The 57,671-nt window shown below is 28.8% G+C and carries 49 protein-coding genes, 1 riboswitch and 1 other annotated feature (1 of these 51 only partly in view); of the genes, 12 read left to right on the top strand and 37 right to left on the bottom strand.

What is annotated here, in order from left to right:
- On the top strand, positions 1–549 hold the 3' portion of the coding sequence (locus L3B98_RS07190; RefSeq protein ID WP_238916103.1) for a hypothetical protein. Its footprint begins 1,281 nt before the window's first position; the window shows 549 of its 1,830 coding nt (coding positions 1,282–1,830); the start codon falls outside the window, past its left edge; its stop codon occupies positions 547–549.
- Between the two features lie 149 nt (positions 550–698).
- On the opposite strand, the gene L3B98_RS07185 is transcribed toward L3B98_RS07190, so the two are convergent.
- Together L3B98_RS07185 and L3B98_RS07180 are read right to left on the bottom strand one after the other, a co-directional pair.
- Positions 699–2,054, bottom strand: a complete 1,356-nt coding sequence (locus tag L3B98_RS07185) for a DUF445 domain-containing protein (protein WP_238916102.1) — start codon at positions 2,052–2,054, stop codon at positions 699–701.
- Positions 2,055–2,069: 15 nt separating this feature from the next.
- Positions 2,070–3,329: a DUF445 domain-containing protein gene (locus L3B98_RS07180; RefSeq protein ID WP_238916168.1), complete on the bottom strand. Its 1,260-nt coding sequence runs from the start codon at positions 3,327–3,329 to the stop codon at positions 2,070–2,072.
- 301 nt (positions 3,330–3,630) lie between these two features.
- Here L3B98_RS07180 and L3B98_RS07175 point away from each other — a divergent pair, with 301 nt between their 5' ends.
- Positions 3,631–3,789 (top strand): hypothetical protein, encoded by a 159-nt coding sequence (locus L3B98_RS07175; protein ID WP_238916101.1) that lies wholly within the window; start codon positions 3,631–3,633, stop codon positions 3,787–3,789.
- Between the two features lie 427 nt (positions 3,790–4,216).
- Here L3B98_RS07175 and ftsH read toward each other — a convergent pair whose 3' ends face one another.
- Both ftsH and L3B98_RS07165 read right to left on the bottom strand, forming a co-directional pair.
- The gene (gene ftsH, locus L3B98_RS07170) at positions 4,217–6,055 is read right to left on the bottom strand and encodes an ATP-dependent zinc metalloprotease FtsH (RefSeq protein ID WP_238916100.1); all 1,839 of its coding nucleotides are present in this window, start codon (positions 6,053–6,055) and stop codon (positions 4,217–4,219) included.
- A gap of 19 nt (positions 6,056–6,074) precedes the next feature.
- Positions 6,075–6,758, bottom strand: coding sequence for a zinc metallopeptidase (locus L3B98_RS07165; protein ID WP_238916099.1), 684 nt, complete (start codon positions 6,756–6,758; stop codon positions 6,075–6,077).
- Positions 6,759–7,278: 520 nt separating this feature from the next.
- Between L3B98_RS07165 and L3B98_RS07160 the strand changes: the two genes are divergently transcribed.
- Complete coding sequence (locus tag L3B98_RS07160; RefSeq protein WP_238916098.1) at positions 7,279–8,529, top strand: pectate lyase; 1,251 nt, start codon at positions 7,279–7,281, stop codon at positions 8,527–8,529.
- 75 nt (positions 8,530–8,604) lie between these two features.
- Here the strand turns inward: L3B98_RS07160 and L3B98_RS07155 are convergent, their stop codons facing one another.
- A complete protein-coding gene (locus tag L3B98_RS07155) occupies positions 8,605–9,477 on the bottom strand; it encodes a cadherin-like beta sandwich domain-containing protein (protein WP_238916097.1) in 873 nt (290 codons plus the stop codon).
- 407 nt (positions 9,478–9,884) lie between these two features.
- On the opposite strand from L3B98_RS07155, the gene L3B98_RS07150 reads away from it, so the two are divergent.
- Complete coding sequence (locus tag L3B98_RS07150) at positions 9,885–11,642, top strand: N-acetylmuramoyl-L-alanine amidase family protein (protein ID WP_238916096.1); 1,758 nt, start codon at positions 9,885–9,887, stop codon at positions 11,640–11,642.
- A 95-nt stretch (positions 11,643–11,737) separates the two neighbouring features.
- On the opposite strand, the gene L3B98_RS07145 is transcribed toward L3B98_RS07150, so the two are convergent.
- The 16 genes from L3B98_RS07145 to L3B98_RS07065 all read right to left on the bottom strand — a co-directional run bounded on the left by L3B98_RS07145 (position 11,738) and on the right by L3B98_RS07065 (position 30,118).
- The gene (locus tag L3B98_RS07145) at positions 11,738–12,535 is read right to left on the bottom strand and encodes an EFR1 family ferrodoxin (RefSeq protein ID WP_238916095.1); all 798 of its coding nucleotides are present in this window, start codon (positions 12,533–12,535) and stop codon (positions 11,738–11,740) included.
- A 134-nt stretch (positions 12,536–12,669) separates the two neighbouring features.
- Complete coding sequence (locus L3B98_RS07140; protein ID WP_238916094.1) at positions 12,670–13,671, bottom strand: acyltransferase; 1,002 nt, start codon at positions 13,669–13,671, stop codon at positions 12,670–12,672.
- A 243-nt stretch (positions 13,672–13,914) separates the two neighbouring features.
- Positions 13,915–14,700 carry a helix-turn-helix domain-containing protein gene (locus L3B98_RS07135; protein ID WP_077362999.1) on the bottom strand — a complete coding sequence of 262 codons (786 nt, stop codon included), beginning with the start codon at positions 14,698–14,700 and terminating at the stop codon, positions 13,915–13,917.
- 178 nt (positions 14,701–14,878) lie between these two features.
- Positions 14,879–15,208 (bottom strand): hypothetical protein, encoded by a 330-nt coding sequence (locus tag L3B98_RS07130; protein ID WP_238916093.1) that lies wholly within the window; start codon positions 15,206–15,208, stop codon positions 14,879–14,881.
- A 34-nt stretch (positions 15,209–15,242) separates the two neighbouring features.
- Positions 15,243–16,244, bottom strand: a complete 1,002-nt coding sequence (locus L3B98_RS07125) for an acyltransferase family protein (protein WP_238916092.1) — start codon at positions 16,242–16,244, stop codon at positions 15,243–15,245.
- A 385-nt stretch (positions 16,245–16,629) separates the two neighbouring features.
- Positions 16,630–17,625 carry a sugar kinase gene (locus L3B98_RS07120; protein WP_238916091.1) on the bottom strand — a complete coding sequence of 332 codons (996 nt, stop codon included), beginning with the start codon at positions 17,623–17,625 and terminating at the stop codon, positions 16,630–16,632.
- Positions 17,626–17,951: 326 nt separating this feature from the next.
- A complete protein-coding gene (locus L3B98_RS07115) occupies positions 17,952–20,399 on the bottom strand; it encodes a heavy metal translocating P-type ATPase (RefSeq protein WP_238916090.1) in 2,448 nt (815 codons plus the stop codon).
- Positions 20,400–20,422: 23 nt separating this feature from the next.
- Positions 20,423–20,797, bottom strand: a complete 375-nt coding sequence (locus L3B98_RS07110; protein ID WP_015392951.1) for a metalloregulator ArsR/SmtB family transcription factor — start codon at positions 20,795–20,797, stop codon at positions 20,423–20,425.
- A 233-nt stretch (positions 20,798–21,030) separates the two neighbouring features.
- Complete coding sequence (locus L3B98_RS07105) at positions 21,031–22,389, bottom strand: DUF4179 domain-containing protein (protein ID WP_238916089.1); 1,359 nt, start codon at positions 22,387–22,389, stop codon at positions 21,031–21,033.
- Positions 22,390–22,944, bottom strand: coding sequence for a sigma-70 family RNA polymerase sigma factor (locus L3B98_RS07100; protein WP_238916088.1), 555 nt, complete (start codon positions 22,942–22,944; stop codon positions 22,390–22,392).
- Between the two features lie 207 nt (positions 22,945–23,151).
- Positions 23,152–24,042 (bottom strand): prenyltransferase, encoded by an 891-nt coding sequence (locus tag L3B98_RS07095; RefSeq protein ID WP_238916087.1) that lies wholly within the window; start codon positions 24,040–24,042, stop codon positions 23,152–23,154.
- 442 nt (positions 24,043–24,484) lie between these two features.
- Positions 24,485–25,192 carry a cell wall-binding protein gene (locus L3B98_RS28865; RefSeq protein WP_275298379.1) on the bottom strand — a complete coding sequence of 236 codons (708 nt, stop codon included), beginning with the start codon at positions 25,190–25,192 and terminating at the stop codon, positions 24,485–24,487.
- A 560-nt stretch (positions 25,193–25,752) separates the two neighbouring features.
- A complete protein-coding gene (locus tag L3B98_RS07080; protein WP_015392946.1) occupies positions 25,753–25,923 on the bottom strand; it encodes a hypothetical protein in 171 nt (56 codons plus the stop codon).
- Positions 25,924–26,099: 176 nt separating this feature from the next.
- On the bottom strand, positions 26,100–27,302 hold the full coding sequence (gene nhaA / locus L3B98_RS07075; protein WP_238916086.1) for a Na+/H+ antiporter NhaA: 1,203 nt from the start codon (positions 27,300–27,302) through the stop codon (positions 26,100–26,102).
- Positions 27,303–27,402: 100 nt separating this feature from the next.
- Positions 27,403–27,458, bottom strand: a sequence feature (sodium ion sensor (DUF1646 type); this cis-regulatory element may regulate processes involved in with the transportation of sodium ions).
- Between the two features lie 72 nt (positions 27,459–27,530).
- Positions 27,531–28,352, bottom strand: coding sequence for a cytochrome b5 domain-containing protein (locus L3B98_RS07070; RefSeq protein WP_238916085.1), 822 nt, complete (start codon positions 28,350–28,352; stop codon positions 27,531–27,533).
- A gap of 65 nt (positions 28,353–28,417) precedes the next feature.
- Positions 28,418–30,118 carry an FAD-dependent oxidoreductase gene (locus L3B98_RS07065; RefSeq protein ID WP_238916084.1) on the bottom strand — a complete coding sequence of 567 codons (1,701 nt, stop codon included), beginning with the start codon at positions 30,116–30,118 and terminating at the stop codon, positions 28,418–28,420.
- A gap of 335 nt (positions 30,119–30,453) precedes the next feature.
- Here L3B98_RS07065 and L3B98_RS07060 point away from each other — a divergent pair, with 335 nt between their 5' ends.
- Together L3B98_RS07060 and L3B98_RS07055 are read left to right on the top strand one after the other, a co-directional pair.
- Positions 30,454–30,930: a MarR family transcriptional regulator gene (locus tag L3B98_RS07060; RefSeq protein WP_238916083.1), complete on the top strand. Its 477-nt coding sequence runs from the start codon at positions 30,454–30,456 to the stop codon at positions 30,928–30,930.
- Positions 30,931–30,982: 52 nt separating this feature from the next.
- Positions 30,983–32,980 (top strand): methyl-accepting chemotaxis protein, encoded by a 1,998-nt coding sequence (locus L3B98_RS07055; protein ID WP_238916082.1) that lies wholly within the window; start codon positions 30,983–30,985, stop codon positions 32,978–32,980.
- Positions 32,981–33,045: 65 nt separating this feature from the next.
- Here the strand turns inward: L3B98_RS07055 and L3B98_RS07050 are convergent, their stop codons facing one another.
- The 4 genes from L3B98_RS07050 to L3B98_RS07035 form a co-directional block, all read right to left on the bottom strand.
- Positions 33,046–34,335 (bottom strand): response regulator, encoded by a 1,290-nt coding sequence (locus tag L3B98_RS07050; protein ID WP_238916081.1) that lies wholly within the window; start codon positions 34,333–34,335, stop codon positions 33,046–33,048.
- Positions 34,336–34,365: 30 nt separating this feature from the next.
- Positions 34,366–35,382 (bottom strand): ATP-binding protein, encoded by a 1,017-nt coding sequence (locus L3B98_RS07045; RefSeq protein ID WP_015392939.1) that lies wholly within the window; start codon positions 35,380–35,382, stop codon positions 34,366–34,368.
- A gap of 209 nt (positions 35,383–35,591) precedes the next feature.
- Positions 35,592–36,782, bottom strand: a complete 1,191-nt coding sequence (locus tag L3B98_RS07040; RefSeq protein ID WP_238916080.1) for an HDOD domain-containing protein — start codon at positions 36,780–36,782, stop codon at positions 35,592–35,594.
- A 299-nt stretch (positions 36,783–37,081) separates the two neighbouring features.
- On the bottom strand, positions 37,082–37,915 hold the full coding sequence (locus tag L3B98_RS07035; protein ID WP_015392937.1) for a methyl-accepting chemotaxis protein: 834 nt from the start codon (positions 37,913–37,915) through the stop codon (positions 37,082–37,084).
- 245 nt (positions 37,916–38,160) lie between these two features.
- Between L3B98_RS07035 and L3B98_RS07030 the strand changes: the two genes are divergently transcribed.
- The 4 genes from L3B98_RS07030 (at position 38,161) to L3B98_RS07015 (ending at position 43,476) form a co-directional block, all read left to right on the top strand.
- Positions 38,161–39,435 (top strand): DUF4179 domain-containing protein, encoded by a 1,275-nt coding sequence (locus L3B98_RS07030; protein ID WP_015392936.1) that lies wholly within the window; start codon positions 38,161–38,163, stop codon positions 39,433–39,435.
- Positions 39,436–39,506: 71 nt separating this feature from the next.
- Entirely contained in the window at positions 39,507–40,784 is a 1,278-nt protein-coding gene (locus L3B98_RS07025) for a hypothetical protein (protein ID WP_238916079.1), read from the top strand.
- 59 nt (positions 40,785–40,843) lie between these two features.
- A complete protein-coding gene (locus tag L3B98_RS07020) occupies positions 40,844–42,118 on the top strand; it encodes a DUF4179 domain-containing protein (RefSeq protein WP_238916078.1) in 1,275 nt (424 codons plus the stop codon).
- 80 nt (positions 42,119–42,198) lie between these two features.
- Positions 42,199–43,476 carry a hypothetical protein gene (locus tag L3B98_RS07015; protein ID WP_238916077.1) on the top strand — a complete coding sequence of 426 codons (1,278 nt, stop codon included), beginning with the start codon at positions 42,199–42,201 and terminating at the stop codon, positions 43,474–43,476.
- A gap of 72 nt (positions 43,477–43,548) precedes the next feature.
- Here the strand turns inward: L3B98_RS07015 and L3B98_RS07010 are convergent, their stop codons facing one another.
- Positions 43,549–44,481: an EamA family transporter gene (locus L3B98_RS07010; protein ID WP_238916076.1), complete on the bottom strand. Its 933-nt coding sequence runs from the start codon at positions 44,479–44,481 to the stop codon at positions 43,549–43,551.
- Between the two features lie 205 nt (positions 44,482–44,686).
- Here L3B98_RS07010 and L3B98_RS07005 point away from each other — a divergent pair, with 205 nt between their 5' ends.
- Positions 44,687–45,580: an AraC family transcriptional regulator gene (locus L3B98_RS07005; RefSeq protein WP_077362959.1), complete on the top strand. Its 894-nt coding sequence runs from the start codon at positions 44,687–44,689 to the stop codon at positions 45,578–45,580.
- A 95-nt stretch (positions 45,581–45,675) separates the two neighbouring features.
- Complete coding sequence (locus L3B98_RS07000; RefSeq protein ID WP_077362957.1) at positions 45,676–46,407, top strand: alpha/beta fold hydrolase; 732 nt, start codon at positions 45,676–45,678, stop codon at positions 46,405–46,407.
- Between the two features lie 81 nt (positions 46,408–46,488).
- Here the strand turns inward: L3B98_RS07000 and L3B98_RS06995 are convergent, their stop codons facing one another.
- From L3B98_RS06995 to L3B98_RS06945, 11 genes are all read right to left on the bottom strand, one after another.
- Positions 46,489–47,499: an ABC transporter substrate-binding protein gene (locus tag L3B98_RS06995; RefSeq protein ID WP_077362955.1), complete on the bottom strand. Its 1,011-nt coding sequence runs from the start codon at positions 47,497–47,499 to the stop codon at positions 46,489–46,491.
- A gap of 3 nt (positions 47,500–47,502) precedes the next feature.
- Complete coding sequence (locus tag L3B98_RS06990) at positions 47,503–48,246, bottom strand: ABC transporter permease (RefSeq protein WP_015392928.1); 744 nt, start codon at positions 48,244–48,246, stop codon at positions 47,503–47,505.
- Positions 48,243–48,995: an ABC transporter ATP-binding protein gene (locus L3B98_RS06985; protein WP_077362951.1), complete on the bottom strand. Its 753-nt coding sequence runs from the start codon at positions 48,993–48,995 to the stop codon at positions 48,243–48,245. The genes L3B98_RS06990 and L3B98_RS06985 overlap by 4 nt, the downstream gene beginning before the upstream one ends.
- Positions 48,996–49,097: 102 nt before the next feature.
- Positions 49,098–49,200: riboswitch (TPP riboswitch) on the bottom strand.
- Between the two features lie 55 nt (positions 49,201–49,255).
- Positions 49,256–50,236, bottom strand: a complete 981-nt coding sequence (locus tag L3B98_RS06980; RefSeq protein ID WP_077362949.1) for a methyl-accepting chemotaxis protein — start codon at positions 50,234–50,236, stop codon at positions 49,256–49,258.
- A gap of 16 nt (positions 50,237–50,252) precedes the next feature.
- Positions 50,253–51,284 carry an FIST N-terminal domain-containing protein gene (locus tag L3B98_RS06975; RefSeq protein ID WP_238916075.1) on the bottom strand — a complete coding sequence of 344 codons (1,032 nt, stop codon included), beginning with the start codon at positions 51,282–51,284 and terminating at the stop codon, positions 50,253–50,255.
- Between the two features lie 159 nt (positions 51,285–51,443).
- Positions 51,444–52,790, bottom strand: coding sequence for a CCA tRNA nucleotidyltransferase (locus tag L3B98_RS06970; RefSeq protein WP_238916074.1), 1,347 nt, complete (start codon positions 52,788–52,790; stop codon positions 51,444–51,446).
- A gap of 78 nt (positions 52,791–52,868) precedes the next feature.
- Positions 52,869–53,765: a MurR/RpiR family transcriptional regulator gene (locus L3B98_RS06965; RefSeq protein ID WP_015392923.1), complete on the bottom strand. Its 897-nt coding sequence runs from the start codon at positions 53,763–53,765 to the stop codon at positions 52,869–52,871.
- Positions 53,766–53,873: 108 nt separating this feature from the next.
- The gene (locus L3B98_RS06960; RefSeq protein WP_238916073.1) at positions 53,874–54,584 is read right to left on the bottom strand and encodes a pseudouridine synthase; all 711 of its coding nucleotides are present in this window, start codon (positions 54,582–54,584) and stop codon (positions 53,874–53,876) included.
- A 317-nt stretch (positions 54,585–54,901) separates the two neighbouring features.
- Positions 54,902–55,162: a hypothetical protein gene (locus L3B98_RS06955; protein ID WP_015392921.1), complete on the bottom strand. Its 261-nt coding sequence runs from the start codon at positions 55,160–55,162 to the stop codon at positions 54,902–54,904.
- A 112-nt stretch (positions 55,163–55,274) separates the two neighbouring features.
- A complete protein-coding gene (locus L3B98_RS06950) occupies positions 55,275–56,552 on the bottom strand; it encodes an FAD-dependent oxidoreductase (protein WP_015392920.1) in 1,278 nt (425 codons plus the stop codon).
- Positions 56,549–57,538, bottom strand: a complete 990-nt coding sequence (locus tag L3B98_RS06945) for a sulfide/dihydroorotate dehydrogenase-like FAD/NAD-binding protein (protein WP_015392919.1) — start codon at positions 57,536–57,538, stop codon at positions 56,549–56,551. Before L3B98_RS06945 ends, L3B98_RS06950 begins: the two co-directional genes overlap by 4 nt.
- Positions 57,539–57,671 lie beyond the last annotated feature (133 nt).

Raw genomic sequence — 57,671 nt, 5'->3', positions numbered from 1 at the left:
GGACAAGCATCTAAAGAAGGTGACTTTGTTGTTAAAGGCAATGCTGTAACAATAACAAAAGAAGGAAATTCAAAAGGGTTAACTATTGAATTCAGTAAAGCTGGAGCAGATATACAACATGGTGTAGCTATTACTGGCGTTACCTATGAACATGCTTCAACTACAGATTTAAATGTAACGATAGGCAACAATTCATCAGAACAATATGAACTTAATATTAAAGATATGTCTTCAAAAACCTTAAAATTAAGTAATTCAACTATAAAAGAATTATCAAATTCAATCGATAAACAAATAGAAAAATTAGAAACCGAACAAAAATACTATAAAACTAAAAATAAGGAAATTGATAAAACATTAAATTCACTATTAGCAAACACATCTCAAATATCGCATAATGACTTTAATTTCTCACTTAATAAAAACAAAGACCATTTTACAGGCTTATTTAAAGAAATCAAGAATGGGTTATATAATAATTGTAGTAAAAGTATCAAATATCAAAGCAATTCAATAAGTGGAAATTCTGCACTTAAATTATTAATATAATTAAATCTTAAAAAGATCAAAAGGAATACTCAAAACAATTTTTAAGTATTCCTTTTATAAATAAAATAACACAAATCTTTCTGACCCGCATTATTCAAGCAAATTCTTAAATTCTTTAATTCTAGTACTTATGAGCAGTAAATTATATTTCACATAGGAAACCAACCTCTAATAATTGGAGCAACAACTGGCCCGTAAAATAAATTTACAAATAAATATAATATCACACCTACTACTGCACCTACTATTGAACCATTTATACGAATCCAATGCAAGTCATTTCCAGCCTTACTTTCAATAAATTCATTAAGAGCCTCATTTGTAAAAGTGTTTAAAGTTTCCTTTACCATAGTTCCTACCAAATGATGCTCTGCATTTAATACCTTCATAATACTTTCTTTAATATATGCTTCCAACCATTTTTTAATTTTTTCATCTTGTTTAAAGTTTAACCAATACCTGTTTACTTGAATTAAAAGCCACTTAATTATTTTAGCATTATTTGCTGTCCCCCATTCCGTATTATAACTGTCTATTTCAGCTGGAAGGTTAGCAGTAATTTTAATAGTTCCATCAATTAGCTTTTGAAGTTCCTCCCTCAATTGGATTTTACTTATTATTTCTTCTTTCCAATTTTCTATTGAATTAATTATTACAAGGTCTGTTTCCATTTTTTTTATATTTTCCTTAAGCATCTCATCCAATCTTATGTACATTGGATCATTTTTATCTTTCATATTTATTAGTATTTGAAGTAAAGTTTCCTGTATAGAAATAGCTGCATCCTTTAAGTTTAAGCTATTAGTTCCTTGTGCAATATCTAAGGATAATTCTAATAGCATTTGCTTTAAGCCGTTAGTTTCACTTTTTCTTTTTTGAACAACGTCATTAAGTATATTGTATATTTCTACTCTTGTACTATCTTTCTTTATAAAGACAATTAATCCATCTATGATTTTTTCTAAAAAGTTATCATATTCACCATTTTTTATTGCCCAGTCAACCAACATTTTTAACTTTGGAGATATTTTAGTACTTTTAATTTTATTTTTTAAAAAAACTTCTATATAACCTGCTATTTCATTGCTATTAATTTTGCTCATAGCTTCTTGACCATATTTTGCTATCAATTTAGCAATACTCTTTTTCGTATCATGCTTATCTATATAGGCGATTAATAAATCTATTATATGAATTTCCTGTATTTTGCCTTCAAGAAATTTAGGACTTAATAATTCACTTTCTACCATAACTGAGACCGCTTCTATTACTTTATCCCTATTTTTAGGTATAATTGCTGTATGCCATGGAAAACCAAGCGGTTTATTAAATAAAGCAGTTACTGCAAACCAATCTGCAATCCCCCCAACTAAAGCAGCCTCAATTGTAAAACTTAACATCCTTACAGTAAAATTATCCAAAATAAATATTCTAAAAAGTGTTATTATACAAAATCCAAGAAATAGAAACACTAATATTTTATTTGCTAATTTTTTATTTTTCATATATTTACACCTCAACTAAATCCAAAAGGTCAAAAGAAAGGTCATCATACCAACAAGGCCTCCAACAACAGAACCATTGATCCTAATCATCTGTAAGTCATTCCCCACCTTAGTTTCAATTAAGTTAACTATCATATCATTAGAAAATTTATTTAGATTTTCTTTAACCATAGAACCAATTTTACTATGATTATTGTCAACAAACTCTAACAATAATCCTTTAGCTTTATAATCTAGCTTCCTTTGCCATTCAATATTAACTTTAAATTCATCTATTAGTTTATTAAGCTGCTCTTCAATTTTCATATTTAAATTGTCAACTTCAGAAGAATTTTCTAAATTTTTATCTCTAATATTCTCTATGAAATCAGCAATTTTACTATGCAAATCCAACTCACTATTAATTTGCTGAGCCTTCCAATTTTCTATTTTTTCTTGTAGTGCTGAGTCACTTTTAAGTTCTTTAATTTTCTGGTCCATCCATATCATAAATTCAACTCTAGTTTGATTTGTAGGATTTTTAAATTTTCCTAGCGAATCAATCAATTTATTTTGAATTTGAAGGGAAATTTCATAAGGAGATAACTGCAAAATCATATCAAATATTATTGAATTTACAAATCTTCTCCTCTTCATTCCTTTTTCATAAGATTTCATCGTTTCTTCTACTAATTTAACAATTAACTTGGCTGCTTGCTCTGTTTTTGTAAGCTTAATTAATTCATCAACTATAAAATCAATAATTTTCAAGTCATATCCTTTGTTTATAGACACCTCAATTGCTGCTGCTATTATATTAGAAATTTTTATTTTAAGAATATTTTCCTTTATTAAGCCTTCAATTAATTTACCGGTTTCTTTTGGACTGATCTTCCATACTATGTCACTAACTATTTTTGAAGCTACTTCCTTTAACCTTTTATTCTCTTTATTTTCACTTAGATATTTAATAAAAAATCCTGATATGCTATTTTTATTAATCATTTCATTTATATTGTCTTTGGTCAATAATTCTTCGCCTACCATATCACTTAAGGCATTAAAGATCTTTTCACGATTCCTTGGAATAATTTCTGTTTTAAAAGGAATTCCAAGGGGCTTTCTAAATAATGCACTTACTCCAAACCAATCTGCTAAACCACCAATCATTGCAGCACCAAAAACACTGCTTAGCAAACCTCCTGCAAAAGTGTTGTTAAATGGATATGTAAGAAAAAATCCAATAGCTACTATAACTAAAAGAATTGTTGCCTTATATGAATTCAAAATTTTCACCTCCAATTAAATCATGCATTTTTCAGCTAACTACATATTTTTCAATTATAAATGGTCAATTAATGTTGATTTCCTTTGGAAATCTTTAAGTTTTTAAATAAATCTCTTGTACCGTATATAGTAAAAAAAATTTTCACTCAAAATTAAAATACTACATACATATTATAATGGCATTTATTTTTATCATTTTCAAGGTTATTGTTATAAACTTCCTGTATAAACGAAATAAATAAAGATAAAATATACTTGTTAGATAAAATAAGCTTGACTAAATTATGAATAATGAAAGGAGAACAACGTTATGGTTCGTAATGCTTATGATGTACCAGGTTTAAAAATATTAAATTCCCCCTCAGAATTAACTAGTGACACAAATTCAAAAAAAGACTCTGACAAAACCATTACCTCTAAGAAAAGAGAAGTAATAAGTTCTTCAAATTCCTCTGATAGATTGAGATAATACTAATTATAAAAATAGAGCACTAAAACCCTATAATTTATAGATGTTTTAGTGCCTATTATATTTATAAGTAGAGCTTTTTGCATAATTATAAATTATTTCTGCTCAATTCTATAGATATCCAAATGAATAATCAAACTTATTAATGGGTATACACTCTTGAGAAATTAAAATTACTAAACTACACTAGAAATATGATACATTTTTTTCTGGAGCAGGCATGTGAAATTGAGCTGTTGAAGGGTATTAATGTGGGCTTGTTTCATTTTCAGCTTGTTCAAATTTTACATCTGGAACACGCTGAAATGATGACAAGCCCACATTTAGAACCTTCCAGCGAAAATTCCACTAGTCCTGCGGAAGATAAATGTATCATATTTCGGTAAGTTACCACATAAGTCTAATTCTGCGCATTGATATCTCTAGCTTAAGCATCTACTAACTCTTTATTTTGGACTGAATTTAAAATTTCCATAAACTCTTCTCCCATTATTGTTTCTTTAAAAATAAGATGAGATGATATTTTACCTAAAGCTTCCATATTGATCTTCAAAAGTTCCTTTGCCTTTTCATAAGCTTTATTTATAATATTTATGACTTCACGATCAACTTCAGCAGAAATTTCATCTGAACAATTTCTAACTGGACGTCCATCAAGATATCTATTTTGTATTGATTCAAGTCCAATCATACCAAATTTATCTGACATGCCGTACATAGTTACCATTTGTCTTGCTAGGCTAGTAGCTCTTTCAATATCATTTGAAGCACCAGTTGTTACTTCATTAAACACAAGCTCTTCTGCCGCTCTTCCAGCAAGTAAAACTATTATTTGTTCTAATATTTCCTCTTTTGTCATAAGATATTTTTCTTCTTCAGGCATCTGCATAGTGTAACCTAATGCTCCCATTGTTCTTGGTACAATTGTGATTTTATGTACTGGCTGAGTCTTTTTTTGAAGTGCAGAAGCTAATGCATGTCCAACTTCGTGGAAGGCAACTATATTTTTTTCATTTTCAGACATAACTCTGTCTTTTTTCTCTTTACCTGCAATTATAGTTTCAACTGCTTCAAATAAATCTTCCTGTTTTACCTTATCTCTTCCCATTCTTACTGCCCTTAAGGCTGCTTCATTAACCATATTAGCTAAATCGGCGCCGACAGCACCTGCTGTTGCAAGAGCAATATCATTAAGTTTTACACTTTCATCCATAATTATATTCTTTGAATGAACCTTAAGAATATTTTCTCTTCCTTTTAAATCAGGTTTATCAACAATAACTCTTCTATCAAAACGTCCTGGTCTTAAAAGAGCCTTATCAAGAACTTCTGGCCTATTTGTTGCTGCAAGAATAACAACTCCTTTAGATGAATCAAAACCATCCATTTCAGCTAAAAGCTGATTTAATGTTTGCTCTCTTTCATCATTTCCACCTATATTCCCATCTCTACTCTTACCTATTGCATCAATTTCATCTATGAAAATAATACATGGGGCTTGTTTTTCTGCTTGTGAAAATAAATCTCTAACTCTTGAAGCACCAACTCCTACAAACATTTCAACAAAACCTGATCCTGAAAGTGAGAAGAAAGGAACCTTTGCTTCTCCTGCTACTGCTTTAGCAAGTAATGTCTTACCTGTACCTGGAGGCCCTACAAGAAGTGCTCCCTTAGGAAGCTTAGCTCCTATCTTTGTATACCTCTCCGGCTTGTGTAGAAAATCAACAATTTCCTTAAGAGATTCCTTCGCTTCTTCCTGTCCAGCTACATCTTTAAAACTTACGCCTGTGGTCTTTTCAACATATACTTTGGCATTGCTTTTTCCAAAAGACATTGCGCCTCCTCCAAGCTTATTGCCCATAGACTTCATAAGGAAATTACCAAGAAAATAGAATAATGCAAAAGGTAAAATCCACGAAAGTAAAAAGCTAATTATTGGAAGTTGAGTATTCTTAACAGGTGTAGTAAATTTTATATCTGCATTATATAACTTGTCTACTAACTGAGGATAATCTAAATTACCTGTATAGTATAATTTTTTATTTAAAGCAGAAGCGTTATCTTCATTTTTAGGTGTAATTACAAGCCTATCACTATCAATTTGAACAGATTCAATTTGCTTGTTATTTACCATTGTAAGAAATTCACTATAATCAATTTGTTTATAGTTTGATTGAGAAACAAAATATATTACTATATTTATTAGTATTGTAATTATGACTGCCACAGTAAGAAACTGAGGCAATCCTTTTTTATTTTTAAGCATAAAATCTTCCTCCTTTTTATTATTCTCTGTCTCTATCTCCCATAAATAGAATTACGAGATTAAGTAAATTAGCAATAGCAGTTATAGCTGAAGCAACATACGTCATGGCAGCTGCATTTAAAACTTTCCTTGCCGGAGCAATTTCACTATAATTAAGCAATCCTTGAGTCTCTAATTCTGAAAGTGCTCTGCTGCTTGCATTGAATTCTACTGGCAAAGTTACAAGATAAAAGGCTACTGCTGCTGCAAAAAACAATATACCTAGTTCTGCAAGCCAAGAAACTTGGAACATTAATCCGAAAATAGCCATATATGGTCCAGCCATAGATCCTATATTTGCAACTGGTACAAGACTACTTCTTAAATGAAGTGGAGCATATTTTACTTTATGTTGAATTGCATGTCCTGTCTCATGCGCTGCAACTCCAATTGCTGCAACTGAATTACTATAATATACTGTTTCAGATAATCTTACTACCTTTTTAGAAGGATCATAGTGATCGGTCAAGCTTCCTTCAGTTGGAACTACAACTACTTCATAAAGTCCATTGCTATCAAGAATTTTTCTTGCAACTTGAGCACCAGTTAACCCTCTCGCATTTCCATAATTGCTATATTTGTCAAAGGTTCCTTTTACCTTAAACTGAGCATAAAGCGAAAAAACTATTGCTGGTAAAACTAAAATAAAATAATATATGTTCATATTTTTTCCCTCCAATTTAATAATCTTAGGCATATATTGCAATTATCAATGTCAATACTCAATTACCAATGAATGTTGATTTGCTTTTGAAATATTTATGTCTTGAACAATTTATTTAGCAAAATATATAAAAAAAGACCTTTGAATTGATTAGTAATAACTAAATCATATCAAAGGTCTTGCTTTCCGTATGGAGTATAGAACCAGGCATCTAAAATACCGGCTGTTGGCTCTATAGCTTGTAAGCTACTCCCCTAAGTTGTATGTAGTATATCATACCTTATTATAAGGTGTCAATATACATTAACAAAAAAAATCATGAATATTCTGTTAAGTTTGTACTCACTGTAAAATTATGATTATAGAATTAATTTTTATAAATTTCACCTATATTTCACATAATACCTCTATCATATATTTTAGCAACAAACTCCAATTATTGTATAATCTACATATCTTCATTTAATTAATATGTATTATTAATTTTAATAAATTACAGATTATTGTTAGGAGAACTTTTATGAATAAATCAATAAAAAGACTATGTTTATGCTTCATTACAATTTTATTAAGCACAGTAATAACAGCATGTACCTCTTCTTCAGTGCCTGCTGTTACTTCAAAAAGCTATTTTATAGCTACAAATGGAAGTGATAATAATCCTGGCACCTTAGAAAAGCCCTTTGCAAGTTTCTTAAAAGCACAAGAAGCAGCTTCTTCTGGTGATACAGTTTACATACTTGGTGGTACTTATAAAGATTTTTCAATTAATGATTCAGATGCCATTTATAATTATGTAAATGAAATTTCTAAAAGTGGAATTACATACAAAGCTTATTCTTCAAGTGATGTTCCAGTTTTTGATTTTTCAAATATGCCAACTACAAAACGTGTAGCAGCCTTTTATATAAAACCATCAGCAAAAGATGTAGCTTTTCAATCAATAAAAGTTACAGGGGTTCCTGTAGGGAGTCAAAAGCAATCTGAATGTTTTAGAATAGAAGGAAATGCCACTTTTAACCAAGTTACTTGTTCAAATAATCAAGCTATTGGCTTCTATTTTACAGGACATGCCACAGGAGCTTGTTTTAGATGTGATTCCTATAATAATATTGGTGTTAAAGGTATATCAATTGGAAACATTGATGGCTTTGGAGCTCATGGAGATGGCGTTACCTTTAAAGAATGCCGTGCTTGGAACAATAGTGATGATGGTTATGATTGTATTAGTTCAAAAGGTACTAATACATTCGATTCTTGCTGGGCTTTCAATATGAATGCTGGAGGAGATTCTAATGGTTTTAAGATTGGTGGCTGGGGGAAAAAAGCAATAGATTTCACGCCTCCAGTCCATACTGTTAAAAACTGCCTTTCTGTAAATAATGGCGCTCATGGCTTTTATGCTAATCATCAACCAGGACAATCAGCAATTTGGACAAATAACACTGCTTATAATAATAAGAAAGGAAACTTTAATATGGTTGAATGCGAAAGTATAAGCAATCCTATAGATGTTCCAGGTACAAAAGAAGTTTTACATTACAATCTTTCTTATAAAAATAATACCTTGGATGAAGCTAACCTTCCATCAGAAAATAATTCAAATAATTCATGGAACATGGATGCTTCAATGATTTCAGCTGATAATTTTCAAAGTTTTGACACAAGCCAGCTTACAAAAGATAGAGGTGCTGATGGTGCTTTACCTGATATAAGTTTTATGAAATTAACGAATAATAGTAAACTTAAAGGTTTAGGTTGTTTCAATTAAAAAAATAGTATATTACTCAATTCGTTTTTTAACATATCGAGTAATATACTATATATATCGAAATTTTATCAAGAGCTAGTTATTTTCATAAATTAAATTATTATAAGTCAGCTCACCATTAGTGTTTAAATAATAGTATTTTCCATCTTTATCTTTAATCCAACCTGTTTGCATTCTTCCTTCAGTATCCATGTAATACCACTTTTCACCAACTAATTGCCAACCTATTTTTTTAGCGCCATCGCCTCCCAAGTAATACCAATTTCCACTATAATATAACCATCCTGTGGCTACATTCCCATTTCCATTTAAATAGTAATTTTTTATCCAATTGTTTTTCACTGGATTCCCTTGAGAATCATTATATTGCCAATTTCCATTAACCATAACCCACTGATTTGCTTTTATCTTTAAAGCTGTAATTGCCTCATTATTAGGGTTATCATTATCTGATGATGCTTTTGCTCTTGTAATATTAATTGTATAAGTTCGCTTTCCATCCTTGTTATTTTTAACAGTTATCTTTATTATATTTTTTCCCTTATTTAACGATACTATCTTTTTGAATTTATCATCCTTTTTAACAATTACATTATTTATTGTAATTTCATAATTATCATATTCATCATTATCACAATCTGGTTTTGCAATTATAGCAATTTCACTAATTCCATCATCAACTTCAACATCATAACTATTTTTTTCTTTAGAAAAACTCAAATCACCATCACTTATACTAAGAGTTCTTAGATATACATTTCCTTGCACTTCATCATTATAAGTCTTCGATACATCTTCTTTATATGTTTTTATTTTAATTATTGTTAAATTGCCTGTTTCAGCATGAGCTTCTGTTGACAAGAGCTTTAAATTATTTAATTGTGAAATCCCCCCAAGCATAATCATTGTAAAAGCAGTAATAATAATTTTCTTAATGTTTTTGTTCATATCATCTTCTCCCTGATTTTTAATACTTCTAAGATAAATTTATTATATATAATGTAATTAAAACTTTCATTTTTCTTCTTATATTACTATTGTTATATTAATAAAGAAGAATAATACTGCTGTTCTAATATACCACATTATCACTACATAATACAATTTTCTTATTCATTTCAGGTACTTTTAATTCTATTTAATTTATAAAATACAAATTAAAATTCAAACATTAATTTGTAATATCATAAATAACACATAATTATACAATATATACCGAAAACTTTTTGTTTTCGATTCTTTTCAAAAAAAAGTCCCCTTTGTATTAAGATCTATTGTATATTATAGCAAGAAAGTTAAATAAAGCTTTCATTTTTATAAAATCAGCAATTATAACAAAAAATGGAGGAATTAATATGATAAAAGGAATGAGCAAAACAGCATCCCTCTTAGTTGCAGCAGCTATTATTTCAACAATACCTGCCAATGCAATTGATTACAAGAAAACCAATACTCAAGAAGGTACTATATATAATGCAATAGCTTATAAAGATGGAAAATTTTATATTGATGGTAATGTTAATAATAGCGAAGATTCAGCCAACTATTTATCAAATGGAAAGCTTAATAATTTATCAGACATTGACAGTGGTTCATCGGTTGAAAATTATGGTTCAAAGTATGCTTCACTTCAAAACGGAAAATATTTTATTGATTTAACTACTGGCTCGCTAACAGATAAATCTATTAAAGAAAATGCAGAAGATGATGCAGCAACAGCTTTAAGAAAAAATATAAAACGTGATTCTGATGGAAGGTATACTTCAGCTGATGCATCAACTCTAAAAAGTTTAGCTGATAAAGAACTATTAGGTAATAAATTCTCTACCCCTTGGTATGGAATTCAATATACTGCTGATAAAACAACTAATGGAAATGCAACTTCACTAAATGTTTATACTGATGAAAATGGAAACTATATTGATGCAGACTATAATATTGGTTCCCTAAGAATTACAACAAACAATGGTTCTACTGAAAAAACAGCAACTATTTTAAATACTAATGATCAATATGATGGATCAGGTGCAACTAAAGTCATATCAGCCAGTGTTAGCTCAACGAATTTAGATGTTATTGGTCAAGATAGTAAGTTTATATATAGAAAAGCTAAAATCACTGTAACATCATCAAATTCTAGTGTTGCAATAACTAAAATAAATGGAGTCACTATTGCAGGGAAATCTATATTTGATGCTTCAGTCCCTGGTAGTATAAGCTTTAATGTTATTCAAAAAATTTCAAAAGCTCAAGCTTCTGGTAATATAAATGGAGTGAAATATGCTAATTCAGTAACTAGCTATATAATTTCACAAGACAACGGTAATGCTTTAGATTCAAATCACACTTTGCTTAACAACTATACTATTTCTAATGATAAATTAATTAATTATAGTATAAGCGGAAATGCTATAAAAACCCAAACTATAACATTAAGTTCAAAAAGCTCTTATAACTATACAAATGTGAGTGAACAATCAAGTGAAGTAGCCGAAGTTATTGATAATAAAGTCGCCATTGATACAGATGTTAACGGAAACTTATGGAGATTATCAGGTGGGTATCTCTATAAATGGGATGATAATACAGATTGGATAAAAGTATATAAAGTTGATGGTTCTTTCAATAAAATGTTTGTTTATGATGACAGTAATATCGTTATTTGGAATCAAAGCCAAGAAGTATACTCATTGATAGGAGGACAAGTTTCAACAACAAATAATAATAATAATACTAATACTCCAACTGTAAATAAAGGTTGGGTAAATACTACTGCCGGCTGGCTATTCTACAATAATGATGGAGTCCAAGTTAAAGGTCAATGGCTTTCTAATAATGGTACTTGGTACTATATGAAAACTGATGGTATAATGGCTAAAGGTTGGATAAAAGAAGGTACAAATTGGTATTACTTAAGTGAATCTGGCGCTATGAAAACTGGTTGGTTTAATGACAAAGGTACTTGGTACTTCTTACAACCTTCAGGTGCAATGAAGATTGGATGGTTAAACGATAATGGTGCATGGTATTACTTAAACGAAAATGGTGCTATGCTTGCTAATACTTATGTTAATGGATACAAATTAGGTTCAAATGGAGCTTGGATTGGATAAATAAGTTATAGCTTAAAATTTTTATTAGTAATCTCAACCTAAATATTAAAAAAGTATTGAAGACTTTGTTCTTTAATACTTTTTTAATTCCTTACTTATATAACTCCGCGTACGAACATTTCCTCTAATTTTATATTAGGATTTGTATATCTCCCTTTATTTAAAGTACTTTTCCCATATTGTATAGCTTTTTTAGGACAATAATTTATACAAGCTAAACATTGAGAACAGCTTTCTCCCCATACCGGTTTTTTATTTACTTTTATACAATTATTATTACATACCTTCTCACATACTTTACAACCTATACAATCATCATTTGCATAAAATTTCTTAGTATTTAATGCAAATTTATTAAACATTGGATTTATGATAAATGTCAGTACTTTAGGTAAATTACCTTTTTCAACATTAAATTTATCTCTTTCTAGATTGCTTATTACGTTATTTATATTCTCTAATATAACATTACAATTTTTAATTAATTCTTCATTCTTTTCCTTTTTATATACATCTCCAAATATAATGTAATTATTCGGCATTGCTATTGAAAAACCACTATTTAACTTCAAATTTTTCTCCTGCAACTTTTTACTTAATAATTCCATAGTATTACCTATATTTTCACCACAAGTTGCAATTGAACTTATATAATTTCCTTGATAATTATTAATTTTCAACTTATTTATAAATTCTAACACCATTTTAGGTGGTGCCCATGAATATATTGGAAAAACAAATATTATTTTTTCATCTAATTTTAAATTATACTCATATACTTCTTTACTTAAATTAATTTCTTTTGCAATTGAAATAATTTCTTCATTTTGTTTTAAAGCTATATTTTTTGCAACATATAGTGAATTTCCAGTGCCAGAAAAATAAAAAACCATAATTACCATCCCCATTTCTAAATCTTACTATATATCTATATTGCTATTATCAAGGTTCATTCATTAATTGTCAATTAATCTAAAATTATAAAATTAAAAAATCCCTCGAGCATATTCAAGGGATTTCATTATATCTATTTCAAAAGAATTTTTTTTGCTCTTGTTTTTCTAAGTAATGTGATAACTAATGCTGAAATACATAAGGTTGATATAAATCTAATCATAGTATTAGCAGCAACTATTGGCAAAAACATCATGAGTCCAATCATTATAATTTGATGAGAACAATATACTCCTACACTATATTCCTTGCATATTTTTGCAATATTATTTGAAATGTTTCTCTTGTAATTAATTGCCCAAATAAATATAAGTGGAGCTGCAAAAATAGCTGATAAATACATATTTGCATCTTTGGCTATCCCAGTTTTGTTTAATACAAAAGCCTCAATTAGCAATATAATTATTGAGATTATACTGAGTTTTCCCGCACATTTAACTTTTTCATTTAACCTTAGCTTGTTTATCAGTGCACCTAAAGTTACAAAAAGAATTGATTCAGTAATACCTATTTGTGGTAATAAGAATACTTGAGTATAGCCTTTAATTAATGGGTTTATCATAGTATTTTCATAAAATTTATAATAAGTATCCCCAGTTGTTCCAAATATATATAAAATAAATCCTACTATAAGCAACTGAATTATTTTATCTCTTTTTAGTAATGGTGCTATTATAAAAATTGTAATAATTAAAGAAGATATATACCAAAGGCTTCCTGTAATACCAACAAACAAAAACCTTTCAACTATCATTATTAACGGCATATTTAAACTATTCAAAACAATTGGAATTAATGTAACAGTTTCTATAGCAACCCATGAAACATAAAGTATTAATAATCGCTTTAAGGTTGATTTAGGTTCCTTATTTGATTTAATTCTATTATATAAAAAATAACCTGAAACTATAAAGAAAAATGGAACTGCAAGTCTAGAAATTCCCATGCTAGTAGCAATCCATAAGTCTTCGTTTATTGACTTAAAAGCCATTGTATGAACTGATACAACAGCAATTGCAAATAATAGACGTAACATATCAACCATTCCATAATGAACACTATAACCTTCTTCCATTTCACAACTCCCCTTACATAATATATCTTTATAATATGTTTCTTAGCCATCTCTTAATAAACATATTTATATCCCCCCTTGCTTATAACAATATATTAGTGCAACGTACAGAAAATTGTTATATAAAACTTCCAAATTATACATTCTTGCCATTGAAATGTCCGTAAATGCCTATAAAAAATTGTTGCTTTTATAAATTAACAGGAATCCAGATAAAATCTAAATTCCTGTTAAAACACACTCTTATTTAGAAAAAGTTTTTAAATCATTTAGTAATCTATCAATCCATTCCGAAGATAAATTTCTTCTACTTCGAAATAATTCAATATATAAGTAAAATTCCTCTTCTGTACCAATTATCTGTTTAATATCATCGTTATATCTACTTTTCTTTATAATTATCTTTTGCTTATCCCATAATGCCTTTAACCCTTTAATAAATACATCTTTTATATATTGATATTTCATTTCCAAATTTCCAGTCTTAACGTCAACTACAGGATTACTAAAATATGCTGACTGTGCATACTCCCAATAGGCTTTAGTAAAATACAAAGTTTCAAAATCATCATATATTACATATGCATCTTCTTCATTTTTAATTGTACCGAATACTCTTTCCATTGCTGAATAAGTTGTAACCCACACATCACCCGCATGTTTTATTTCATTTGGTTGAAACTTTCCTCTTTCAATTGCTTTTCTTATAGTTGATCCGTTAGATAATCCCCATTTCTTAGCTGCTTCTGATAAAGTCATGACAGAATCTAATTCATTTCCTTCTTTAATCTCTTTTGATGCAAACATTGCTTTTATATCTGATTTGCCCAATTCACCATTGAATATTTTAAGTTCCTTACCATATTGATCAAATTGACTTGAAATAACTAAAATATTTTGATTTCTATACAATAAATCGTAAATATCATCTAAATCAAAAATTGGGTTCTTTTGTTCTTTATCTTCAAGACTATATATTATTGCTGGATATAGTCTTCTATTTTCTGAAGTAATAATTGTAATATTCAAAAATAAATCACTCCTTATATAACATAGTCACTATTTAGTGACAACTTTATTATAAACCTCCATAACTATATTTACTAATATAAAATTTTTGAATATAACACTAAATTTATTGTTTAGCTATAACTATCAGCTTTAAATGTTCATTTCTACGCCTTTTTCTTTTTGCTTCTAATAGTTATTACCTTAGAAGTCTCTGGCTATTTACTGGTGTACTAGGTCTGCATACTGTATACTTATAACCTTCAAATACGCTATTATTAACAACAGGTAAAACACTAACTGCAAGGGCTGCACTTCCAGGAATCTCCATTATAGCTTTCATTATAAGCATATATTCCATAAACGATGATTCATCTATATTTCGTGCCATATCTTCTAATATAGAATCAAAATACATTCTCATTCCTTCTGTTTTCACATGTTTAAATAATTGCTCTCCTTTATATTCTAAAGCCTCTATATTTTTTATTATCTCTTCTTGTTTCCATACACAGTTTACTAGAACCATGATAAAACCTCCTCATATAATTCTTAAGTCCTTTTTATTTAATTATTCTTCTTGTGAAACCCCATTTCCACATTAACTTTGTTATTAGCAGTGATACACTAAAGATTATTGCTAAATAAAGTAATATATCAACAAATAGTACCCCAGTCAATGTATTATTAGTAAAATACATTATTCCATGAACAAACATATCGTGAATAATATAAATTCCCAAGGTGTATTTACCTATACTAGCTAATCTATATTTCTCAAGTTTTAAATTACTGAAAAACAAATATAAATATATATCCGCTAATGTGTTTATTGGTCCAGAAGAAAGATGCATGCACCTCCAGAGTAAGTTGCCATTTGCCTGTAAAACTAAAGCAAGACTTCCTCTCAAAATACTGAGTAATAAATAGATCAAAAGTAAGATATTTGGATTGAACTTTGGTTTATAATCTTTCAAAGTATAACCTGTTATAAAAAATCCAAGATAATCTACAAAATAGAATATAGGAATATATTTAAAACCAAGTGCTCCTTGCACCATTTCGCTTATTATTGCAATTACAAGAAATATAAATCCTAAATTTCTAAAAGCTTTAGCAGAAAGTTTGTTTTTGATTTTGTATAATATTGGAGTTATTGCATATAAACCAACTATCATATAAAAAAACCAAAGATGTTCATAAGGAGTCCCATTCAAAGTATCATTAATATAAGATGTAAAGGTTGCAGTCTTTTCACCAAATATTCTTAGTATGCCATAAATAATAATTGAAAAAATGAAAGGCACTATAATTCTAGAAAATTTCTTTTTATAAAAGCCAGCTAAACTCATTTCATCCCAATTACTTAATAGATACCTACCACTTATTAATGCAAAAACAGGAACTGCAACTCTTGCAAAAACTTGAATTGTAGATGAAATCCCAAAGTCTGAATTAAAAACATTAAGATTGGCTGTAAGGTAAGGTGCACAAACATGTACACTTATTACAAATAGGGCACATAGGGCTCTTAAGGAATCAATATTTTTTTCTCTATTACTCAATAGTTATCACTCCTTTAATATTTTGTGTCACCACTTAGTGACAATTATATTATATTCCCTATTAAAACATCTTGCTAATCTCAAATTTTCTCAATATTTTACTAAAATTATTATCTAAGCTAATTTCATTGATATTTTCCCTATATTGCTATTATTTGCTTAACTTTCGTCACTATATTGTGACCAAAATATTTTTATTATATTTACAACATAAACACATATTAAATATCTATCTATTAAAGGAATAGTAGATACAGTTGGATATTCAGAAACAAGCCATTTTTATAATATTTTTAATAAATTTTGCCTTCCACAAATGAATATAGAAAACAAGTGCAAAAATAAAAAAGCTGCCTAAGGCAGCTTTTTATAAAACTTGAGAATATTATCTTTTTTCTTTACCAGTAGCATCTCCATACATAAGGCTTTCAACTTCAGCCACTGTTGATAAATTAGCATCACCCCTCATACTATATTTTAAGCATGAACCAGCTGTTGCAAATTCGATTATATCTTGAGTTGAATATCCTGATGTTATTGCATAGATTAGTGATGCTGCAAAAGCATCTCCTCCACCTATATTATCTATAACATGTATATCATATTTCTTTGCATTATAAAAAGTTTGTCCATCATAAAGAACTGCTGTCCAATCTACATCTTCAGCTGTAAATCTGTTTCTTAAAATTATCGTAGCATATTTCATATCGAATTTTTCAACAAACTTTTTAAGTATTTCTTTACAGTCTGCTTTTTCATCTTCTTTTTCTCCTAAAGCCATTTGAGCTTCCTCAATACTTCCAAGAGCCACATCACAATATGGTAAAAGTTCTCTTATAGTTTTGCTAAATGAAGCTTTATCCCATAGAGTTTCTCTAAAGTTTAAATCTATACTTATTGTTAATCCCTTTTCCTTAGCTGCCTTAACAGCATCAAAAGTAATCTTAGTACATTCTTCTGAAAGCGCTGGAGTTATTCCTGAACAATGGAACCATTCTGCACCTTCAAAGATTTTATCCCAATCAAAATCTTCTCTTTTAGCTTCTGCCATTGAAGAACCTTTTCTATCAAAAACGAACTTAGTTGGTCTTTGTGATTCTCCATATTCAGAATAATAAATACCTATTCTTTCTCCGCCTCTTACTATGTCTTTTGTATCAACACCATATTTTCTTAATTCATTAATTGCACATTGAGCTATATCATTAGCTGGAAGCTTAGTTATATAGCTTGTTTCTTTTCCAAAATTAGCAAGTGAAACTGAAACATTTGCTTCACTACCTCCATAATATGCATTAAACTGTTTAGCTTGAGAGAATCTGTCATAACCTAATGGTGAAAGTCTAAGCATCATCTCTCCTAGTGTAACTATTTTTCCCATTTTTCCACCTCATATATAATATAAATTAATATTCTTTGAATTATAAAGAATATCTCTATTCCATTTGACAAGTCGCCAAATTGTTGTTGTTCACGTGAACATTATAAACTAAATTACCCAAAAAATCAAAATAATCTTTATATATGAGTAATTTTTTTTCAATTCTCATATTTCTATCTTTATTTTACAAGCAAATTCTTAAATTAAGAATTTTAGAATTTATATTTAAAAGTTCTAAGATTCTATAAAAAAGTAGACCAAGTAATAAATACCTAATCTACTTTTAGTAACTAATTATTATCTAATTAAATTCTATAACTACTATATTATATATTATCAACTTTCATTGCCCTCATGGCGTTTAAAACTGCAAGGAGTGCAACTCCAACATCTCCAAATACAGCTTCCCACATAGTTCCTAAACCAATTGCTACAAGAGCCAATATTATAATTTTAATACCTAATGCAAAAACTATATTCTGCATTACTATGCTTCTTGTTTTTTTGGCAATTTTTATCGCTGTGGCTATTTTTGAAGGCTCATCTGTCATTATAACTACATCAGCAGCTTCAATCGCCGCATCTGATCCAACTCCACCCATCGCTATTCCTATATCAGCTCTAGCTAAAACTGGTGCATCGTTGATTCCATCTCCCACAAATACTATCTTGCCTTTAGGCGATTTTTCTTTAAATAGCAATTCTAGCTTTTCAACCTTTTGATCGGGTAATAATTCAGCATGAACTTCATCTACTCCTAATTCCTTAGCGATTTTAGCTCCAACAGTTTTATTATCACCAGTAAGCATAACTGTTTTCTTAATGCCAATTTCCTTTAAAGCTTTCATAGCTTTTGCAGAATCTTCTTTTACTTCATCTGAAATAATTATATATCCTGCATATTTTCTTTCTATTGCAACATGGACCACAGTTCCTATTGTTTCAACTTGATTGTAAGCTATATTTTCTTTGTTCATTAGCTTATAATTGCCAGCCAAAATTTCTTTACCTTCAATAACAACTTTAACTCCATGACCTGATATCTCTTCATAATTCTTAATTTTATCCTTATCTATCTCTTTGCCATAAGCCTTTAATATTGAAACTGCTATTGGATGGTTAGAGTAATTTTCTGCATAAGCTGCACAAGCTATAAGTTCATCTTTTGAAATATTATTTTCAGCATTTACTTCTGTAACTTTGAATATACCTTTTGTAAGAGTTCCTGTTTTATCAAATACAACCATTTCAACATCATTTAAGGCTTCAAGGTAATTTCCACCCTTAACAAGTATTCCATTTTTTGATGCTCCACCTATTCCACCAAAGAAACCAAGAGGGATAGATATAACTAGTGCACATGGACAAGATACTACTAAGAAGGATAAAGCTCTATAAATCCACTCTGAAAATGTTGAACCTTCTATAACAAGCGGTGGAATCACAGCTAGTGCTAGTGCTGCAAAAACTACAGCTGGTGTATAGTATCTTGCAAATTTTGTTATAAAATTTTCTGTAGGAGCTTTCTTGCTGCTTGCATTTTGAACTAAATCTAATATTTTAGCAACTGTAGAATCTCCAAATTCTTTTTCAACTTCTATAGTTAAAAGTCCATTTTTATTGATTACTCCACTTAAAATGCTATCCCCAATACCTACTTCTCTAGGAACAGATTCACCAGTTAATGCAGCTGTGTCAACCATAGAATTTCCTTCAATTACTTTTCCATCTAGCGGTACTTTTTCACCTGGTTTAACTACAATAATATCACCAATTTTTACCTCTTCTGGCTCTACTTTCTTAATATCGTTATTCACTTTTAAATTAGCGAAATCTGGTCTTATATCCATAAGTGCTGTAATAGATTTTCTTGAGCGATTAACCGCCATATCTTGGAACATTTCACCTATTTGATAGAAAAGCATAACTGCTACACCTTCTGGATATTCTCCTATAGCAAAAGCACCAATAGTTGCTACACTCATTAAGAAATTTTCATCAAAGATTTGACCTCTTCGTATATTTCTTAAAGCACCTAAAATCACCTCTCCACCTACTAGCAAATAACTTATTAAATACAAGACTAATTCTATATAGTTTGGAAATTTCATAGCAGTTGCTACTCCAAAAATCAAAGCACCAATAGCAAGTCTTATCATTTCACTCTTACTGCCTTCACTTTCATGGTGATGATGTCCATCCTCTTCATGTTCCTCCAATTTTTTTGAAGCATTTTCTTTATTTAATACAACCACCTTAACATCTGGTTCAATTCTCTTAACAATTCCTTCAACCTCATCTATAATAGCACTTTGTTTAGATGGACTATCTATTTCCATTATTAGCTTTGTAGCTATAAAATCTACTACTGCTGATTTTACTCCATCTATATTTTGAGATTCTCTTTCTATTTTCGCTGCACAGTTTCCGCAGCATAAACCTTCAAGTAAAATTTCTTTTTTTAAGAGTTTTGTATTTATTTTTTCTTTAACCTTAACCTTGCTCTCAATATTAGTAACAACGTTAGTAACAGAATTTATTAGCTCTTCCATTCCATTAGCTTCTTTCATTTCTAAGGTTAAAGTTTTTGTCATGAAATTCACATTTGCAGAATTAATTCCATCTAATTCATTAACTTTTTCCTCTATTTTAGCTGCACAATGAGCACATCCAAGTCCTTCTAAAATAAATTCTTTTTTTATTTGTTTAAGATGGTTTTCATTTGATAATTTAGCTTTAGCAGTGTTAGGTGCTATTTTTATATTACTCTCCATAACTTTATCCTCCAAACTTAAAATTAATTTCTTTCAGATATATGAATCAATCCTTGATCAAATATATGCTTAACATGTTCATCATCTAAGGAATAATATACAACTTTTCCGCTTCTTTTATATTTTACCAGCCTTGCTTGTTTCAGAACTCTTAATTGGTGTGAAATTGCTGATTGAGTCATTCCAAGTACCGCTGCTATATCACAAACACACATTTCTGCTTCAAATAGCGTACATAAGATTTTTATTCTTGTAGAATCTCCGAGTACTTTAAATAAATCTGCTAAATCATAAAGCGTTTCCTCTTCTGGGATGGATCCTCTTACTTTACTAACTATATCTTCATGAATTATTGTACAATTGCAAACTTCAATATTATTGCTATTATTATTCTCCATCTTTATCACTCTTTTCCTGTGAATATTTGAATATATGAATACTTGTTCATATGTATATTATATTAATCCTCTTATTATTTTGTCAATAATAAAAATCAATTATTTAAAAATTTTATTTTATTGAGCAAAAAGATGATTAATTATATACATATTATTTTTATTCTATTTTTAAAAAAAAGTTCAAGTGTTATCTTTTCTCTAACACTTGAACTTCCTAAATTTAATTATATATATTATTTAAAATCAATTTTTATTGCTTGATCTCTTAGAATTTTATAATCATCCTGAGAATAAAAACCTATTTTTTTAATCTTGCTCAAATTTACATTATTATTTGCAAATGTACGTATTTCAGTATATGTTCCATTTTCTCTATCAACTTTATCTACTAAATAAGTTTCTCCCAAATCTATTTCATTTCCCTTTTCATCATAAAAATTCAAACCTGGATCGTATACTACTACGCCATCTTTTTTATAGTTTATTTTTATTGCATTATTATTAAATTGTATATCTTGAATTATTATCTTTCCATTTTTACTAATATCTAATGTTACCGGAAGGTTGTACAATTCCTTTAATATAAGCTTCTTTTTTATATTTTCACCTTTCCATTCTATTGGTACTAATGTAATAAACTTTGTTTCTTTATTTGCTTTTATAAATTCATAAGAATTTGTAACCTTTCCATAGCGACTTCCAGCTAAATCAGTATTAAGTACATCTAGTGAATTTCCTTTATCGTCAAATAATGCAAATAAAGAAAAAAATCTATCATTGCTAGTTTCTTCTGATATAACTATTTGATTTCCAAATGGTGATAATATAACCTTATCAATATTTATGTTATGCTGATAATCACTTAAATTAATAGTTGCTTTTTTATTAGGATTAACAGAAGTGGTATCAACCTTAACATCATTCTTATTAACCTTAGTGGTAAGTTCCCAGCTTCCTTTTTTTCCAAAAATCTCATCACATTTTATTTTCAAGTTAAAAGTATCATTAATATTAACTTGAGAAATATTTTCCCTTTTCATTACCTTAAGCACTTTATCTGACTTAAAATATGCATCTAAATCATTATTGTTTCCTGAATATCTGTCGTCACCATTGATACTTGTTATAAGAAATGGTGCTGTAAAATTAGCTGTCCACGGAGTGTCTTTTTCAACTTTATTTATAGGTTCAGTACTTTCGATTGTATAAAAAGTATTTAAAAAGCTATCATCAACTGCAATGTTATCGAGTGTTACCTTTATACCTTTGTCTTCTACAGAAATACCTATAGCCTTATTAAACTCATCAAATTTACCTTTATCTGATATATACTTTTGCTCATATTTCCCACTAAAAAAGTCTACAACACCTTTTATGAATTCCTTTCCCTGTGGTGTTATTGCAAAAACAGTTGTAACATTTAAAACAATAATTGCTGCAACTATAACTATTACTTTACGCGATATTATTCTACCTGTTTTTCTATTTTCCAATTTATCTAAGGAGGTACTTATTGATTTATCAAAAGCTTTTGGTGTTTCCCAATTTTCATTTCTTATTTTAGACTTAACTAAATCATCAAAATCTCCCATCTATACTCCTCCTTCACTTTCATCTAATATAACCTTAAGTTTAGCTTTTGCCCTGCTTAATCTCGATTTTACCGTTCCTTGAGAAATGTTTAATACTTCACTTATAGATTTTATGCTCATATCTTCGTAATAAAAAAGTATTAAAACTGTTCGAAATTCTAATTCTAATTTATCTATTTCATCCATAAGCTCATGTTGATTTTTTTCTTCATAATACAGATCATAAACAGTCATATTTTCTTCAAGCTTAACTTTCTTTTGTCTTTTTAGTAATGCATAACACTCATTCACAAGAATTCTCATAAGCCAAGGCTTAAAAAACTCCCTATTTTTAAGCTTCCCTAAATTTTCAAAAGCTTTTAATATACTTTCATTAACAGCATCTTGTATATCATGTTCATTTTTAACTATTCCCTTTGCAAGCCTATATAAAGGCAATTTATTTGTTTCAATGAGCTCAATAAATTCTGTTTTATTAATTTTCTCATTTATGCTTTCATCCGCTCTGTATTTACTTAAATTATAAAATTGCAAAACCTTAGTTCCAATACTCACTGCTATCCCTCCTTACACTATTAAGATAAATAACTATAGTAAAAAGTTCCCTCATCTTATTTTTTAATTTGTATATATAAACCATACTCTTTATAAATAACTAACGTATGTTCTCTTTCACAAATAAAGAAAGAGAACCATATTTAAATTTAGTTCTCCTCACTCACACGACTATATTTTTTAGCTTAATGTCCAAAATTAAAGCATTCACCTAACAATAATAGCTATCACCAAACCAATAACAATACTAAAATGATATTTAACTCCAACTTGGCCTATAAGTCCCATACTTCTGCCCTTTGTTTCAGCCGTTTTCTCATAGGATAAGAAACTTAAAATTGATTTATATGGAAATAGTAAAATTACTGGTATTAATATAATTGAAGGATATATATTAATTACTACTAATCCTAAAGTTAATAGAAATAATATTACCACATTAAACATCCATAACTTCTCGGCATTTTTTTTACCTAAAATAATAGGCAACGTTTTTCTACCAGCTTCTTTATCCTCTACTATGTCACTTAAATTATTAGTCAGTAAGATTGTTCCAATAAATAATGCTGTTGGAATTGCAACTAATATAGTGCTTAAATTAAAGACACCTGACTGAATATATATTACTGTAGTCGTTATTCCTATCCCCATTGTTAATCCAGAAACAACTTCACCAATTGGCGTATAAGAAATAGGCATTGGTCCAAAGGCATATAAAATTGAAATAGTTCCTCCTAGAATTGCAACAAGAAGTATGTAGTAGCTTGTCTGACTAGCAATAAAAACACCTATTATAAAGGCGATTAATTGATAAAAAAATATAATTGTCAAAACTCCCTTTGTGGTTACTTCTCCACTGATTAAAGCTTTTTCATCAGAACTCTTATTTACATCCGCTCCACGTTTAAAATCAAAGTAATCATTAATCATATTCGTAGCACTTTGAATCAATATCATGGCAAAAGCTAATAATAAAAAATATAAGATATTAACTCTTTCAAAAGCATATTTTGAATAAATTGATCCAAGAATTACAGGAACTAACCCTGCCACAAGTGTTTTAATATCCATAAGTTTAATTATTGTTTTAAAACTCATTATTCTCAACTCCTACAAGCTTTTCATTTTATAATTCTATCTAAAATATCAAAAAAACTTAAATATTAATATTTTTCTTCGTTAAAAATACTAATTTTACTTCTAAATACATATCTTCTACTATAATATATAAAATCCTTTATTTATAGAATAAATCTTCAGTGAAACTAAAAAATGCAGCCAATTATGGCTGCATTCATATAAAATATAAAGATTATGAGAATATCAACTAACAACTAAGCTGATATAAAATAAATTATACCTTTATAGTGCATATTTATATATGGTTTTTTCATGGAATTTATTCATTTAAATGTAAAAAACAGATCAGGTATTTCTACCTGACCTACTTTTACTGGCTAAGTTTTTGTGCAATTTAGCCTTTAACATTATATCACATTTTCTTAAAAATAACTATTCAATTTAAAATTTAGCTTATTATTTAAATTTTAATCGTGAAACCTTCTTCCTTTAAGTAAGCCATATCTTTAAATGTTTTAATGACAATATTGCCATTTATGTTGTCAAAATTTGTTTTAATGTCATCTTTGTAGAACCCTATAAAAGTATATAAAGATTGTCCTTTGTTAACATCAAGATTGATCCAACTATTTTTTTCATACCCATCAACTAAAACATTGCTACTTTCAATATATAATTCTTTTTCACTTTTATTCTCAACTTGAAGCTCTACTTTTTTATAATATGGTCCATATTTATCAATACCTAAGTATGTAATTTTAACATACTCATTATCAACTAACACTTTTTTATTATCTTCTAAAAAAGCGATTCCATTTGAATCAAAATATAAACCGCAGAAAACACTGTCTGTAATAAGTACTCCGTTATCATCAAGAAAATAAACTGCATTTCCATCTTTCAACCATCCAGTTTTCATAGCCCCATCACTTCCAAGATAATACCAAGCTACATTACAATACTTTAGCCAGCCAGTCTGCATCTTACCTTGTTTGAAATAGTACCATTTTCCATTAATTTGTTTCCAACCATCACTAAAAATATTATGTCCATCATTTATCCAACTCCAGCTGCTATCAATGTTCTGTCTCCACTGAGCTGAAGCTCCAACTTGAACTGTCCCTAAAATCAGTATCATTGAAAGTAACCCAGATAAAAGTTTCCGCATTTTTAAATCACCTCTTATTTACTAGTATAATATGTTTTTGAATATTCTTCCATAATTATTATTTAGAGTTTTGTATTACAAATAAATTATAGAAATAAAAAGTGCAGACAACTTAATGACTGCACTTTTATTAAAAAGAGGGACAATATAAACTTTAGTGTTTTAAAATACCTTATTTTTCTACGTTTATCAACATACTTTCTGATATCTTACAAGTATTTCTTATATCTTTTGATTAATTTTATATTAACATATTATCATACTATAATCTATATTTATTTTAATATTCCGAAAATTATTATTCGACAAAATTACAAAAAAAAGTAGTAACCATTTTATGCAATGTTTACTACTTTTAATGTTGAGAAAGAATAATCTACTAGGGTAAATAGATTATTCTGAATACTGGGTAATAATTTAAATTTGGTAAGGGATAAATAATTAAATTATTTATATATATAATATAAGATAAATATGTCAATATTGTGACAAGCTATAATTTATTTAAAAATTTAAAAGACAGGTTAAATCTTTTAATTTAATCTGCCTTTTAAAGCTTTTTATATAATTTGTAAAAACTCTTCATAAGTTTCTATTTTGTCCTCTCTATGATTATTTTCTAGCCAAATATTATAAGTTGCAATATTTGCTTCTAATCTCTTTAAATCTAATATTGTACCATTTTTCTGTTTACTTTCTGCGTACATATTTATTTTTATTAAATTTCCCATTTTAATCCACTCCTTAAATCCTTTCTCTTAATTTCTTAAATATATAATAACATATTATTAAATAATAATCAATATTAAATAATAATTTTATTTTAAAATTGCAAGTTATCATATATTTTTCTAATAAGGATTTGCTATTGAAAATTTTAAATATTTTAATTTTCTCTTAAGACTTATTAGGCAATTCTTTTATTCTTAAAACTAATAACTTTAAATACTATTGTTCCATATAATGCTGATAATACTGAAGCAATCATTATACATATTTTTGCCATTGATAGTATCTCCATGTCATTAAAAGATAACGATGAAACAAATATTGACATTGTAAAACCAATCCCCCCCAAAACACTTGCTCCATATAAATGTCTTTTAGTTACACTTGCTGGAAACTTTGCAATTTTAAATTTAACTAATAAATAAGAAGTTACAAATATTCCAACCTGTTTTCCAATAAAGAGTCCAAATATAATCCCTAAACTTACTGGCGAAAATATGTCTTTAGAAAAAGTTTCTAAACTAATTGCTATCCCTGAATTTGCAAAAGCAAAAATTGGCATTATTACATAACTTGACCAAGAAGTTAGTTTATGTTCGAACTTATATAACATTGAAGATTTAAATTTATGAATATTTTCTCCAATAGGAAGTGCCATTCCAAGTAGTACTCCAGCTATTGTCGCATGTACTCCTGATTTCAAAAAACATAACCAAAGCAATATTCCCAAAATAATATAAACAGATACATATTTAACTTTAAATTTATTTACTAACAAAATGCTTATAAATATCACTAGCCCCATAATAAGAGCAAACCATGAGATTTGGCTATTATAAAATATTGCTATCACAAGAATAGCGCCTAAATCATCGACTATCGCTAATGCAGTAAGAAAAACAACTATACCTTTAGGTGCATTTTTTGCCACTAAGGAAAGCATTCCTAATGCAAAAGCTATATCTGTAGCCATTGGTATTCCCCAACCTGAAATTGTTGGCTCTCCAATATTAAATAATGCATAAATAATTGCTGGAACAACCATTCCACCTATAGCCGCAGAAATTGGAAGTATTGTCCTTTTAAAAGATTTTAGTTCCCCAAACACAACTTCCCTCTTTATTTCCATTCCAACAACTAAGAAAAATATAGTCATCAATCCATCGTTAATCCAATGATGAACAGACATTGATATAGATAATTCTCTATAACCTATTGATATATATGCATTAAGTATATTCTCATATACATAATTATAGTTAGAGTTTGCTATTATTATTGCAACAATGGCACATACCAATAGTAATATTCCACTTGAAGACTCACTCCTAAAGAAATGTAAAAATGGATTTATCACTTTTCTTTTGATTTTATTATTCATAACTTCTCTCCTTTTTTATATTATTTAGTCTATATTTTATAAATCAAATTAAAAATTCATTTAAAATGAAGCACAAAAAAAGATGGAAAAACTCAAAATGAGTTTCCCACCCCAGAAACCAATTGCTTGAAAGTAAATTATAAAATTCACCCAACCGTATCTAATCAATATTAATTTATCTTCTTAATTGAGTATATAATATTTTAATATTATAATCAAGTTTTAATATTAATCTTCTTCATCCAATTCCTTACAATAAACATCTTTTTCTTCTTTTCTTAGAATTCCTCCCGTATTTCCAATTGGTGCTGTAGTATTTGGTGTTGAAGTAGTTCCACCTAGACTTCCTACTGCACCACCTGTAGCTCCTCCGGCTGAACCTGGGGCTATCATTTTTCCTGTATCCTGATTTGTCCCTACATACCCTCCCTTTTCAACATTTACTATTGCAACACCTAATCCTCCCCCTGCTCCACCAGATGCACCACCTGCTAATCCATATCCGCCAGTTGAACTACCAATACCATTTTTTCCTGCTTCACCTATATTTACAATTCCCAATTGAGCTGCTGCTCCTGGACATTTTATTAAGTTTTCTTGCCATTCTAGTACTTCATTAATTGATTTTGAAATAATCTTTTCTAATGTTGAAAGGGCTTCTTCAATATAGAATTGCTGATATTTGCAACTTCCTTTTTTTTCATGTTTATGTTTTTTATCTCTTGTAAGAATTTTGCTTTCTGCATAGCTGCCATCTCTAATTACTCCAACTACAGGTGCCCTATTAATTATAGTATTGATTTTAACACTTAAACTAAATAATTCCGTCAAATCTTTGCCAGCAAGGCTTTCCTTATTTTTTCTTTCCCCAAAAATCGGCTCATTGCTGACATCATATACTATCCCTTCTATTGAGACATAAGCAGGTTTCCCATTTTTTCCATCATATTGTTCTAATTCTTCTAGATCAAATTCTTTTTGTTGTCTATGAAAATCACAATCAATTCCAAGTAATTCATCAATAGTTGTGAAATTAAAATAAATTCCCATATCATCCTCTTAATAATTTCTATTCATAAATATATGAAATTTCTCTTCAAAAAAGTTCATATAATCTATCTAAAATTATATTCAGTTAATATACTTTCCCTATTCTTAGTTTTATCATTAAAATATTCGTAGAAAGATAATCCTAAAAAACTTCCTGTAATATTGTAGACATTGTTATAACCCAAATTTTGGAGTGCTAATGTTGCATTATAGCTTCTTTGACCAGTTCTGCAGTGAAGATATACAGGCTTATCCTTAGGTATTTCATTTACTCTTTCTCTAAGCTCACTTAATGGTATATTTACAGCATTTTTAATATGACCATTTGCATATTCTCCTCTTTCTCTAACATCAATTATATAAGCATTATGTTCTACTAATCCTCTCACTAAATCCACATTAACTTGTTTAAAATCTCCATTTAAAAGATTAGAGCCCACATAACCTGCATAGTTAACTACATCTTTTGCTGTAGAAAATGGTGGTGCATAACATAATTCTAAATCTTTTAAATCTTCAATTGTCCCTCCAAATTTTATTGCTGTCGCCACTACATCTATTCTCTTTGTAACATCACCTTTTCCTATGGCCTGAGCACCTAAGATCTTTCCTGTTGGAACCTCAAATAGCAATTTAAAATGCATAGGTGCCGAACTTGGCATTATACCAACCTTATCACTTAGAATAACTCTTACAACCTCATATTTTATTTTCATGTTAAGAACATTTATAAGCGCTTCATTTAAACCTGTTGAGGCTCCATTATAATCGAAAACTTTAATTGCTGACGACCCAATGTATCCTTTGTTTAGAGCTTTTTTCCCATTTATATGATCAGCAACTGCTCTAGCCTGTTTTAGTGCTGGTCCCGCAAGAGATAATTTTGCTGCTGTATGAGTTAATGAATTATAAACTTCTATTACATCTCCAACTGCATATATATCCTTATCAGCAGTTCTATAATTCTGATCTACCTTTATTGAACCTGTTTCACCAATATCTATAGCTGCTTCTTTTGCGAGTGTAGTTTCTGGTGACACTCCTATAGCCATAACTACTACTTTAGAACTAATTTTTTTACCTGATGCTAAAATTACTGTATCCTTTTCAAACCTTTCAACTTTATCTTCAACTATTAAATTTATACCATGGTCATAAATTTCTTTATGTAATATTTGAACCATATCATAATCAAAAGGTCTTAGTATTTGATCTGTTCCTTCAATTAAAGCTACATTATAGCCTGCTTCCCTTAAATTTTCTGCTGCTTCAACTCCAATAAAACCTCCGCCAATAACAGCAATATCCTTTACATCTATAGACTTTATGTATTTATTTAACTTATCAATATCAACAACATTTCTTATTGTAAAAATATTAACTTCTTCAATTCCTGGAATATTTGGTACAATCGGCTTTGCACCTGGAGATAATATTAATTTATCATAACTTTCCTTATAACTTTCACCAGACACTAAATTTTTAACAATCACATATTTTTCTTCTTTGTTTATTGATAAAACTTCATTATTTACTTTAGCTTGAATATTATATTGAACTAGGAATTTTTCTGGGCTCATTAATACCAATTTGTCTGCTTCATCAATCAATCCACTTAAATGATATGGAAGTGAGCAATTTGAAAAAGATACATGAGGCCCCTTTTCAAACATAACAATTTCATCTTCTTCACTTAGCCTTCTTAATCTTGCAGCTGCAGATGCCCCTCCCGCAACTCCACCTACAATTAAAATTTTTCTCTTCATAAATATTCCCTCCTACAATAGTAAATTATAATTGGATATTTTTTCACTATTATCCATTAACATCGATTTTATTATTATTATATACTTTTTTTAAAAATTTCATTGTGATTTAGTCACACAAATTATACCCCTTTAAAAGGAGCAGCTATGCTGCAATACGGAACTTTTCTGCAATTAGAATCATTAAAAAAAAGACCAGCTATCTTGAAGATTATTTTTTAATTTTGACTTGTTATTTATTTTCATGGCCTAATTTTTTCTAAAATAGTTGTTAAATGATAACTATTCTGTTATAATTTTTTTCAAGAAATAATAATTATTAAAGGAGATAATTTATGAATAAAGATAAACCTCAAAATTTAATTTTAAACATGGTTAACTTTTACACTTTATTTAGTGTTGAATTTATAGATCTAATACCAGACCTTACTAATTCAGAAATAACACCACTACTTTCAAGAATTTTAAATTTTATGCATTTTGAAGGCACAACTACAGCTACAAGAATAAGCAAGAAATTAAACATTACAATTCCAAATACTAGTAGAAGTATTACTACTTTAAATAAACTTGGTTATATAGTAAAAAAGCAGGATGAAAATGATAAAAGAGTCATCTATCTATCACTATCGGCTAAGGCTATTAACCTTATTCTATCTGTGGCAGGAGCAGGAGAAAGTGAATTTTTAGATAAATTTAAAGTTCTATCTGAAAATGAAATATTAGAACTTTCCCACTCCTTCTTAAGGCTTCAGGAATTACTAATTAAAATTCGTGATTTAAACTTACAAGATAATAAAAAGAAATCATAAAAACCAAAGTTAATCTTATAGAAACTACATATATTTAAGGAGATGATTCACTATGATGATTAAGTCTATAAAATCTAAACTAATTATATTAATAAGTATCTTATTACTTGTTGTAAGCACAGGTCTAGGAATTATTTCATATATTGATGCATCAAATGCTTTAGTGTCAAATATCGAAAAAACTCTACCTCAAATTGCAACCCAAGCCTCAAATACTGTTCAAGCATATTTAGATAATCAATTAAATTCTATGGAGGTTACTGCAAAAGTTGCTTCCTTAAGTAATGATAGTCAAGATAAGTTAATGACAATTTTAAAAGCTGAAGCTAAAAGGAATGGAAGCCTTAAGATGGGATATGCTGATGCTAATGGTAATATAACCTATACTGATGGTAGTCAAGGTAATATAAAGGATACTAATTATTTTAAAAAATCAATGGCTGGAGAAAATCTAGTTAATGATCCTACACCAAATGAACAAAAAAATGCACTTACAATGATATATTCAGTGCCAATTAAGGATGATAAATCTGTTGTTGGTGTATTAGTATCAATAAGAGATGGTATGGAACTTAGTAATTTAATTAAAAAAATATCATTTGGTAAAACTGGAAGTGCATATATGATTAATAGTCAAAGTAACAGTATTGCATTTAAAGATCCAAGTATGCCTTTAAGCCAATACAATTCAATTAAAGAAGCTGAAAAAGATCCATCTCTTAAAGCTATAGCTGAAATGCAAAAAAGAATGATTAATGGAGAGACAGGCTTAAGTTCATACACTTATGGTGGAAAAGAATCTTATGGTGGTTTTGCACCAATAGAAAAAGAGAAATGGTCTGTAGTTGTTATTTTAGAAAAAAGTGAACTTTTATCTGAGCTTGATTCCTTAAAAATTTCTACAACATTAGGATCGGTATTTTTCTTAATTTTAGGGGTTATAATTATATATATTATTTCTCATCGATTATCTACAAGAATTAAGTATTCTTCAAATGCTCTAAATATTTTAGCTACTGGAGATTTTACTAATATGATAAGTGAAAAATATTTAAATTATAGCGATGAAATTGGCGATATGGCTAACTCTATGAATAAAATGCAGAATTCAATTAAGGATATGATAACAGTATCTAAAGATAGTTCATTTGTAATAGATGAAAATTCAAGTAACTTATCAAATATATCTAAAAATATGGTTCTATCTTCAGATAATGTTGCAAGCTCAATGCAAGAAGTCGCAAGTGGAATTAATGCTCAAGCTAATGATTTAGTAGAAATCACTGGGATTTTGAACAATTTCAGTAGTAAACTTGAAAACATAGTAGATAACATCAAAGATATAGATGAAAATACAATCTCAATGAACGAACTTGCAAATAATAGTAGTTCAAATATGAAACTATTAATGGATTCAATAAGTGGAATAAGCTCTTCTTTTAAAACTTTATCTGATAAAATACTTGCTTTTGGAATCAATATAAAAGAAGTAAATAGTATAGTCAACATAATAAATTCGATAGCAGATCAAACAAACTTATTAGCACTTAATGCATCAATAGAAGCTGCTATTGCTGGTGATGCAGGAAAGGGGTTTGCAGTTGTAGCAAATGAAGTTAAAGTTTTAGCAGAACAAACAAAAACATCTTCAGAAAATATTACTAAATTAATATCTGATATTTCTAAAGATACTATTATAATTACAGAAGATACTAATAATATGAATTCAGAACTTAATGGTCAAGTAAATATTATAAATGAAACAATGAACTCCTTTGAAAATATAATTGCTGCAATTAAAACTGTAATTCCAAAAGTACAGGCTGTGAATTTGTCAGCCGCAGAAGTAAATACTGAGAAAGAAGACATTTTAAACAAAGTCGAAGGCTTATCAGCTATTGCAGAAGAAATTTCAGCTTCTTCCGAAGAAATAACAGCATCTGCAGATGAAATGCATAACCTATCAAATGATGTGGCATCAACTGCAGTAACTTTAAATGACATGACAAAAAATCTAATTGATGAACAAGATAAATTCAAGATTAGTTAAAACAACAATCAATTTAAATTCTAAATGTTCAATTGTCAATGACAATTGAACATTTATACAATTATTTAATTATTTCCTACAGGTAACTTAAATTTAAATTTTGTTCTTATATTTGGTATACTTTCAACATCAAATTCACCATTATATTTTTTTACTATTATATCATGAGAAATACTTAGTCCAACGCCAGTAGCACTACCAACTTCTTTAGTTGTAAAAAATGGGTTAAATATTTTGCTTATAATATTATCTTCTATTCCTGGCCCATCATCACTTATTGTGCAACATACCATATTGTTTTCTCTATAAGTTTCTATAATTATTTCTCCATCAAATCTATTTTGACTGCTTATTGCTTGAAGTGAATTTGTAATCAAATTTAAAATAACTTGTCCAATCTGGCTCTTATTGCAAAATATATTAGGAATTCCTCCATAATTTTTCTTTATTATAGCTACTCTTTTCAAATCATTATTTAAAAGCAATACAGCTTCATCAATAATCATATTCAAGTCATTTAAGACCATTTCATCTTCAAATCCTGTTTTTGCAAAACTTTGAAGACTTCCTACTATCTTTGAAACACGGTCTACCCCATCAGTTGAATCTTTAATTATTTCTCCAATTTCACTTATAACAAAATCAATTTTCAATTGTTTCTCTATATCTCTTATTCGAGATATCTTTTCATTAATATCTCTATCTTCCACGAGCGTTTTTTGTTTACTAATAAACATTCTATATTCTTCAATCATGGTTTGTATTCTAGGAACAAATTTTGCCAAGGTTTCTAAATTACTACCAAGGTATCCTAATGGATTATTAATTTCGTGAGCAACTCCAGCTGCAAGTTCTCCAATTGCAGCCATTTTTTCTTTTTGAATAACATGAAATTGAGTATCCTTTAAAGTTTTATTAAGTTCCAAAAGTTCTTTATTCTGCTTTTTTATCCTATCAAACATTTCTTTTAACATTAATGCATTATTCCTTGTTTTTACAGCTGCTTTAAATCTAGCAAAAAACTCTATTTGATTTATTGGTTTATTTACATAATCATCTGCACCATTTTCAAAACAACTTTTAAAACTCTTACTATCAGTTAGTGATGTAAGCATAATAACTTGGATATTGTTATAATCTTGATTTTTTCTTATTTGCTTTAAAACATCAATTCCAGTCATTTTAGGCATTACAATATCTAAAAATACTATGTCAAAATTCTTTTCCTTCATCAATCCCTCAACTTCTATTGGGTCATTACAAAGAGTAACTTCACATTCTATTCCAGACTTTTGTATAAATTCATTTGCAACTGTAAGGTTAAATCTATCATCATCAACAACAAGTATTTTCATATTAAAACACTCCTTAACTACACATTTTAATCATAAAGATTTTTTCTTCATATCTATAGGTAGTGAAATAATAAATGTCGTACCTTCTCCTAAGATGCTGTCTACTTCTATAGATCCACAATGTTTTTTTACTATTATGTCATAGGAAATACTTAAGCCAAGACCTGTTCCAATTCCAATTGGCTTAGTTGTAAAGAAAGGATTAAAAATATTATTAAGATTTTCTTTTGAAATCCCAATTCCATTATCACTAATTTTACATTTTACATAATTATTTTCACAATAAGTGTGAATTTTAATTATGCCTTGAATCCCTTTTGTCTTAATTGCGTGTGCTGCATTTACTAATAAATTTAATATCACTTGATTAATTTCACCATTAATTGCCTTAATTATTGGGATTTCTTCAAGTTGTTTTTCAACTTGTGCATAATACTTTATTTCATTATTAGCAATTGTGAGAGTTGAGTTTATATTACTATTCAAATCACAATCTCCAAGCTTAGACGATGCTGCTCCTCTTGCAAATCCCAAAAGGCTCTTTACAATATTTTCAATTCTTCCAATTCCTTCTTCACTATCTAATACAATATCATCCATATCTTCAAAAACAAGTTTTAATTTATTTTTCTTTTTAAACTCAATAGCATCTTTAAAAATTTCCATATATATGTCTTCATAATGCTCTTCTAATTCTTTTTCCGCATCATTTGACAATTCTAAGAACTTTTTCACTTTATTTATATAGCTTTCCAATGTATTAATATTACTTTTAACAAACCCCAATGGATTGTTAATTTCATGTGCTATACCTGCTGAAAGTTGTCCAATTGTAGCCATTTTCTCTTGACTAGCTATTTGAGCTTTCATTTTTTCAATACTTTCAGCATACTCACAATTAGTTTTCTCCATCAAAGCCTTATCTTTTTCAAATTCCGTATAAGCAAAGTTAACCGACTCCAAAAAAGTTTTAAATGCTTCTGGAATCTCTTCTTCACCTACGTAATTTGCTAATTGCTCTTCTAATAATTTATGATAATCAGCCATTGGTAATACTCCTCTCCATAAATTTAATTGTCATGGTTTGGCTTTGAAAATTCAGTAACACTTTATGTAAACTTCAACTTCTCATTGCTAAAAAAAACAACCTATAATCATTTATTATTTCAAAATCCTATATTTAAGAGGATTGTCTTAATATTTTAATAACAATCCTCTTTATTACTAGAACAACTATCTAGTTACACACTTCATACTTATAATATCCCATGTAATTGTAAAATATCTTTAAGTTTTATCTCAAAACTCTTTTTTTCCATTCCTAATTCAGTGAATACATTTTCATTTAGATTCATATAGTTTTTTTCTCCAAGTGTATCCCAAGCATACCTTTCAGCAATATGTGTAACATATACAACTCTTTTATTGATGATATTTTCATCAAGAGGATTATGATGATACATTGTTGCTTCAATGATAGGAAAAGGCATATCCCATAGTTTTAACAAGTATCCCCCAATTTCCTGATGATTTGTACCAAAACATTTATTCTCCAATGCTATTAAATCACCTTTTTTATTATCAACTTCCTGTAAAATTTCTTCATATTTGTCATGAAAATTATACATCATAAAAGCCATGCCTATATTATTTAATAGACCTACATTCATCTCAGTTTCTGGAATTTTTTCATTCAAAAACTCTGTATATATATAACTAATAATTCTATTAGCTATAAATGATTGTTTCCATAAAGTCTTCAATAGTTCTTTTTCAGCTGATTCAAACCCCAAACTATCAATAAAAGCTGATGAAATCACTATATTTTTAAAATTATCTAATCCAAGAAATGCAACAGCTCTTCTAATTGATCCAGTTTTTACCGCATAATGTGAAGAATTTATAATATGTAGTAATTTCATCGCAATGGAATTATCACCTTCTAAAGCTTCTACTACTTTATTAACCCCTTGATTAGTTTCTATTTCATCAATGATTTTTTTATACAATTCTTTAATTGTTGGGAGTTCTTCTACACTCTTTATTAATTTAAGTACATTTTTATTATTTTTTAATGCATATTCTGTTTTGAACACATTATTTACAGTTTCAATAAGTGTAGTGTTTTCCCAAGGTTTTAAAATATATAATTTAGCTATGTTTTTTTGTAATGAATCAAATATAATTCTTTCCTCTGCAAACCCACTAAGAATTATACGCACTATATGTGGGAACCTCTTTTTAACCTCACTCAATAACTGATATCCATTCATATTAGGCATTCTCATATCACTTACTATTAAATCAATTTCTTCATTTTCAAGAATTTCCAATGCTTCCTTACCAGTTTCAGCTAATAATATCTCATAATCTGTATCCATGAAAAGTCTCTTAAATGATTTTAATATTTTAACCTCATCATCAACAAAAAGAATCCTCTTTTGCATTAAATCCCCTCCTATTATCCATAGCTTTATCAATGTTTATATATTATTTTACTTATTCTACACATAATTCTACTTTCCTTTTTTTATTTCTAAATAATACATATTTACTCCATATATTACATTAGAAATTTTAAGTTTATATATTTCAGCTTACTTATCAACCAGATCTATAATTAAAAAGAGCATCATAAATAATTCTACTTACCAGTGATGCCCTAATTCCTATTAATATTTTCACTATTTTCTAATAAGTAACTATTTTACGACTTCATAATATTTAAATCATCGCATAACCAAATTTAGTTGTTATTGATATGTTTGAATAACACTTCTGAATTTGAAGAAATATGTTCTATGGTAGCTGATACCTCTTCCAAAGATGCAGCTTGTGTAGTAGATATTTCTCCCAGCTCATTTATTGTATCGATTATTTCCTTCATACTATCACTCATGTCAGCAAGTGCTGCTGAAATTTTCTTAGAAGATTCTCCACTATCTAAAGCTAATTTTCTCATTTCACCAGCAACAACTGAAAAACCCTTTCCATACTCACCAGCTCTAGAAGATTCAATAGCAGCATTTAATCCAAGAAGATTTGATTGCTTAGCAATACTTTCAATTAGGGTTACAGCTTGACTACTTTCGTCTATTAACTTTTCTGTAGCTTTCGTATTATCAACCATATAATTTAATTTTTCAGATAGCTTCACAGCACTACTAGCAATTTCTGAAACTGTGGAATTTGTTTCTTTTAGTGAATTATTCAATTCTTCTGTAGATGACAGAATATTCCTATATTCTTCTGTATTAGTATTAATACCTAGCATCCCAACTACTTCGCTTTTTTCATTTAAAATTGGGATTATTATTGACTTTGTATCTACACCATGAATTTCTTTTTTCAATAAAGTATTTAACACTTTTTTGTTTTTGAATACAACTTCTTCAATTCCAGACTTTTTAAGTATCTCCCTGTCTAATATTTTACCCTTTTCTGTAGCTGCTTTTGTTTCTGTCCCATCTGAACTATATAAACATGTCTCCTTATCACAAATTACAATGGCAGATTTTTCATCAAATATTTTCTTTATTACTGGTGCTACTTCAATCATAGATTCTAAAACTTTCTCCATTTCTATACCCCTCCATACTTTATGATTGCTCATAAATATTATTTCATTTGATTACTGTTAATATATTTATTATATCATAATTTTCAAAATATTTAATATATTTCATCTATTGATAAATGTTTAATATTATAAAATTATGGTATTTTTAAGTTGGAATAACCTATTATTAGTGATAAAATACCATTATGGTAATATAATGGTTTACAAGCCAAATAAGAGCAAAACGAATATAGGGGGACGTCTAAATGATAAATAAAAAATTAAGCAAAACTTTAGGGCCAATTCTTGGTATTATGGGCTTCATGCTAGCAATTGGAGTAATGGAATCACCAGTTTTCGCAGACACTTCCACTACTTCACAAATTAGTAATGTAACAACTCAAGCAGCTGTCACTTCTACACAAAATAATGATTATTATATAAATATTAACAAAGTTGTAACCCAAAATGGTATTAAAGTTACTTTAGATAAAGCTTTAGCAAGTAAGCATAACATAAAAGCAATAATTAAAATTGAAAGTGATAAGCCTTTTGATAAATCAAGCTATAGCGATTCCATTTATGAGTTAACCTATGATAACGATTTTGATTGTCGTAGCGATAATGTTTCAAAAAAATATATTGATGACAAGACAATGATTATAACCCTAGAAAAAGATAATTATAAAAATGAATATTCTCCAAAAGGAAATATTAGAGTTGATGTTGCCCTCTCAAAGTATAAGGTGAACATCGGAATCGAATCTCCTGTCGATTTTACAGATTCCTTTAAAAATGTATTTGAGAAAAAGATATCAGGTAAAATACCTGGCTTTAATTATACTTTAAATTCTATTGAAGCTGATGTTATTGGTACAAAGATTAATTATACTGAACCTAAATGGGATGAGGCTAAAAGTTCTAACGAGGATTCTATTTGGAATTCAATAATGCTATTAAAATTAGGTGATAAGTATTACAAAATTGATTCAAATGGTAACTATTCAGGATCTAGTGATACTCTAATGGGAAATTATAAAACTAATCTTGCAACCTATGATTTGGTTAAAGATGAAAAAAATATTAGTATAATACCTTTAATTTCTTATATGACAACGGATGATTTTAAAGATGTAGATAAAAATTCTCATGATTTAGATTCAACAACTACTAAAGATAAAAAAAACAATGTAAATTATCCAAAAGATTATAAGTTCTCTGATGAAACAAAGGGTGAAATATACAAAATAGAACGAACTAATGGACTTTTAAAAGTCTATTTAAAAGGTTCGTCTGAAAAAGAAAGCTTACTTATGGCTAATAGTATGTTTATACATTATACCTACGCAAAAGATGAAAAAAATCATACCTATATTAATAATAACGATATTGTTTTATACAAAGATTCAAATGAAGCATTAGGTTACATTGTAGAAATTAAAGATCCCGAAAAAGATAGAGAATTAAATATAAATTTAGATGATAGTATAAGACTTATTGATAAATATAAATTAGAAAATGAAATTAAGCTTACTGATTAATATTCATTATTTATCATTTACCTTTCTAGATAAAAATTAACACATTAAACTACTAAAAGCGAGGAGATTATATGATTAATAAGAAAATAAATAAATTATTAAGTTCCGTTTTAGGAATTGCTTTAACTATTGGATTTACACAAATGCCAGTTCTTGCTGCAGAAAATACACAAACTACTTCTGTTTTCAGTGCAACTTCAAACTTATCGGCTAATAAAAACTATATTGTAGGTAGTAACAACAGCTACGAAAAAAATGGACTAAAAATATCAATAGATAGTGCTATAGCAACAAAACATAAATTAAAGGTAGTAATTTTAATAAAAGGCCAGACTCCTATTAGTGATCAAATTAGTAAATTTGCCGATATTATATTGTCCTATGGAAATAATAAATCTAATAGAAGCAGTACATCCTATAGAAATATTGATGACAATACCTTTATGATTACTATGCAAAAAGATACCGATAAAGATGTCTTCCCTGAAAAAGGGCCATTAAGAGTAGATATTGTAATACCTCAATATAAGATTAATGCAGGAATAGAAACAAATGTTGATTTTACTGAATCGTTTAAAAACACAATTGAAAAAGATTTATCTATTAATATTCCAGAAATTGATTCTACAATTAAAAAATTAGAATCTAATGCATTAGGAACACAAATTACCTACAGCACACATGAACTTGATTCAAAAGATGATCTTAAGGAATTTTCACAAGTCGAAAATGCAAGATTAATCTTAAAAGCTGGCAGTAATATTTATGAATTGCTTCCTTCTGGTGGCTCTTCAGTTGATGGAGACAAGCATGATTATATAGGTACCTGTAATGCACAAGCCGCAACTTACGATAAAATAAAAAATCAAAATGGCTTAAGTGTATTGCCAATACTTTGTACTATGACAGATGATGAAAGAGAACAGATTTATAATGATTTAAATAAAAGTAAGGATAACAAGCATGATCAACTTAGTAAAGATATGACTGATAAAGTAAATTACACTAAATTCTTTACCTTTAACGATGGAACTGAAGGAGAAATTTACAATATTGACAGAACTGATAATAACTTAAAGGTTTATTGTAAAGGTGCAAATGAATTAGAAAGCTTACTCTTGGCAAGCACTATGCATATTCATTATAACTTGGATGAAGCACTAAAGACTCATGATTATTATCGTGGTAATAGTCAAATCAATATTTCTAAAGATCCGAAAGATTCCCTTGGATATATTGTAGCATTTAATGATGTAGATAAAGATAAAACTATAGAAGTAACTAATGAGCAAATGATTAAATACGTTGATAAATATAAGCTTGGAACCGAAGTACAATTAACTAAATAATACAAAAAGGCACTACGAAAACAAATTATTTGTAGTGCCTTTATAAGGAGGACGTATAAATGATTAATAAAAAATTAAGCAAAATTTTAGGTCCAGTTTTAGGTATTATAGGCTTCATGATGACAGTTGGAGTGATGGAATCATCAGTTTTTGCTGATACTTCTATAACTTCACAGATTAGTAATGTTACAACTCAGGCCGCTGTCACATATACACAAAACAAAGATTATTTTGTAAACATCAACAAAATTGCAAGTCAAAATGGTATTAAAGTTACTTTAGATAAAGCTTTAGCCACTAAACACAGCATAAAAGCAATAATAAAAATTGAAAGTACTACACCTTTTGACACTTCAAGTCATACTGATTCAATTTTTGCCTTAACATATAGCAATGATTTTAATTGTCGTACACGTGATATTTCAAGAAAATACATTAATAACAAAACTATGCTTATTACTCTAGAAAAAGATAATTACAAAGATGAATATCCATCAGCTGGGAATTTAAGAGTTGATATTGCCCTACCAGAACATAAAGTTAACCTTGGAATTGATGCACCTGTTGATTTTACAGATTCTTTTAAAAATGTCTTCGAACAAAAAGTTTCAGGCAAAATCCCAGAATTTAATTATACCTTAAATGAACTTGATGTTGATAATATTGGTTTAAGAGTTAATTACACTGAACCAAAAAGGGATGATTCAACTGACTATAGAGAAAATTCAATTTGGAATTCAATAATGCTATTAAAATTAGGTGATAAGTATTATAAAATCGACTCAAATGGTAACTACTCTACAGGTGGTGACATATTAATGGGTAATTATAAAACTAATTTAGTAACTTATGATATGGTTAAAGATGAAAAAAATATAAGTATCTTACCTATAATCTCTTATATTACAGAAAATGATTTTGACTATATTAATAAAATTTCTCAAGATCAAACTTCTACAACCACTAAAGATACCAAAAATAATGTAAACTATCCTAAAGACTATACTTTCTCTGATGGAACCAAAGGAGAAATATACAAAATAGAACGAAATAATGGACTTTTTAAAATCCATTTGAAGGGCGCATCTGAAAAAGAAAGCTTACTTATGGCAAGCAATATTTTTGCACATTATGCCTATGTAAAAGGTGAGAATAATGCTACCTATATTAATGGTAATGAGATTACTTTGTACAAAGATCCAAATGAAGCTTTAGGCTATATTGTAGAACTTAAAGATCCTGACAAAGACAGAGAACTGAATATAAATTTAGATGATAATATTATCCTTATAGATAAATATAAAATAGAAAATGAAATTAAGCTTACAGATTAATGATTATTAATTTATGAAAAATACCTTTAAGCTTTGTAATAAAAATAAATACATTAAATTATTAAAAGTGAGGCGATAATATGATTAATAGAAAAATAATTAAATTATTAAGTTCTGTCTTAGGAATAGCTTTAACGATTGGAATTTTAGAAATGCCTACTTTAGCAGCTGATAATGTACAAGCAACTTCTACTTATAATACTACTTCAACTTTAACAACTGATAAAAACTATATTGTTGGCACTGGCGGCAATTATGAAAAAAATGGAGTAAGAATATCAATAGATAGTGTAAAAGCAACTAAACACAAATTACAAGTAGAAGTTTCAATAAAATGTCCAACCCCAATGGATGATCATCACATGGATGAATTTGCAGATATTATTATGTCCTATGGAAATAATAAGTCTTCTAGAGGTAGTACATCATATGAAAATATTGATGGTAAAACACTAAAAATTACGTTTGAAAAAGATACAAGGAAAGATTACTTACCTGAAAAAGGTATATTGAGAATTGATGTTGTAATTCCTAAATACAAAATTAATGCGGGAATAGAAACTAATGTTGATTTTTCTGATTCCTTTAAGAATTCATTTGAAAAAGCTCTATCAATCGATGTACCAGATGCTAATTTTACAATTAAAAATTTAGAAACTAATATGTTAGGAACAGAGATTACCTATAGTACACCTGAAAATCAATCTAAAGATGATAAGTATAGATTTTCACCTGCAGATACTACAAATTTGATTTTAAAAGCCGGTAATAATTTTTATGAATTACGTCATTCTGGCTATTCATCAGGAGGAGATATAAATAGTCGTATTATAACTGGCACTTGTGATGCTGAAGCTGCAACTTATGATAAATTGAAAACTCAAAGTAATTTAAGTATAATACCAATAATCTCGACTATAACTGAGGATCAAAGGGAACAAATTTACAAAGATTTAAATAAAAACATTAAACATGATCAACTCAGTAAGAATGTTACTGATAAAGTTGATTATACTAAATTTATTACTTTTAGCGATAAAACTGAAGGAGAAATCTATAATATCAATAGAACAGATACTACTTTAAAGGTTTATTGCAAAGGCGCAAATGAATTAGAAAGTCTGCTTTTAGCAAGTAATATGAATATGTATTACAACTTTGACCAAACAGAAAATGTTCATGATTATTATCGTGGTAATAGACAAATTGATATTTCTAAAGACCCTAAAGATGCTCTTGGCTATATTGTTGAATTCAATAATGTTGACAAGGATAAAACTGTAGAAGTAAATTTTGATCCTATAGTAAAATTTATTGATAAATATAAATTAGGAACTGAAATACAAATAAATAAATAATAAGATTATGCCCTACAAATATTATGCTAAAAGCACATTATTTATAGGGCATTTCGTTATGAATTATAACTATTAATTTTCTTTACAAATTATTTCGTTCTGACTTTTAGTTTCTGTTTTTACAAAGGATAAAATTATTATTGTAATTATAATACATAAAGTCCCTAACCACTGCTCTATTCCAAGCTGTTCATGTAACCACAATACACCTAGCAGAGCTGCTGACAAAGGTTCAGCTGAAGATAATATACTTGATTCTGTTGGTTTAATGTACTTTAAGCTTTCTAAAAAGCAGGTAAAAGCAATTAAAGTCCCAAAAATTATTACAAATACAACTGCTAATATGGATTCAATTGACCATTTTCCTTCATAATTCCAAGGTTGATGAATAAAGCTAAAAGCTATTCCCCCTACTAACATTCCCCATCCAACAATTAAAATTGATCCCCACTTTTCAAGAAGCTTACGTGGTTGTACAGTATAAAAAGCTGCTCCAAAGGCAGAACTTATTCCCCAAAAGAAAGCTGGCTTAGAAATAGCTATAGTAGTAAGATTTCCTTTTGTAATAATAAGAAATGTACCTAACATAGCTAAAAGAATAGCAATTAACTCTTGAAGTTTTGGCATCTTTTTACTACCGAAAGCCAAATAGCAAGTAATTATAACTGGAGATAAATATTGAAGTATTGTCGCAGTTGCAGCATTTCCATATTTTATTGCTGCAAAATATGTATATTGGACGCCTACCATGCCCATTATTCCAAATAATAAGAGATTCACTCTGTCATTTTTCACCTTCCATATTTCCAGAATATCTCTATTTCCTTTTATATAAGAAACCATCAATAAAATTATTCCAGAAGCTAGTAAGCGAATAACAACAAGCCATTCTGGACTAAAATCCTTTTTCTGAAATAAATATTGAGCAACTGTACCAGACACGCCCCACAACATTGCACCTATGATTACAAGGATAATTCCTTTTAATCTCAATTTATAATTCACTAGATTTCCACTCACTTTCCATAGAAATATTATAAACATAAAATTTTCTTACTAAAATGCTTGTAGTAACTTACAAATATCGTCTATAATAATTGCAAATATATTGATTTATATTATAAAATCTATATTAATTTTATTATTACATTAACGGGTTTACAATTAATATATTATCAAAAATTATAACTATATTAGCGAGGATATTAATATGCAGGCAACAAGAATAGAAGTTAACGATAAATTACAAGAAACAGTAAAGCATGGTTCTTACGATTTTCCACTAGCTGTTTACACAGATAAATTTAATCTCTTCGAAGATGGCTATATCAGATGGCATTGGCATAAAGAGCTTCAATTTTCTTATTCCCTTTTAGAAAAAGTAGTTGTTTTTATTGAAAATGAAAAAATAATCTTATCTCCTGGAGAAGGAATTTTTATAAATTCAAATATACTACACCAAATTAAACCTTATGATAACAACAATTGTATTATGTTTTCTATTGATTTTGATCAAACTTTAATTGGTGGAAGTGAAAAATCATTAATTGAAAAAAGATATATCACTCCTTTAATTGAAAGCAAAAATTTAAAATATATTTATTTAACGCCTAATATTCATTGGCAAAAAAATATTTTAGATCAATTAAAATTAGTATTTGACTTATCTCATGAAAAAACCTATGCTTATGAATTAGAAATAAAAAGTCATTTAAGCATTGTTTGGCTTAATTTAATTAAAGAACTAAAAGATAAAATTCACATATCACCTTCTTTTATATCGTATGATAACGAACGAGTAAAACTCGCTTTAGAATATCTACATAAACATTATTCAGAAGACATCTTTCTTGATAATATTGCTTCAGCAGCTAATATAAGTAAAAGTGAATGCTGTCGCTGTTTTAAAAGAATTCTAAAAATTACCCCTTTTGAGTATCTAATGGAATATAGAATTTTAATGGCCGCTGAATTACTACTAAAAAGTGATAAACCAATTTCCCAAATAGCATTTGAAGTTGGCTTTAATGGAATAAGCTACTTTGGGAAAATATTTAAAAAATATAGAAACTGTACCCCTTCAGAGTACAGAGAAAGATATTAAATCGTCAATATTGTTTTAATTGTTTCTAATGATATAATATATATATCCTGATGATAGCTCAACTATCATCTTGTATTTGCATTGGAGGATAATATATGGAAAATATAAACCTTAAAGATGAATATTTTATCAAAGGAAATGATGTTGGCTGCCTGCTAATACACGGATTTACCTCAACACCAGCTGAACTAAGGGAATTAGGTGAAAATCTTATAGGCGAAGGCTATACCGTTTATGGTATGAGGCTTGCAGGTCATGGTACAACTGTAGAGGATTTTGAAAATTCAACACATTCTCATTGGATTGACTCTGTTCTCCAAGCCTATAATAAACTCAAGACTTCTTGCAGTAAAATATATGTAATTGGACATTCTATGGGGGGTGTTTTATCTTTAATCCTTGGCGAAAACTACCATGTTGATAGGCTTGTATTGTTAGCACCGGCTCTAATGACTAAAGATAAAAGAGCTATTTTTATTCCATTATTAAAACATTTTATGAAATATACTGAGTGGCCTCCAAGTGAACGACCTGAAGAGGAAACAAAATATTTATTAGGTTACAATAAAATACCTTTAGCATGTGTTCATGAATTAAGTAAGCTTCAAAAAATCGCCCGAACTGATTTAAATAAGATTGATAAGCCTTTGCTAATAATTCATTCAGAAAAGGATAATTCAATTAATGAAAAAGGCATTGAAGTAATAAAGGAAAATGTAGCTTCAAAACAAATTAAAGATGTATGTCTAACAAAATGTGGACATAATATAACAATAGAATGCGAAAAAGAAACAGTATTTGAGGAAGTAGTCAAATTTCTTAAATAGCAAAAGTTTATTTAAACTTTAAAAGTCCCAGTAAGTTTATTCCATAAAAACTTTACTGGGATTAATATTTTATTGATATATTTATTCTAAATTTTCAACAACATCAGATGCATTAAAGGTCTTCTTTAAAAGTCCCTTCTTTGTAAGCCAATCAATATTATCCTGCCAAACCTTTGTATCTTGTGATAAAAATTTAGCATCTTTAGTTTCCATAACAGGAATTAAAGTTTTGAAGCTCTTCTTTTCTACATTTTCGCTAAGTGGAAAATTTTCTGCATTTTGGTTTTTCATTAATATCTTAAGGACTTCATCTGGATTAGCTTTCATATCTTCAAAGCCTTTCCTTGAAGCTTTTAAAAATCTCTTTATTTTATCTGAATTTTTATCAAGGTTGTTTTCTCCTGCAACAAAAACTAATTCATAGTAGTTTGGCACACCATAATCTGCTGGTGAAAAATAATTCATTTGAAACCCTTGTTCCTCTAAAGCAGGAAGTTCATGATTGATAAAACCACCAATAGTTGCATCTACATTTCCTGTTGTCATTGAATTCATAATATCAAAACCTACATCTACTGTAGTAGCAGAATCTTTTTTAGCTCCTACATTTTCAAGCATTGTGCCAATAATAGCCTCAGATAGTTCTGTTCCAGCATAACCTATTTTCTTGCCAACAAGATCTTTAGGACTCTTAATATTCTTGTCTTTTAATGAAAGTACTATATTTAAAGGTGATTGAACTATAGTCCCTACTGCCTTTACTGGAATACCTTCATTACCTCTTGCCATTGCAACATCTTGTAAATAATAAATTCCCAGATCAGCTTTTCCTGCTGCTGTAAGCGCTATTGCATCATTAGTGTTTGAAGGAAATTGTATATTTACCTTTAAGCCCTCTTTTTCATAATATCCTTTTTCAATTGCATCATAAATAAATCCATGGACTGCATTAGGATACCAATCAAGTACAACACTTACCTCTTCAAGAGGTTTATTTTTATCTGCCTCCTGTTTATTTTCAGCCTTGTTACAACCTACTATTGTAAAAGCTGTTAAACATGACATAACTAATGCTAAAATTCTTTTTTTCATTTGTTAAATCTCCTTTCTCCATTTTGTCATTCTTTTTTCAATTATATTAATTATTGCAACAATAATCATTGCTGCTATTGAAAGCAATACAATAGGTGCAAAAACACCTGCACCGTCTAGCTGGCTCATCATTCTTTTGCTAAAATACCCTAACCCACTTTGTGCTCCAAGCCATTCAGCTATTGCTGCACCAATAATACTTAATGGCACTGCCATTTTTATTGCAGAAAAGAAGGCTGGAAGCGCTGTTGGTATTTTTAGCTTTATAAAAATATCCATTTTACTTGCACCATAAGTTATTAATAATTCTTCCATTTCTCTTTTAGTTGACTTAAAACCATCATAAACTGAAATTGTTATTGGAAAAAAAGTTATTAATATTGTTACCAAAACTTTTCCCCATATACTATATCCAAACCATAGTACAAATAAAGGTGCAATAGCTGTTGTTGGTATGGTTTGAGATGCTATTATAATTGGATATAAGGCATTTTCTATATTTTCATTCAAATCCATCACTATAGCCAAAGCCAATCCGAAAATTACAGAAATAAACAGTCCTAGAATCGTTACTCCCATTGTTGCTGGTAAATGTACCATAAATAAAGGTTCTCTAAGCAACCATAACTTTGCTAATATTTGTGTTGGTGACGGCAATATATAATGTGCATTTATGATAACAGCAATTCCTTGCCACATTCCAAGAATGACTAATATTACTATTATAGCTGGCAGGTTTTTCTTCATAATTTCACCTTCTGTCTAAGTCTTTCTATAAGGTCTTCTTTTAATTGCATAATTTCTGTTTTTTGCAGGAAGCTTCTGTTTCTAGGATATTCAAGAGGCACTTCAATTTTTTCTAAATGAGTTATTGGACTGTCATGAATTACAAATATAGCTTTAGAAAGAAAAATAGCTTCTTCAACATCATGAGTAATGAATAATATAGTTTTATTAAAATGCCTCCATTCTTCTAATAGCCATTCTTGCATTGAAATTTTTGTTAATGAATCCAAAGCACTAAATGGCTCATCTAATAAAAGCAACTCTGAACCAGTTAGTATAGTTCTTGCAAAAGCAACTCTTTGCTTCATTCCTCCAGATAAATCCTTAGGGTATTTATCTTTGTAATCTAATAAACCAACTTCCTTAAGCATATCTAAAATTCTTTTTTCTCTTTCATTCTTATTAATTTTTTGAAGTTCCATTGGCAGGGAAAGATTTTCTCCTATAGTCCTCCAAGGAAAAAGTAAATCCTTTTGAGGCATGTATGCACTATAATTTTTCATATTTTCTATAGAATTCCCATTAACAAATATCTTTCCACCTTGAATTTTTTCCAATCCATTTATTAACCTAAAGATGGTACTTTTACCGCAGCCACTGGCACCTATAATAGAAATAAATTCACCTTTTTCTATTGAGAATGATAAATCTTTTATCATTGTATAATCATCTTCTGGATATTTAAAAGTAACATTATTAAATTCAAGCATTGTTCTCATCTCCTTATATACGACAAAAAAGCCTTCCATCACAAGGATAGAAAGCTTGAACTATTTCTTATAAATTTATCATTTTTCAATGTAAACTTCTCATAATAGGCAAACTCACTTCCCTGCGTTGGTACTAACCACTTCAGGTTCAAAGGGTTAAGCTATTAAGCTCTCTCAGCGTTTTAATGCACCCCTAGTTTTGTTTCTTTCACGATTATATACTAAAATTCTGCATATGTAAATGTAATATTATTACTAAATTAATTATTTGATTGATCTTTTAAAATTTTAATTTGATTTAGATAGTTTAATATGTTTGTATAACAATCTGCTTTTTTCTGTATACTAAAGATAATTTCTTCTAATTCCTGATTTTCAGATTTTGACTTGTCAACTAATTTCACTAAATTGGTTGATATTTCCTTTATTCCTTCTAAATTATTAATTTGTGAAACTTGAACTTCCTGTAAATCTTTATGTACTTCTGCTTCGGCTTTAGCTATCCTATCTAATATAGTAGATGACGCTCCGATAACTCCACTGGTTTTATTTATTACATTAACTCCATCATTCGATTTACTCATTAATCTTTCCATAGACTGTGTTAAGTTTTTCAATGAAGTCATAATATCTTTTGCATTATCCTGAGTATCTAAAGAAAGTTTTTTTATTTCATTTGCAACAACTGAAAAACCTTTACCTACTTCGCCAACTCTAGCTGCTTCAATTGAAGCATTTAAAGAAAGCAAATTAGTTTGTCCAGCAATTCCAGTTATTATAGAGGCTAGTCCTTGAATACTATTATAATTAGTTTGAATTTCAGAAATTACTTCATTAAATTCATCAAATACAGATGAAATTGATTGAACTTGATTAATAATTTCATTAAAATCTTTTTTTGCCATATTAATTTCTTCTTTTGATTTATCAAGACTTAAAAATACTCCGTCCACTAATCGTTTTGTATTATCACTATTTTCAGATAAAGTTTTAAGATGTTCATTTACATGGTCCGTCTGTTCCGTTGTAACTTCTGAACCTTTTAAAATGCTATCCAACCCATATGTTATACTTCCTTCTTCATTAACTAAAACATCAATATTCCTTTGAATTTGATTTGCTAAATCAAAAATTTCATTTGTATATCCAAATTCTTTTTCTTCTACTTTATTTAATTCAGCAGCATTAATATTAGAATCAATTTTGTCCGTATTATTGTCTTTACCTAAAAAATTAAACATATTTTCCTCTCTCCTTTTATTCCACAATTAACATTACCATTGTTTGATTTGCATGAGCTTTATAATATTGTTCTCCATAACTAATAAATCCAGTAGTATTAGAACAACAAGATATAATCTCTTTATCAATGTTTTTCCAAAGTTTTTCTTCTTTAAATTTTAAACTTCTTAAAATGCAATGCACAGAAAATATGAAGCTAGGTTTAAAAGGCAGTCTTCCTAAAGTCCTTTTTACTTGTTCATCTGGGTCAATAGGTTTTAAAACTTCTACAAAAGTATTTGGTATAACCTGACAATAAAAAGTAATAGACTTATCAGCATTTACCTTCATTGGTGATGCAATAACAACATCATCTTTATATATTTTTCCTAATGGATTATTCATAAACATGTTAGGTAAGTTTTCTTCTCTTACACCTAGCACTCTTGCATATTCTATACTTGCTGGAACCTTATTAAAAGTTTTTACAGTTCTATTTATAGTATCTGCAGCTGTTACCAATAATCTCTTTCCACTCGGCTCATAAATATTTTCTTTTATTAAACTTGTCCTTCTTTGAGTATTATAAAATATTGCAACACTATGAACCTTTTTACCTCCAATATAAATAAAGGTCTCTTTAAATTTCAGATTATCTCCAGCACTTCCACCAATAATTTTAAAATTATCATCAGCAAAATAAAAAGTTGTAATAATACTCTCTTCCATCCCTGTTAATCCATCACATAATAATAATGCAAATGCATTACTATTATTTTTAACTTTGCTATACGCTTCTTTTAACTTTGAAACACTTTTTATTGGTGGATAAAGTATTTCTACAACTTCAGCCTGATCGAGTTCATATTCAAAACCCGAAATAATTCCTTCCTCATATCCATTCTTCCCATATTCTCCAGCAGTAGAACAAAGCACAACATTTGCTTTAACCATCTTTGATAATTCTAATACTTTTTCAACATTTGAAAATAAAACATATCCCTTATCATTATTTTTCCTTATAGCATCTAATGCTTCCTGTATACTGGTAAAAACTAGTGATTTCATAAAAACACCTCTAATAACTTTATTGATTACCTATTTTTTACAATAGTTTATATTATACAAAAAACTTCACTTTTGCATAAAAAATCCTCTCTTAATCTATTATAATATTTTTTTCTAGTTTTTATATAAAAATTTAACTTCAATTTAATATTTTTTTACTTATATTATAGAATTTTCATTTAATCTAGCTTCTGATAATTTAATCAATTCACTTTTCTTATTTAATTCTGGATTTGCAATAACTTCGTTTAATAGATATTTTAACGTTTCTCCAATTTCTTTTCCTTTATTAAATCCCAAGGCAATAAGCTCTTCACCATTAATTTTTAAATCTTTCACTGAAAAGCATTCTCTTTCTTTAATAATTATGTTTAGCTTCTCATCTACTTCAAGCAAGTTCTTTTCAGTATCTTTAAAATATTTAGGATTTTGTGCTAGAGCATCTGCCCATTTAACTCTTAATAAATCTCTAAATAATTCTTCTCCTATTTTATTTAGCATTCTCTTTATTGAAACCTTACTTTTTAGAGTGCAATCATGGTATTCTATCAAAGTTAGAATCTTATTAGTCGTATTATTGTCATACTTTAAAGTGCCAAGTATTTTTTCTGCAATTTTTAATGACTCCCTAGGGTGAGCATAAAAATGTGAAATTCCTTTCTCATCTGTAGTTTTAGTAACTACTTTTCCTAGGTCATGCAAAAGCATGGTTAATCTTAAGTGAATAATTGGTTCAATAGCTTCTGTAGCTAAAAGTGTATGTTCATATAAATCATAGCTATGATACGGATTATTTTGATCAAAGTCATAAATACTGCTTATACCTTCAATAATATATTCAAAAGTTTCAGTATCTTTTAATAACTGAAGTTTTCTAGGATTATAAACTATTGTTTTATTAAATTCCTCTCTTATTCTTTCTTTGGAAATTTTTCTCAAATTATCTTTAAGGCCTTTTATTGCTTCTAATACATTATAATTAATCTCAAAATTCAATTGAGCGGAAAATCTTATTGCTCTAAGCATCCTTAAAGCATCTTCTTCAAATCTTTTTTTTGCCTCTCCTACTGTATTTATAATTTTACTATTTAAATCCTTAACTCCATTAAAGTAATCAATAAGTCCATCTCTTTCATTGTAGGCCATTGCATTTATAGTAAAATCTCTTCTTGCCAAATCTTCTTTTAAGGAGTTTACAAACTTCACTTCTTTAGGACGTCTATTATCCTCATATTCACCATCAGTCCTATAAGTTGTTATTTCATAATTTTCTTTATTAATAATAACAGTAACAGTTCCATGTTTTAACCCTGTCAAAATGACTTTATCAAATAAGTTTATAACTTCCTCAGGTTTTGCTTTGGTTGTTATATCCCAATCCTTAGGTTCTCTATTTAAAATACTATCTCTAACACATCCCCCTACAACATATGCTTCATATCCATTCATCATTAATGTATTAATAATATATTTTACATTTTCAGGCATATTAATTTCTATGTTCACAACTTCCTCTCCATTCTCTTACTAATTAATAAGCTGCTCTCAATTTTATGAGAGCAGCTTATTAATTAATTTCATTTTTTATTCGTCAGCTACATTCTTACTATTATAAGAATATACGTTATATGTCTGCCAAATTTGCTCTAGATTACCAAAAATATCAGAGATATTTTCCTTTTCTCTCATTCCAACGGCAATAATCAATGCATTTATTACTGACATTGGAGCCACTAATGAATCTACAAACGATGCCATATTACTTTGTGCAATCAATGTATGATCTGCTTTAGATGCTAAAGGTGATAACAAACTATCTGTTAATGCAACTACCTTAGCACCTCTGTCTTGTGCAAATTCTAAAGCATCAATAGTCTTTGCAGCATACCTTGGAAAACCAATTCCTATAACTAAATCTCCGTCTCCAACATTAATCATTTGTTCAAAAACATCTGAAATACCATAACTAACTATCTTAACATTTTGCAAAATGATATTTAAATAAAATCCTAAGAATTCAGCTAAAGCAGTTGAACTTCTAAGTCCTATGATATAAATTCTTTTCGCTTCAAAAATATTTTTTACTACATCTTCAAAAGTATTTTCGTTTATTTTCTCTAAGGTTGCTCTTATATTTTCCATATCTGCCTTAAGCACACCTTTTAATGCATCACCATCAGTATAATAATCATTTCTAAGTTCTAGCCTTTGAACTGTTGTAAGCTTATTCTTTATTAACTCTTGCAAAGCCTTTTGTAATTTAGGGTATCCTGAGAATCCAAGCTCAATTGCAAATCTAACAACTGTTGACTCTGACACTCCTACTGATATTCCCAACTTTGCAGCTGTCATAAATGCAGCCTTATCATAATTCTTTAATATGTATTCAGCTATTAATTTTTGTCCTTTACTTAACCTAATGAATTTACCTTGAATTAATCTCATTAAGTCTTTGCTATTTTCGTTATTTAATTCATCCATATTGTGCCACCCTATTATCAAATTGTAATATCTTATTTTAATTTTAACATCTTATTTCTAAATGTTCAATAAATTACTCATATAATCAAATAAATACCAACTTAATGTCTATAAAGAATTTAGATATTCTACTTCATTTTCATTTAAAATTCTAAATTCTCCTCTTTTTAAATATCCAAGTTTTATATCTCCAATAGCTATTCTTTTTAATGACAACACTTCATGATTTAAGGCTGCACACATCTTTCTTATTTGTCTGTTTTTTCCCTCATGAATCGAAATTTCAACGGTTGATAAATCTTTTTCATAACTTAAGATTTTTAATTCAGCTGGAGCTGTAATATATCCGCCAATATCTATACCTATTTCAAATTTATTAATATCCTTTTCGCTTATTTCTCCTTGAACAACAGCTATATACTTTTTCTTAAGTTCCACTCTAGGATGTATTATTTTATTATATATTTCTCCATCATTAGTTAGTAGCAATAATCCAGAACTATCATAATCAAGTCTACCTATAGGATAAATACGCTCCTTAACTTTTACTATATCCAAAATTGTAGGCCTTCCCTTTTCATCTTTAACTGAACTTATATAACCTTCCGGCTTATTAAGCATTATATATACTTTATTCTCTTCCTTACTTATTACTTTTCCTTCATACTCTACCAAGTCTTTTGCAGGATCAATCTTAATTCCAACTTCACTTACCAATATGCCATTAACTTTTACTTTCCCAGCAAGTATTAGTTCTTCACATTTTCTTCTAGACGCTACTCCACAGCTAGCCATAAATTTTTGCAATCTTTCTTCCATAACTTTAATCACTCCATAAATCAAATATATTGTAATGGTTAATACCCCACAGGGTACCCTTTTAGGGCATCAATAATCAATTAAAGTAGATTTCCTTTGGAAATCTATATGTTTTGAACACTTCTTTTTACAATATATTATCTCTCAATCAAAATATATTTTCCATGTCAACATTTTAAATTATATCTTGTTAAACTATATAATACAACTTTCAAATCTTATTATTCATAAAATAATAGAAACGCTAAACTTCCTTAGCGTTTCTATCACTTAATAATAAGGCTACTTTATAGTTTTATACCTTAAGATTAATCAAATTACCAGAGAAATCCTCCACAGCCTGATCTTCCACCAAGGCATAAAATTAATAATATCCAAATCCAGCTGCCACCACAGCCGAATCCGCTTCCAAATCCTCCGCCGCAGCCGCCAAATCCGCCACCACAGCCTCCGCCGAAACCGCCGCATCCTCCCATATTATTTCCACAACCGCAACAACAATCGAAGCAGCTAGGTCTTGTATTGCAACAGCAAGAATTACACTTACAGCAGCAACAAGAATTAGAATGTTTTGACATGTTCACCATCTCCTATTCTTTTGTTAATATATACTATTCAATTTTTTGACTTTTTGTTCTATATATATATCAAAAATAAATTTTAAAATTTATTCATTTTTGAAATATCTTTTCAGCATAATCTTTGATTAAAAACATTATCTAAATTAACTTTTTCAACTCTCCTTCTAATTTCAGCCACATCAGTTGTATATAATCCAAGTTCTTTCATTCTTTCAAAATATACAGATCCTGCAAATGTATATCTATCCTTTCTTCCTTCTCTACTTCCAGCTCTTTCATTTGCATAAGTTATTATATCTCCAATTGCAATTGAAGAAGGCAAAATTAATAATGGCATTCCCATTGCTAATCTCACAGAATTATGTCCTGCTAAAGCCCCAGTTGCTATGGCTTCCGTATGTCCAACAAATAAGCCACTTTTTTCGCCAGCACAAAACAAATTATCAACCCCAACAACTTTTAAATCGTTAGTTCTTGGTGCTACAGATAAATATCTTATAGAATTCCCCTTACTTCCCGCATATGGATCTACATATTTTACATTTTCCAAGCCTTTAATTTTTCTTAGTTTATGCAACGGGTAATAAGTCGTCATCAATTTAGCGTGGCCCGTATCGAGAAGAATGATATTTTCCGCAAATTCTTTCAAGGCATATTGCTGGCAAACCTTTGTATTAAGCTTGTCATAATTTATATCTTCCTTAGGTACCTTTAACACAACAACCCCTTTAGTATCTAGTTCATTTCTAATTTCTTCTGATAAACTTTCCTTTGCTAATTTACATGATCCTGAAAATGCTCCTAATATATCATCGCCTCTTTCGCCTTGAATATCTGGAACACCACATCTTTCACTTATACTAATTCTTGGTCCAAAAGATGGACACCTTAATACACACATAGAGCATCCATTACCATATCGAAGGCAATTACCCATTGGTCCTGTGGTTCCAGTAGTTTCTATAAATACATCGCCATCTATATAAGTTCCATTACTTAGATAAACTCCTTTAATTTTTTGGCCATCAAAGTTAATATCATTAACTCTACTTTCCATCATAATGTTAATACCTAAAGCTTTTAAATATTTACAAACTTCTCCTTCAATCATATTTACATTATAAAGAGTTGCATGCTTATGTCCTGGAAAATCTATATCTCTATGAATTGAAACTCTATCTGTAATTTTTATTAATTCTCCACAGCCTAAAGCAATCAATTCTTCCGCTGCTGTATATCGTCCATTATTACGCATTATGCCGCCAACATTTCCAAGCCCCAATAGTAAATCTGTCTTTTCTATTAATGTAACGTCTGCACCAGCTTTCTTGCTAGCGACTGCTGCAGTGCAGCCAGACCACCCACCTCCAACAATAACAATCTTCATATATATCTTCTCCCTTCAAAAATACTTCTTGGGTCTGCCTGCTCTTTACAGAATCTTTTTACTCTATGACCTGAAAATCTTGACGTACACGCGCCACAAATGCCTTCACCACAGCACATTTTAAAATTATTACAACATGAAAGAGATACATCCTTCCTATTAAGCTCATCTAAATAATTAATAACTCCATAAGTTAAAATATCTGCTCCAGCTATATGAATATAATTTGTATCATTTTTAAGTGCATCTTTTATAATTACCTTAGCATGATCCGAAATGCTGCCTTTATCTAACAAAGAGCTTTCTGAAACATTTACTTTATAATTATCTAAAAATTCTTGTGCAATATTCATTTCAAATGGACTTTTATCTATTACAACTTGTACTTCATTATCTTGTAAAATTAATTTTCTTATAACAGGCAACATAGGAGCAAGTCCAATTCCTCTTGCTAAAACTAATGCCTTTTTTTGCTTTTGAGCAAATATATTCTTTATTCCAAAAACACCATTCCAATATGGCCCTCTTATTTCTATGTTATCATTAGATTTTACAGAAAGCAGTTTGTTAGTTTTTATTCCTCTAATTTCAACTGCAATTGTTATTGCATCTTCTTCTATATCACAATTCATAATCGATATAGGAATGTCAAAGTAATTATTTCCATCAGTTCGTATAAAAATATAACTTCCTGGTTTAACCAAGTCTAAAACAAGTTTATGCGGCGCATTAAATTCAATTTTAACTAACTTATCGTTATAATTTGTTATGTCTTTTATATTACATTTATAAGTTTTGCGCCCTTCTTTTGCCACATTGTTATTATTAAAGAATTCTTGATATATGCAAACCCCCTTCCAATTTAAACAGTCACAAAATTCCTCTCCTTGACATTGAGAACAAATTAAACATTGTCCATATTCTGCTAATTTACAAGGGCAAAATTCAGTTCCAGCATCTATGCAGTCTATAGCTTCTTTTACCATTCTTTCTCCTTTAGATAAAATTGCTTCTCTATATTAGATTATTTCAAATTACTTAATTTGACACAAAAATTATGAGTTCTTGTAGCACAACTGCTTTACTAAAATATAAGTAGTTACATTTAGGAATAAAACA

Origin of the sequence: Clostridium sp. YIM B02555 (assembly GCF_022320955.1) — a bacterium.
Lineage (GTDB): Bacteria > Bacillota > Clostridia > Clostridiales > Clostridiaceae > Clostridium > Clostridium saccharoperbutylacetonicum.
The sequence above is the reverse complement of the archived record's forward strand: the minus strand, read 5'-3'. Positions and strand labels throughout refer to the sequence as shown.

What these genes read in the sequence shown, in the direction of transcription:
- L3B98_RS06965 (WP_015392923.1), bottom strand. Translation starts at nt 53,765, where the DNA reads ATGGATGAATTAAATAACGAAAATAGCAAAGACTTAATGAGATTAATT.
- L3B98_RS07155 (WP_238916097.1), bottom strand. Translation starts at nt 9,477, where the DNA reads ATGAACAAAAACATTAAGAAAATTATTATTACTGCTTTTACAATGATT.
- L3B98_RS07045 (WP_015392939.1), bottom strand. Translation starts at nt 35,382, where the DNA reads ATGGCTGATTATCATAAATTATTAGAAGAGCAATTAGCAAATTACGTA.
- L3B98_RS06950 (WP_015392920.1), bottom strand. Translation starts at nt 56,552, where the DNA reads ATGAAGATTGTTATTGTTGGAGGTGGGTGGTCTGGCTGCACTGCAGCA.
- L3B98_RS07110 (WP_015392951.1), bottom strand. Translation starts at nt 20,797, where the DNA reads ATGGAGAATAATAATAGCAATAATATTGAAGTTTGCAATTGTACAATA.
- L3B98_RS07145 (WP_238916095.1), bottom strand. Translation starts at nt 12,535, where the DNA reads ATGGTTTTTTATTTTTCTGGCACTGGAAATTCACTATATGTTGCAAAA.
- nhaA (WP_238916086.1), bottom strand. Translation starts at nt 27,302, where the DNA reads ATGAATAATAAAATCAAAAGAAAAGTGATAAATCCATTTTTACATTTC.
- L3B98_RS07035 (WP_015392937.1), bottom strand. Translation starts at nt 37,915, where the DNA reads ATGGAGAAAGTTTTAGAATCTATGATTGAAGTAGCACCAGTAATAAAG.
- L3B98_RS07000 (WP_077362957.1), top strand. Translation starts at nt 45,676, where the DNA reads ATGGAAAATATAAACCTTAAAGATGAATATTTTATCAAAGGAAATGAT.
- L3B98_RS07120 (WP_238916091.1), bottom strand. Translation starts at nt 17,625, where the DNA reads ATGGGAAAAATAGTTACACTAGGAGAGATGATGCTTAGACTTTCACCA.
- L3B98_RS06960 (WP_238916073.1), bottom strand. Translation starts at nt 54,584, where the DNA reads ATGGAAGAAAGATTGCAAAAATTTATGGCTAGCTGTGGAGTAGCGTCT.
- L3B98_RS06945 (WP_015392919.1), bottom strand. Translation starts at nt 57,538, where the DNA reads ATGGTAAAAGAAGCTATAGACTGCATAGATGCTGGAACTGAATTTTGC.
- L3B98_RS06995 (WP_077362955.1), bottom strand. Translation starts at nt 47,499, where the DNA reads ATGAAAAAAAGAATTTTAGCATTAGTTATGTCATGTTTAACAGCTTTT.
- L3B98_RS07025 (WP_238916079.1), top strand. Translation starts at nt 39,507, where the DNA reads ATGATTAATAAGAAAATAAATAAATTATTAAGTTCCGTTTTAGGAATT.
- L3B98_RS06985 (WP_077362951.1), bottom strand. Translation starts at nt 48,995, where the DNA reads ATGCTTGAATTTAATAATGTTACTTTTAAATATCCAGAAGATGATTAT.
- L3B98_RS07065 (WP_238916084.1), bottom strand. Translation starts at nt 30,118, where the DNA reads ATGAAGAGAAAAATTTTAATTGTAGGTGGAGTTGCGGGAGGGGCATCT.
- L3B98_RS07185 (WP_238916102.1), bottom strand. Translation starts at nt 2,054, where the DNA reads ATGAAAAATAAAAAATTAGCAAATAAAATATTAGTGTTTCTATTTCTT.
- L3B98_RS28865 (WP_275298379.1), bottom strand. Translation starts at nt 25,192, where the DNA reads ATGCGGAAACTTTTATCTGGGTTACTTTCAATGATACTGATTTTAGGG.
- L3B98_RS07070 (WP_238916085.1), bottom strand. Translation starts at nt 28,352, where the DNA reads ATGGGAATTTATTTTAATTTCACAACTATTGATGAATTACTTGGAATT.
- L3B98_RS06955 (WP_015392921.1), bottom strand. Translation starts at nt 55,162, where the DNA reads ATGTCAAAACATTCTAATTCTTGTTGCTGCTGTAAGTGTAATTCTTGC.
- L3B98_RS07115 (WP_238916090.1), bottom strand. Translation starts at nt 20,399, where the DNA reads ATGGAGAGTAATATAAAAATAGCACCTAACACTGCTAAAGCTAAATTA.
- L3B98_RS07165 (WP_238916099.1), bottom strand. Translation starts at nt 6,758, where the DNA reads ATGAACATATATTATTTTATTTTAGTTTTACCAGCAATAGTTTTTTCG.
- L3B98_RS07015 (WP_238916077.1), top strand. Translation starts at nt 42,199, where the DNA reads ATGATTAATAGAAAAATAATTAAATTATTAAGTTCTGTCTTAGGAATA.
- L3B98_RS07055 (WP_238916082.1), top strand. Translation starts at nt 30,983, where the DNA reads ATGATGATTAAGTCTATAAAATCTAAACTAATTATATTAATAAGTATC.
- L3B98_RS07150 (WP_238916096.1), top strand. Translation starts at nt 9,885, where the DNA reads ATGATAAAAGGAATGAGCAAAACAGCATCCCTCTTAGTTGCAGCAGCT.
- L3B98_RS07005 (WP_077362959.1), top strand. Translation starts at nt 44,687, where the DNA reads ATGCAGGCAACAAGAATAGAAGTTAACGATAAATTACAAGAAACAGTA.
- L3B98_RS06975 (WP_238916075.1), bottom strand. Translation starts at nt 51,284, where the DNA reads ATGAAATCACTAGTTTTTACCAGTATACAGGAAGCATTAGATGCTATA.
- L3B98_RS07105 (WP_238916089.1), bottom strand. Translation starts at nt 22,389, where the DNA reads ATGGGAGATTTTGATGATTTAGTTAAGTCTAAAATAAGAAATGAAAAT.
- L3B98_RS07140 (WP_238916094.1), bottom strand. Translation starts at nt 13,671, where the DNA reads ATGGAAGAAGGTTATAGTGTTCATTATGGAATGGTTGATATGTTACGT.
- L3B98_RS07060 (WP_238916083.1), top strand. Translation starts at nt 30,454, where the DNA reads ATGAATAAAGATAAACCTCAAAATTTAATTTTAAACATGGTTAACTTT.
- L3B98_RS07030 (WP_015392936.1), top strand. Translation starts at nt 38,161, where the DNA reads ATGATAAATAAAAAATTAAGCAAAACTTTAGGGCCAATTCTTGGTATT.
- L3B98_RS07130 (WP_238916093.1), bottom strand. Translation starts at nt 15,208, where the DNA reads ATGGTTCTAGTAAACTGTGTATGGAAACAAGAAGAGATAATAAAAAAT.
- ftsH (WP_238916100.1), bottom strand. Translation starts at nt 6,055, where the DNA reads ATGCTTAAAAATAAAAAAGGATTGCCTCAGTTTCTTACTGTGGCAGTC.
- L3B98_RS06990 (WP_015392928.1), bottom strand. Translation starts at nt 48,246, where the DNA reads ATGAAGAAAAACCTGCCAGCTATAATAGTAATATTAGTCATTCTTGGA.
- L3B98_RS07080 (WP_015392946.1), bottom strand. Translation starts at nt 25,923, where the DNA reads ATGGGAAATTTAATAAAAATAAATATGTACGCAGAAAGTAAACAGAAA.
- L3B98_RS07020 (WP_238916078.1), top strand. Translation starts at nt 40,844, where the DNA reads ATGATTAATAAAAAATTAAGCAAAATTTTAGGTCCAGTTTTAGGTATT.
- L3B98_RS07050 (WP_238916081.1), bottom strand. Translation starts at nt 34,335, where the DNA reads ATGAAAATACTTGTTGTTGATGATGATAGATTTAACCTTACAGTTGCA.
- L3B98_RS07040 (WP_238916080.1), bottom strand. Translation starts at nt 36,782, where the DNA reads ATGCAAAAGAGGATTCTTTTTGTTGATGATGAGGTTAAAATATTAAAA.
- L3B98_RS07095 (WP_238916087.1), bottom strand. Translation starts at nt 24,042, where the DNA reads ATGAGTTTTAAAACAATAATTAAACTTATGGATATTAAAACACTTGTG.
- L3B98_RS07175 (WP_238916101.1), top strand. Translation starts at nt 3,631, where the DNA reads ATGGTTCGTAATGCTTATGATGTACCAGGTTTAAAAATATTAAATTCC.
- L3B98_RS06980 (WP_077362949.1), bottom strand. Translation starts at nt 50,236, where the DNA reads ATGTTTAATTTTTTAGGTAAAGACAATAATACGGACAAAATTGATTCT.
- L3B98_RS07160 (WP_238916098.1), top strand. Translation starts at nt 7,279, where the DNA reads ATGAATAAATCAATAAAAAGACTATGTTTATGCTTCATTACAATTTTA.